The organism is Labrys sp. WJW (genome assembly GCF_001676615.1).
GTDB lineage: Bacteria > Pseudomonadota > Alphaproteobacteria > Rhizobiales > Labraceae > Labrys > Labrys sedimenti.
The window spans coordinates 1-52,980 of record NZ_LYXZ01000010.1; the positions used below are offsets into that span (position 1 = coordinate 1).

Annotated in this window: 41 protein-coding genes, 1 tRNA gene and 2 pseudogenes; 28 read left to right on the forward strand and 16 right to left on the reverse strand. The window is 60.0% G+C overall.

Going from position 1 to position 52,980, the window contains the following annotated elements:
• The 3 genes from BA190_RS06565 to BA190_RS06575 all read left to right on the forward strand — a co-directional run.
• Window positions 1-261: SDR family oxidoreductase (locus BA190_RS06565; RefSeq protein ID WP_156771386.1), on the forward strand; the 261-nt coding region annotated here is incomplete at its 5' end.
• Between the two features lie 68 nt (window positions 262-329).
• Window positions 330-1,706, forward strand: coding sequence for an aldehyde dehydrogenase family protein (locus BA190_RS06570; RefSeq protein ID WP_068284528.1), 1,377 nt, complete (start codon window positions 330-332; stop codon window positions 1,704-1,706).
• An 8-nt stretch (window positions 1,707-1,714) separates the two neighbouring features.
• Window positions 1,715-2,914 carry a low temperature requirement protein A gene (locus BA190_RS06575; protein ID WP_068284463.1) on the forward strand — a complete coding sequence of 400 codons (1,200 nt, stop codon included), beginning with the start codon at window positions 1,715-1,717 and terminating at the stop codon, window positions 2,912-2,914.
• An 873-nt stretch (window positions 2,915-3,787) separates the two neighbouring features.
• Here BA190_RS06575 and BA190_RS35730 read toward each other — a convergent pair.
• Complete coding sequence (locus BA190_RS35730) at window positions 3,788-4,462, reverse strand: hypothetical protein (RefSeq protein WP_068284465.1); 675 nt, start codon at window positions 4,460-4,462, stop codon at window positions 3,788-3,790.
• 511 nt (window positions 4,463-4,973) lie between these two features.
• Between BA190_RS35730 and BA190_RS37175 the strand changes: the two genes are divergently transcribed.
• On the forward strand, window positions 4,974-5,225 hold the full coding sequence (locus BA190_RS37175; protein ID WP_082979516.1) for a DUF982 domain-containing protein: 252 nt from the start codon (window positions 4,974-4,976) through the stop codon (window positions 5,223-5,225).
• Window positions 5,226-5,444: 219 nt separating this feature from the next.
• Here the strand turns inward: BA190_RS37175 and BA190_RS06585 are convergent, their stop codons facing one another.
• From BA190_RS06585 to BA190_RS06595, 3 genes are all read right to left on the reverse strand, one after another.
• Window positions 5,445-7,376 carry an ATP-binding protein gene (locus tag BA190_RS06585; protein ID WP_245314597.1) on the reverse strand — a complete coding sequence of 644 codons (1,932 nt, stop codon included), beginning with the start codon at window positions 7,374-7,376 and terminating at the stop codon, window positions 5,445-5,447.
• Between the two features lie 787 nt (window positions 7,377-8,163).
• Complete coding sequence (locus BA190_RS06590) at window positions 8,164-9,780, reverse strand: GMC family oxidoreductase (RefSeq protein ID WP_156771387.1); 1,617 nt, start codon at window positions 9,778-9,780, stop codon at window positions 8,164-8,166.
• 557 nt (window positions 9,781-10,337) lie between these two features.
• Window positions 10,338-10,805 (reverse strand): MucR family transcriptional regulator, encoded by a 468-nt coding sequence (locus tag BA190_RS06595; RefSeq protein WP_068284469.1) that lies wholly within the window; start codon window positions 10,803-10,805, stop codon window positions 10,338-10,340.
• 724 nt (window positions 10,806-11,529) lie between these two features.
• Here BA190_RS06595 and BA190_RS06600 point away from each other — a divergent pair.
• From BA190_RS06600 to BA190_RS06630, 8 genes and pseudogenes are all read left to right on the forward strand, one after another.
• The gene (locus BA190_RS06600; protein WP_082979523.1) at window positions 11,530-13,155 is read left to right on the forward strand and encodes an EAL domain-containing protein; all 1,626 of its coding nucleotides are present in this window, start codon (window positions 11,530-11,532) and stop codon (window positions 13,153-13,155) included.
• A 42-nt stretch (window positions 13,156-13,197) separates the two neighbouring features.
• On the forward strand, window positions 13,198-13,722 hold the full coding sequence (locus BA190_RS06605; protein WP_068284471.1) for a hypothetical protein: 525 nt from the start codon (window positions 13,198-13,200) through the stop codon (window positions 13,720-13,722).
• A complete protein-coding gene (locus BA190_RS06610; RefSeq protein WP_068284473.1) occupies window positions 13,719-14,903 on the forward strand; it encodes a class I SAM-dependent methyltransferase in 1,185 nt (394 codons plus the stop codon). Before BA190_RS06605 ends, BA190_RS06610 begins: the two co-directional genes overlap by 4 nt.
• Window positions 14,900-17,275 carry a SpoIIE family protein phosphatase gene (locus BA190_RS06615; protein WP_068284475.1) on the forward strand — a complete coding sequence of 792 codons (2,376 nt, stop codon included), beginning with the start codon at window positions 14,900-14,902 and terminating at the stop codon, window positions 17,273-17,275. The genes BA190_RS06610 and BA190_RS06615 overlap by 4 nt, the downstream gene beginning before the upstream one ends.
• Before the next feature lie 4 nt (window positions 17,276-17,279).
• On the forward strand, window positions 17,280-17,840 hold the full coding sequence (locus BA190_RS06620) for an ATP-binding protein (RefSeq protein WP_068284476.1): 561 nt from the start codon (window positions 17,280-17,282) through the stop codon (window positions 17,838-17,840).
• A 15-nt stretch (window positions 17,841-17,855) separates the two neighbouring features.
• A complete protein-coding gene (locus BA190_RS06625) occupies window positions 17,856-18,194 on the forward strand; it encodes an STAS domain-containing protein (RefSeq protein WP_068284533.1) in 339 nt (112 codons plus the stop codon).
• Between the two features lie 53 nt (window positions 18,195-18,247).
• A pseudogene (locus tag BA190_RS35735) lies at window positions 18,248-18,346 on the forward strand (IS6 family transposase); the annotation flags it as partial.
• Window positions 18,347-18,592: 246 nt separating this feature from the next.
• Window positions 18,593-20,278: a diguanylate cyclase domain-containing protein gene (locus BA190_RS06630; protein WP_068284478.1), complete on the forward strand. Its 1,686-nt coding sequence runs from the start codon at window positions 18,593-18,595 to the stop codon at window positions 20,276-20,278.
• Between the two features lie 84 nt (window positions 20,279-20,362).
• Here the strand turns inward: BA190_RS06630 and BA190_RS06635 are convergent, their stop codons facing one another.
• Window positions 20,363-21,103 (reverse strand): GntR family transcriptional regulator, encoded by a 741-nt coding sequence (locus BA190_RS06635; RefSeq protein ID WP_082979518.1) that lies wholly within the window; start codon window positions 21,101-21,103, stop codon window positions 20,363-20,365.
• 185 nt (window positions 21,104-21,288) lie between these two features.
• Here BA190_RS06635 and BA190_RS06640 point away from each other — a divergent pair, with 185 nt between their 5' ends.
• The 8 genes and pseudogenes from BA190_RS06640 to BA190_RS35120 all read left to right on the forward strand — a co-directional run.
• A complete protein-coding gene (locus BA190_RS06640) occupies window positions 21,289-22,206 on the forward strand; it encodes an ABC transporter substrate-binding protein (protein ID WP_068284480.1) in 918 nt (305 codons plus the stop codon).
• A gap of 121 nt (window positions 22,207-22,327) precedes the next feature.
• Window positions 22,328-23,110: an SDR family NAD(P)-dependent oxidoreductase gene (locus BA190_RS06645; RefSeq protein ID WP_068284481.1), complete on the forward strand. Its 783-nt coding sequence runs from the start codon at window positions 22,328-22,330 to the stop codon at window positions 23,108-23,110.
• Between the two features lie 9 nt (window positions 23,111-23,119).
• The gene (locus BA190_RS06650) at window positions 23,120-24,328 is read left to right on the forward strand and encodes an AGE family epimerase/isomerase (RefSeq protein WP_068284483.1); all 1,209 of its coding nucleotides are present in this window, start codon (window positions 23,120-23,122) and stop codon (window positions 24,326-24,328) included.
• The gene (gene dgoD / locus BA190_RS06655; protein ID WP_068284485.1) at window positions 24,325-25,464 is read left to right on the forward strand and encodes a galactonate dehydratase; all 1,140 of its coding nucleotides are present in this window, start codon (window positions 24,325-24,327) and stop codon (window positions 25,462-25,464) included. Before BA190_RS06650 ends, dgoD begins: the two co-directional genes overlap by 4 nt.
• A 4-nt stretch (window positions 25,465-25,468) precedes the next feature.
• A complete protein-coding gene (locus BA190_RS06660) occupies window positions 25,469-26,239 on the forward strand; it encodes an ATP-binding cassette domain-containing protein (RefSeq protein ID WP_245314599.1) in 771 nt (256 codons plus the stop codon).
• On the forward strand, window positions 26,236-27,219 hold the full coding sequence (locus BA190_RS06665; RefSeq protein WP_068284487.1) for an ABC transporter permease: 984 nt from the start codon (window positions 26,236-26,238) through the stop codon (window positions 27,217-27,219). Before BA190_RS06660 ends, BA190_RS06665 begins: the two co-directional genes overlap by 4 nt.
• 75 nt (window positions 27,220-27,294) lie before the next feature.
• A complete protein-coding gene (locus BA190_RS06670; protein WP_068284489.1) occupies window positions 27,295-28,248 on the forward strand; it encodes an ABC transporter substrate-binding protein in 954 nt (317 codons plus the stop codon).
• Between the two features lie 175 nt (window positions 28,249-28,423).
• Window positions 28,424-28,651, forward strand: a pseudogene (locus BA190_RS35120) (DDE-type integrase/transposase/recombinase); the annotation flags it as partial.
• Between the two features lie 248 nt (window positions 28,652-28,899).
• On the opposite strand, the gene BA190_RS06675 reads toward BA190_RS35120, so the two are convergent.
• The 5 genes from BA190_RS06675 to BA190_RS06700 all read right to left on the reverse strand — a co-directional run bounded on the left by BA190_RS06675 (window position 28,900) and on the right by BA190_RS06700 (window position 37,454).
• On the reverse strand, window positions 28,900-30,654 hold the full coding sequence (locus tag BA190_RS06675; RefSeq protein WP_156771388.1) for an ABC transporter substrate-binding protein: 1,755 nt from the start codon (window positions 30,652-30,654) through the stop codon (window positions 28,900-28,902).
• Between the two features lie 293 nt (window positions 30,655-30,947).
• Window positions 30,948-31,898, reverse strand: coding sequence for a polysaccharide deacetylase (locus BA190_RS06680; protein ID WP_245314600.1), 951 nt, complete (start codon window positions 31,896-31,898; stop codon window positions 30,948-30,950).
• 78 nt (window positions 31,899-31,976) lie between these two features.
• A complete protein-coding gene (locus BA190_RS06685) occupies window positions 31,977-32,849 on the reverse strand; it encodes a carbon-nitrogen hydrolase family protein (protein ID WP_068284492.1) in 873 nt (290 codons plus the stop codon).
• A 376-nt stretch (window positions 32,850-33,225) separates the two neighbouring features.
• A complete protein-coding gene (locus BA190_RS06695; RefSeq protein WP_068284496.1) occupies window positions 33,226-36,342 on the reverse strand; it encodes an efflux RND transporter permease subunit in 3,117 nt (1,038 codons plus the stop codon).
• Window positions 36,342-37,454 (reverse strand): efflux RND transporter periplasmic adaptor subunit, encoded by a 1,113-nt coding sequence (locus BA190_RS06700; protein ID WP_068284498.1) that lies wholly within the window; start codon window positions 37,452-37,454, stop codon window positions 36,342-36,344. Before BA190_RS06700 ends, BA190_RS06695 begins: the two co-directional genes overlap by 1 nt.
• Before the next feature lie 86 nt (window positions 37,455-37,540).
• Between BA190_RS06700 and BA190_RS06705 the strand changes: the two genes are divergently transcribed.
• The gene (locus BA190_RS06705; protein ID WP_068284500.1) at window positions 37,541-38,119 is read left to right on the forward strand and encodes a TetR/AcrR family transcriptional regulator; all 579 of its coding nucleotides are present in this window, start codon (window positions 37,541-37,543) and stop codon (window positions 38,117-38,119) included.
• A 492-nt stretch (window positions 38,120-38,611) separates the two neighbouring features.
• Here the strand turns inward: BA190_RS06705 and BA190_RS06710 are convergent, their stop codons facing one another.
• Window positions 38,612-39,718, reverse strand: coding sequence for a mandelate racemase/muconate lactonizing enzyme family protein (locus tag BA190_RS06710; RefSeq protein ID WP_068284502.1), 1,107 nt, complete (start codon window positions 39,716-39,718; stop codon window positions 38,612-38,614).
• Window positions 39,719-39,726: 8 nt separating this feature from the next.
• Window positions 39,727-41,301, reverse strand: coding sequence for a trimethylamine methyltransferase family protein (locus BA190_RS06715; protein WP_068284503.1), 1,575 nt, complete (start codon window positions 41,299-41,301; stop codon window positions 39,727-39,729).
• A 131-nt stretch (window positions 41,302-41,432) separates the two neighbouring features.
• Between BA190_RS06715 and BA190_RS06720 the strand changes: the two genes are divergently transcribed.
• Entirely contained in the window at window positions 41,433-42,350 is a 918-nt protein-coding gene (locus tag BA190_RS06720) for a LysR substrate-binding domain-containing protein (protein WP_068284504.1), read from the forward strand.
• A 48-nt stretch (window positions 42,351-42,398) separates the two neighbouring features.
• Here the strand turns inward: BA190_RS06720 and BA190_RS06725 are convergent, their stop codons facing one another.
• From BA190_RS06725 to BA190_RS06735, 3 genes are read right to left on the reverse strand one after another with little or no spacing between them, the layout of a single operon-like run.
• A complete protein-coding gene (locus BA190_RS06725; protein WP_068284512.1) occupies window positions 42,399-43,721 on the reverse strand; it encodes an FAD-binding oxidoreductase in 1,323 nt (440 codons plus the stop codon).
• 12 nt (window positions 43,722-43,733) lie between these two features.
• A complete protein-coding gene (locus BA190_RS06730) occupies window positions 43,734-45,260 on the reverse strand; it encodes an aldehyde dehydrogenase (protein ID WP_068284514.1) in 1,527 nt (508 codons plus the stop codon).
• Window positions 45,238-46,182, reverse strand: coding sequence for a dihydrodipicolinate synthase family protein (locus tag BA190_RS06735; protein ID WP_068284516.1), 945 nt, complete (start codon window positions 46,180-46,182; stop codon window positions 45,238-45,240). Before BA190_RS06735 ends, BA190_RS06730 begins: the two co-directional genes overlap by 23 nt.
• Window positions 46,183-46,406: 224 nt before the next feature.
• On the opposite strand from BA190_RS06735, the gene BA190_RS06740 reads away from it, so the two are divergent.
• From BA190_RS06740 to BA190_RS35740, 6 genes are all read left to right on the forward strand, one after another.
• Window positions 46,407-47,324, forward strand: coding sequence for a glycine betaine ABC transporter substrate-binding protein (locus BA190_RS06740; protein ID WP_068284517.1), 918 nt, complete (start codon window positions 46,407-46,409; stop codon window positions 47,322-47,324).
• An 84-nt stretch (window positions 47,325-47,408) separates the two neighbouring features.
• On the forward strand, window positions 47,409-48,533 hold the full coding sequence (locus BA190_RS06745) for a glycine betaine/L-proline ABC transporter ATP-binding protein (protein ID WP_068284520.1): 1,125 nt from the start codon (window positions 47,409-47,411) through the stop codon (window positions 48,531-48,533).
• 36 nt (window positions 48,534-48,569) lie between these two features.
• Window positions 48,570-49,415 carry a proline/glycine betaine ABC transporter permease gene (locus BA190_RS06750; RefSeq protein ID WP_068284522.1) on the forward strand — a complete coding sequence of 282 codons (846 nt, stop codon included), beginning with the start codon at window positions 48,570-48,572 and terminating at the stop codon, window positions 49,413-49,415.
• 207 nt (window positions 49,416-49,622) lie between these two features.
• A complete protein-coding gene (locus BA190_RS06755; RefSeq protein ID WP_068284539.1) occupies window positions 49,623-50,390 on the forward strand; it encodes an SDR family NAD(P)-dependent oxidoreductase in 768 nt (255 codons plus the stop codon).
• 10 nt (window positions 50,391-50,400) lie between these two features.
• On the forward strand, window positions 50,401-51,168 hold the full coding sequence (locus BA190_RS06760) for an SDR family NAD(P)-dependent oxidoreductase (RefSeq protein WP_068284525.1): 768 nt from the start codon (window positions 50,401-50,403) through the stop codon (window positions 51,166-51,168).
• A 736-nt stretch (window positions 51,169-51,904) separates the two neighbouring features.
• Window positions 51,905-52,555, forward strand: coding sequence for a hypothetical protein (locus tag BA190_RS35740; RefSeq protein ID WP_156771390.1), 651 nt, complete (start codon window positions 51,905-51,907; stop codon window positions 52,553-52,555).
• A 328-nt stretch (window positions 52,556-52,883) separates the two neighbouring features.
• On the opposite strand, the gene BA190_RS06770 is transcribed toward BA190_RS35740, so the two are convergent.
• A tRNA-Met gene (locus BA190_RS06770) sits at window positions 52,884-52,960 on the reverse strand.
• Window positions 52,961-52,980: the final 20 nt, after the last annotated feature.

The window sequence follows — 52,980 nt, forward strand, 5'->3', positions numbered from 1 at the left end:
GCCGCCTCCAAGGAGTTCGGCGAGCGCGGCATCTCGGTGACCGCCATCGGCCCCGGCCCGATGGACACGTCCTTCTTCTATCCGGCCGAGGGCGCCGACGCCGTCGCCTATCACAAGAGCGCGGCGGCCCTGTCGAAATTCTCCAAGACCGGTCTCACCGACATCGAGGACATCGTGCCCTACATCCGCTTCCTCGTCTCCGACGGCTGGTGGATGACCGGACAGACCATCCTGGTGAATGGCGGCTACACCACCAAGTAAGTCGAATCCGGCGGCGGGCCATCGGCCCGTCGCCATTTTTGACATATCGGTCCAACGTGGTGCAGGCCATGACCAATCGCTTCCAGTCGCTTTTCGACGCGCAGAAGGAGCATTTCTTCTCCGACGCTACGAAGAGCTATGAATGGCGGATCGACCAGCTCGATCGTATAGAGCGCCTGCTGCTCGACAACAGGCAAGCCCTGTGCGCCGCGCTGTATCAGGATTTCGGCAAGCCTCCCTTCGAGCAGCTCTTCGAGATCACCGTACCCAGCGGGGTGATCAAATATTATCGCGAGAATCTCCGCCAATTGATGGCGCCACAGCCGGTCGCCATCCCAACGGGGCTGGAGGAAACCGGCAACAGGGGCGTCATCCACAAGGAGCCCTATGGCGTCACGCTGGTGATCGGCCCGTTCAATGCACCGATCCTGCTGCTGCTCGACCCGGCAATCGCCGCGCTGGCCGCCGGCAATCCGGTGATCCTGAAGCCGGCCAATACGACTCCCGCAACGGCAGCGCTGTTCCAGCAACTCGTACCGCAGTATTTCGCGCCCGAGAACGTCAGCGTGGTAACCGGCGGGCGGGACGAAATCGGCGCGCTTCTCGAACTTCCCTTCGATTTCATCTTCTTCACCGGTTCGTCGGCGGTGGGCAAGGTGGTGATGCGCGCGGCTGCCGAGCACCTGACGCCCGTGCTTTTGGAACTGGGCGGGCAGAACCCCACGCTGGTCGATGAGACCGCCAATCTCGACATCGCCGCCGACAGGATCGCCTGGGGACACAATGCGATCTCCGGCCAATGGTGCATCGCGCCGGGCTATGTCTGCGTGCATGAGAGCGTTGCCGAGGCCTTCATTGCCAAGCTCAAGGCGTCGGTGATCAGGATGTATGGAGAGGACCCGAGCAAGAGCCCGGATTTCGCCAGGATGATCAGTTCGCACGATGCCGAACGCGTGGCCTCCTACATCCTTCCCGACAAGCTCGTGCATGGCGGGCGATTCGACATCGAGGCCCGATATGTCGAGCCGACGATTCTCTACCCTTCCACCTGGGACGATCCGGCACTGCAGCAGGAGATCTTCGGACCGGTGCTTCCCGTCATGCCCTATCGCGACCTCAAGGCGGTCGTCGATGTCATCAAGCGCAAGCCAAAGCCCCTTGCGGCCTATGTGTTCAGCAAGAATCAGCAGGCGATCGACTATGTCCTGGGTTCCCTGTCCTTCGGAGGCGGGTGCATCAACCAGACCAATCTCCATTGCTGGATCGACAGCCTGCCGTTCGGCGGCGTCGGCAACAGCGGCATGGGCAAATATTACGGCAAGGCCGGGTTCGATGCCCTCAGCAATACCAAGGCCCTGCTGATCGGCAATCCGGATGTGCTTCTCGACGTCTTCCCGCCCTATGCGGGCAAGGACATCGAAAGGAATCTGAGCGTGTTTTCGTGACGGTGCCCATGAGCTCTTCAGCCGGTGAAAAAACACATCCCCTGCTGCGCCAACGCGACGGCCAGCATGCGCGCGTGACGGCGGTGGAACTGTTTTTCGACCTCGTCTATGCCTTCGCTGCGACCCAGCTCAGCCACAAGCTGCTGGGACATCTCAATGCGCAAGGCGTCGCCGAAACCCTGGTCTTGTGGTTCGCCGTCTGGCTTGGGTGGCAATATACCTGCTGGGTGACGAACTGGTTCGACCCGGAGAGGCCGGCCATCCGCTCGCTGGTCTTCGCCGTGACCTTGCTCGGCCTCGTCATGGCCGCCGCCCTTCCCGAGGCCTTCGGCGAACGTGCATCCCTGTTCGCCGCCGCCTATGTGGCGATCCAGGTCGGCCGCACCGCCTATATCGTCTCGCGGCTGCCGGCGGATCATCCCCTGGCACCCAATTATTGGCGCATGCTGGGCTGGTTGGCGATCGCGGCCGTCTTCTGGCTCGCCGGAGCCTTCGTCTTCCCGCAATGGCGCATGACGCTGTGGCTCGTCGCGATCGCCTGCGAATATCTTTCGCCGATGTTCGGTTTCCCGCTGCCCGGCCTGGGGCGTTCCTCCACGCAAGACTGGACCATCGAAGGCGGCCATCTGGCGGAACGCTGCCAGGCCTTCGTCATCGTCGCGCTCGGCGAAGCATTGGTCTCGACCGGGGCTACCCTGTCCGAGGCCCAGGACTGGGACGGGACCGTGCTGCTGGCCCTGCTCGCCGCCTTTCTCACCACCGTCGCGATGTGGTGGCTGTATTTCGGCACCTCAAGCGAAGATGCCACCCGCACCATCGAGCGATCCGACGATCCCGGCCGGATCGGTGCCTATTTCCACTATGTCCACGCTATCCTGATCGCGGGAATCATAGTCGGCGCAGTCGGCAACGATCTGATGCTCGCCCATCCCCACGGCGCACCGCCCTGGGCCCACGCGGTGGCCCTGATCGCTGGACCGGTCATCTATCTCGTCGGCAGCGCGATCTACAAGAAGGTGGTCTATGGCCGCATTCCCCACTCGCATCTGATCGGAGCCGTTCTGCTGCTGGTCGTAATCGCCCTCGCACCGGTGGCGGACTTGCTGTCGATGGGCTGGATGGCCTGTGTCACCCTGCTGGCACTCGGATCGTGGGAAGGTCGATCGATGATCAAGCGACGCAATCAGAGCCGTGGCGAGGCAGCATAGAAAATCCCGAATGAGAATTTTCGGGTTTTGCATTTCCAATATCGATGCTGAATCAATAGCACAACAATTCAATATACGTTAAATTTACTGAGATAAAAACACGTCAATACGACCTAACACAACGTAAATCTACGGTGCCACTCCGTGCCTCGATGGGCACCAGAACGCAAGCGTGTATCGAAGAAGACAGGGCTGTCGCACCGCGAAAGTACACGAAAACCGCGATCGTGCGGAAGATCGTCGTTGTGGTGAATGCGCTTCTGCAGGTGTGGATGCCGGGGCCTCCGGAGCGTCTTTTGCGATTTATTGGAATCGTCAAGAATCACAAAGACACGTTGAATCAAAGAGTTAGGTCAGACATGGGTTTCCGTTTAAACGAGCTCTGCTCGAGGCCATGACGGAAACCGTATCGCTTTGCCGCCGGTGTCCGGATGACACCCGCAACGGGCTCGACTCGCGCCTTCTATCCATCAAGAGGAGATACACTGCAGGGAAGCGTACCACTATAGGATATGGATATTAATACTTTATATTGATCTATTTATATTGATCCATGTGCAAAAACGCACACCGAGCAATGGCATCCTTCAATATTATTCCAGATCAGGGAGTGGCTCATTCCCTAGCAGAGGACCGATAGAATTCCTCCCACGTCGGAAGAGTCAAGGAGATGCCCAAATGTCATGGACAGTGAATTACAAGCGCTTGCTTAAATATTCCTCAATCTTGTTGCCAATTTGCTTCATGAATTCTGTCGATGCCTCGGCGCGCCCTTTGCAAGGGAACGCCTGCCATCAAGAATTGCGCCAGGTTCAGACCAAGAAATTAAAGCATTATCATTGTCCGGCAGTGCCAAAACGCACAACGACTGATTCACGTCAGCTGCTGTGGTACGACCTTCTTGCATCCAGTTCTAACGAAACTGGCGGCACGGGTGGGTCGCAGGGCGGCGGCGGCAGCCATAGCGGTGGTACGGGTGGCGGTACGAGCACGGGCGGCGGCACTGGTACAGGTGGCGGCGGCGGCACTGGCACGGGCGGTGGTACCGGCACGGGCGGTGGTACCGGCACGGGTGGTGGTACCGGCACGGGTGGCGGTACCGACACGGGTGGTGGTACCGGCACGGGTGGTGGTACCGGCACGGGTGGCGGCACCGGCACGGGCGGCGGCACTGGTACGAGTGGTGGCACCGGTACGGGTGGTGGCACCGGTACGGGTGGTGGCACCGGTTCGGGTGGCGGTACTGGCACGGGTGGTGGTACCGGTACGGGCGGCGGCACCGGCACGGGTGGTGATACTGGCACGGGTGGTGGTACCGGCACGGGTGGTGGTACCGGCACGGGTGGTGGTACCGGCACGGGCGGCGGCACTGGCACGGGTGGTGCTCACTCGGGTGGCGGCCCTGGCAACGGCAACGGCAATCAGCCAAATTCCGGAAATGGCGGCGGCAATACCAATGGCTCTGGACCCGGCTCCGGCAATGGTGGCCAGAATAACGGCAACGGCAAGGGCAGTGGCGGCACCGGCCGGGGCGGAAAATAGCGTCACCTCCTAGCGCGGTGGACGCCCCCTAGTGTTCTAACCGGCCAGAATTGCCGAGGCCAATGAGGGGTTCCCCTGGGGGCAACAATCGTTGACTTCGGCGATAGCTGCCAAACTGTCTTCGGCTACTTCTCGGCCGCCAAAACTCGGAGGATAAGAACGAGTTGACGGGGCTGGGAACGCCGCAGGATGCCCCCAAGGGATACCATCATCCTCAACGAATATCGGCGCGACTGAATGATCAACGCCCCCTCGACTCCAAGATCATCCACTCCGTTTCGAGGCTAGGGCGGCGCGCCAGAAAGAAATGGGCCTCTTGTTGGGCCAATGCCGCGAACAAATGCGCTGTTTCGGGTGATCGGGGCAGTCTGTTCACAAATCGTAACGACGAGTTTACCGGTCAACCGAGGCTTAGCTTTACCGCCAACTCTCCCTTGAGTGACACGAATTACTGCATCGACATTCACTTAATGAATCGGCATACCGTTCCAAAGGTCGAGCGCTGGGAGGGAGTGAAATGTCTGTTGGAGCCTGGGGAACTGCCGTGCGATTCGAAAGATCGAAAGGCAATGTCCAGACTGTCTCCTCGACGGAGGAAGCGGCGGCACTTCTTTTGAGAGATTGGCCGCTGTTGCACGGCAAGAAGCTCTTCTGGGCTCGAGGAATTTGTCTTGATGCATTCGTTGGCCTCAAACCTCATGAGGAAGCACGGGCGGCCTTCATCGTCGCGTGTGAGGAAGCAGGTATTCACGTAGGGCCGGAGACATGACAATGGCTCCAGGCGGCAAAACGATCTTTCGCACCTTTGACGCGCCTGTGCACAAATACTTTGGCGTTGCATCGGGGCCGCCCGACGGCGGCCCTTCGGCAAGCCGCTTGCATCCGCGATCAGAACAAAGCCGATCCGTGCGATCGTCGACTGCGAGCAAGGTTGCCTGCTGGCGATCCAGGCCTCGAGGCTGGTGAGTTGAAAGTCACGAAGTTCAGGTTATCGGGATGCGGCGCCAGCGGCTTCGATAGGCAGCGAGAAGCAGAATGTCGACCCGGTAGCATCACTCGCCGCCAATATCAGATCCCCACCGTTCTGCTGGGCGATCTCTCGTGAAATGTAAAGGCCTAGACCAGAGCCGGCCACGCTTTTGCCACGACCACGATAATATTTCATGAAAATGAAGTCACGGTCGCTCGGCTCTACGCCAACTCCTTGATCGATTACATTTATGGACGCTATGCCTTGAGCGATCGACAGCTGAACCGTAACCGGATTCGATACAGCTGAGTATTTCAGCGCGTTCTGAACCAGATTTTGCACGACAACTTCCAACAGAACACGGTCACCCCTTACCATTGCCGCGTCGCCGTGAATGAAGTTGACGCGCCTCGTGGCATTGTCGTCCAGCCCCGCTCTGACGGTGTGCAATATTTCGTTCAGGTCGAACACCTCTGCCTTGACAAACGGTGCCTGCCTGGCGTTCAGCCGATCGCCAGCGAGGACGTTTTCAATCAGCATGGACATTCTTTTGACGGTGCGGCCAATCTTGTCGATGCGAAGCCTGATATTGTCGGCTCCCTCCCCCACAGACGCCATCAGATTGTCAGCGGCGATTGCGATTATGGCCAGCGGGCTTCGGAACTCGTGTGACAGCATGGCCACAAAGTCCTGTTGCTGCACCAAAGCATCGTTGACGGAATCGAGCGACTGCCTCAGCTTCGCTTCAAGCAGATGACGCCGCTCCATCTCTGCATTCAGCGATGCGTTGCTTTCCGCAAGCTCCGCAGTCCTCTCGCGTACCTTGATCGTCAGTTCGCGTTCGGCTGCCCGGGACCTCGCAATATCGCGATCCTGTTCGGCTCGCAGGCGGCGCTCGGCAAGCTGTGTGGCAACACGATCGGAGAGCAGGAGTAAAACCAGGCCGAACGCTGCCACCAGCGCCGCCGTCCAAAGATGCTGCGTGCGCATGGGTGCCAATTGCTCCAGCGAAGCCAGCGTGAACAGCTGGTACTGTGTACCAGCCAGCGGCTGATGCCGGAGCAGATAAGACTTGCCGTCGATAAGCCATTGATCGGGATGCGCCGGGCCGGCCAACGGTCGCACATCCATGGTTTGGCCCGCCTCTTCTCCGTCGTCGGGCGGCAGTACCGTACCTGGCGGGAGGAGTGCCGCCACATTGCGAAGCATGAAGGGCGCGGATGAAGTGGTGATCACCCGCCCCTGACGGTTCACGATCAGCGCAACGTGCCGACCTGTCAGGTAGGATGCTACGTCGGGCGCATCGAACTTCACGGTGACCGAGCCCTGCGGTACGTCGTTGGAGTCATCGATGCGACTAGCCACGAAATAGGATGGGGTCTTGTTCAGGCGGGCGATGCCGAACGAAGAACCCGTACCTTTACGCAACGCCTCGACAAGATAGGAGCGTCCCGAGTAGATCATGCCGACAATGCTGTCGGGTTCTGCCCAGTTGCTTGCCGTTACCGTATCGTCCGACATGTTGTTCATGTAAATGCGGGCGTAGCGCAGATCACTGGCCAGCGCGTTCATGAAATCGCCGACTTTGCGCACCAAGGGATCGTGCGTGAATTGGCTGGCACGCTGCTGACGCGTCAGGGCAGCAGCGCCGGGCGGATCCGTGCGATAGCGGACGGCGAGTTGGATCACGTCGGCTTGGCCTGCCACCATATTGGCCACGCTGACCATCTCGGTGAACAATCGGTCCATGACGCGCGCGGTGGTGTTCGTCTCATATTGAGCGCTGGACGCCAAGCTCTCCAGATGCTCCGTTATAAGCCGTTGTGACATCCACCAACCAAAGGTGGCCACCAACGTCAACCACGCCACCGCCAAACCTAGCATCACCTTGCGCACGATCGGCACTATCGGCCGCTCGTGTAGGCTTTGCTGCTGTAACACGTCGCTCACATTGTCTCCGCCAGAAAGAGAATTTCCCAATACAATTTCATTTATCTCAATTTTTATTATGACTTGCTTTCAAGAACCTCGATCAAAGAGACTCATTACTTTAGGTAAACCAATCTAACCCACCGCCGTGAACCTTCCTTGTCAACGAATCTGAGACTCCCTCATCATGATACCGTTCATCATGCGATTCTTGGAATAGATTCATTCTTTCCGGTTAGAGTGATCGCGCCTCAATCTATCCGTACGCTCTGCTGCATCCGGATGCTTTGAAGAACCCGAATCAAGTATCGTGTAACGGTTTTCCAAGATTGCGTAGAGACCCGGTTTCTCCAGATTAGTGCCTGCCTTCACGACCGGCTTCGACTTCAAGAATTGCTCGAACGGATAGGACTTAAAACGGATAAAGCCCGTCTGCGGTCAAACCGTACCCTTCTCGAGAGTTGCCATGTCCACATCGGTTTCGCCGCCAACGACGAAAAGGCCGCGAAGCAAGCCCAATGCCGGTATTATGTTAACTTTCCGCGTATCGCCGGGAAGCGGCTTGTGCCATCTGGCGTACCAAGCGACGATACCGGCGACACCGTTCCAATCTGGCGCCCGGTGGAGATGGGTGGCAAGATGGCCTGCCGGTCTCTCCCATCAGCCGGTTTTGCATCAATCAGATGCAGGATCGGGGCGAGCTGGTTCTCGGCGTGAGCGCGATCGGCGAGCGGGCCATCGCCAGGGGCGTGGAGGTGCTGGCCCAAGTTCAGGAGAGACGCCCGATGTAAGGCGAGCGGCGGGGCTGCTAGGTATTGTCCCGCAGGATCATCGCCGCGGCTTTCTCAGCCACCATCATCGTCGGCGCATTGATGTTGCCCGACGTGACATTTGGGAAAATCGAGGCGTCGACCACACGCAATCCCCCCAATCCATGCACGCGCAAGCGGTCATCCACGACATTCGTTCCGTCGTCCGGCCCCATGCGGCAGGTGCAGGAAGCATGAAAGACACTACCCGAGCGGGCTCGAATATCTGCGACCAGATCGGCTTCGCTCTGCATGTTGAGGCCGGGCTTCATTTCATCGAGGATGACGGCACGCATGGCCGGCTGGTCGGCAATCCTACGGATGAGACGCACGCCTGCGAGCATTTCCTCGATATCGCCGGCCGTCGATAGATAGTTCGGCTCGATGACAGGCGCGGCCTTCGGATCCGGCGATCCGATGGCAATCGAACCCCGGCTCTCCGGCCTGCAGGGCTGAATGCCTATGAAGAAACCGGGAAACGGATCAGGCAGGGTCAATCGGCGCACACCCGGCGTCGGCTTGCTGTAGCTGACCGGTGAAAAATAGAGCTGCATGTCCACCCGCCTGGCGCCGGGTCCGGATTTGACGAAGCCTCCCGCCTGGTTGACGCTGAGCGACAACGGCCCGTCGCGGAATAGAAGATAGCGCGCGCCGAGCATCGCCCTGCCCCACCATGGACGCAGCATGGAATTGAGCGTCGGTTTACGTGAGCGATAGAGATAGTCGATGCCGAGATGATCCTGCAGGTTCTGCCCGACGGCTGCCATGTCCTTCACGACGCTCTTGCCGAACTTCTGGAGCAGTGCACCGGGACCGACGCCTGAATGCTGTAGTAAAGTCGGCGAGTGCACCGCGCCGGCCGACAGGATCACCTCATGCCGAGCCCGAACGACATGCTTCTGTCCGGCCTGCTCATATTCGACACCGCTCGCCCGCAGGCCATCGAACAGGATACGGGTGGCGAAAGCGCCGGGAACGACTTTCAAGTTGGGACGGCTGGCAACCGGATGCAGGAACGCGGTCGCAGACGAAGCCCGAAAGCCTTTCCTGGTGGTGATCTGGTAGACTGAAACACCTTCCTGGTTCTCGCCATTGTAATCCGGCGTCCGGGCAAAACCGGCTTGCTCGGCAGCCTGCAGCCAATCCTGGCAAAGCGGGTGCACGGATGGCGCCATATCCGTGACGTGGAGTTCGCCCTTCCCGCCGCGCCAGGCATCGCCGCCGCGCTGGAACGTCTCGATCGATTTGAAATGAGGCAGGACGTCGTCCCAGCCCCAGCCGGAATTGCCTGCGCTTTTCCAATCCTCGAAGTCGTGACGCTGGCCGCGGACATAGACCATCGCATTGATCGAGGACGAGCCCCCCAGGACCTTTCCGCGCGGCCAATAGCTGGTGCGTCCAGCCAGCGCGTCCTGCGGCCCGGTCTCGAACTTCCAGTTCACTTTCGGATTGTAGAAGCTATGGCCATAGCCGATCGGCATGCGGATCATGAAGCGATGGTCGCTCCCGCCGGCCTCCAAGAGCAATACGCGGAATCTACCCGTAGCGGTCAGTCGATTGGCGAGCACACAGCCGGCAGATCCTGCTCCGACAATGATGAAGTCAAAATCCGCCACAATCCGCCTCCTTAGGACACGGACCGGCTTATACATTCCATCATGCGCCCAGGGCAGGAGCCATTCCGGCAATAGCGTAAAGCCATTGCCCGCCGGTGGTGAACAACCATACGCGATACCAATGCCGGATTGCCGCAAGCACGGCGAAGATGCCTGCTGATGGCAGACATAATCACTCGCCTATGAGACGTCTGAGCCCGGCGAGTATGCGCTTCACCAGCCTCGTAAAGTGTGTCTGCTGTGGCGGCGGTCATCCTGCTACCCCCTCTGCCCACCTTCTTTCGGCGACCGGGCCGATTGTCAGACGGGGCCTAAGGTGTCGGCCCTGCCCTGGTTTCCGCTTTCATCAGGTTTCTCCCGACAATGGAGCAACCTGCCATCAGATGCCTCCGATGGACGAAAGAAAGCACGAAGTTCATGCAGTGGGACCGCGGCGTTGCAATGACTTGCCAATTGCGGCTTTGTCTCATACGCCAGACCTGCCGGAAACGAGGCTCAGGAACCTTGATCTCGATCATCCAGGCCTTCGCAAATCGACATGTCTGGCGTCGAGGTCGCTATGCGGCCTTTTTCTTTCTGCCCTTGCTTGGTGCAGGAGGGGGTGGCGGCGGTGCGCTATCGGCCTTCCGGCGTTGTTGCCCGAGGCCAAGTTCCTTCGCCAGACGAGAGCGAGTGGCCGAGTAGTTCGGCGCAACCATGGGGTAGTCCCCCGGCAGATCCCATTTCTCTCGATATTGTGCCGGCGTCAGACCATAAGCGGTTCGCAAATGCCGGGTCAGCGATTTGAATTTGAGACCGTCTTCCAGGCAGATGACGTAATCGGGCGTGACGGATCTCTTGATCGGAACGGCAGGTTTTGCCGGTATATCCACCTCAGTCGGCTTGGGATTGTTCAAGCCGGTGAGGCTTGCGTGCACCGAGCGGATCAGATCCGCGAGGGAAGCGGTAGCGACCTGATTGTTGGAGACATAGGCCGAGACGATGTCGACGGTCAGGTCGACAAGACTGGCGTCTTCTTCGAGCATGTTCAGTCACTTTCGTTTTGTGTTGTTGTCGAAGTGAGTGCTGTTTTTTCTTTACGGACGCAGCCTTGTGGACCCGATCGCTGCGCCGACTCGGATTCTCAGGCAATTGCAGCTCGGTGTAAAGGTCGATCAACCAATCGTTCCAGTAATTTCCGTCATTGTTCCGAGTTTTTTGAGTTTTGTTGCAAACAATAGCGCTTGTGGATTATCGGGACAAAGGTCGATGGTCAGGGAACATTCGATTTACATTCGGCTATTCCAAAAATGCCAAACTGCCGCCTTGGCGCATGAAAAGCCGCCCCCTATCCGTCCGCCAACGGCTGGCCCGACGAGGTTGCCGCCAGCCACGCATGCCGGCACAGATCCAGCGCGCTTCCGGCAACAGCTTGCGACCGATCTCGACAAAGCCCGGGGTGCTCTCGACGCAGGCCCGTTCCACCTCACCTCGCCAAGTTGAGCTCCCTATGCTTGAGCAAATTTTAATACTTATTGAACCGTTCCTGCGCTGTGATGGTTTTTCTCAATGCTCATATCTACGAATCGAAATTCTGAATTGTATCCGATGCGAAATTCGGAGTAGGAATTTACCGGGAACTTGTGACGGCCTGAAATCGTACTAGGGGATCTGGAAGTGTTCCGCTTTTGGAAAAAGTTAAAATTACCAGAAGAGGGCCCAGTAGAGGTCAGGACAATTACAGCATCCGGGCAGAAACTCTCAGAATTTCTGGAACATACACGAGAATTAGCTTCTTTTTATGATAGAGATTTAAGACTTACTCAATTCTCAACACGACTTTCGACTGCTCGTAGCGGCAATATATCAGCTGGTGCGAGTCTGTTTGACATCTATCCTGGCATAGCTACAGGCGAAGCGCGCAGGACCGTGGACAAGCTACTTGCTACCCGGGCCCCCACAATTATCAAAATTGCCGCCACACCCCATCAAGAAATGGAAGTCTGGGTGTTTCCCGCTGACGACGGGATCGGCCTGATCGAAGTGGCGAATTCTCCCGGGAGGGCCGCGGAGATCGAGCACAACAAACTGATGTACCAGGCCAATCATGACGTGTTGACCGGCCTGCAGAACCGGCAACGCCTTAGTGACCGGCTCAAGGAGATCTTGACCGCCAATGACGGCCGGCATGTGCGTTCGGCGCTGCTGCAGATTGATCTTGATGACTTTAAGTCGGTCAACGACACACTGGGACACGGCACGGGCGATGCGTTACTCAAACTGGCCGCCGATCGGATACGAGGTGTGCTTCAGGAGGGCGACTCCGCTTTCCGCTATGCCGGCGACGAATTTGCGATCATCCAGTATGGCAAGGACCCGAGCGAAGCGGAGAGTGTGGCGCAGGCGCTCGTCGACGCTTTCAAGATACCCTTCATGATCAATGAGATGCCGCTCTTCGTCGGGGCCAGCGTCGGCATCGCATTCGGCCCTCAGCATGGCACGCAAGGCGAAGAACTGATGAAGGCGGCCGACATCGCGCTCTATGCCGCAAAGGGAGAAGGGCGGGGCTGCGCTCGGACTTTCAATCGCTCGATGATGCTTTTGATCGAACAACGCGAAAGCCTCAGACGCAGCCTGCGAATGGCGCTGGATCGGCACGAACTTCTGCTTGAATACCAGCCCCTCCTCCGCGCGACGGGCCAAATCGTCGGCTTTGAAGCGCTGGTGCGTTGGGATCATCCGGAAATTGGGCGCATAACTCCCAACGTGTTCATTCCTATCGCCGAAGCGGACGGACTGATGGATGAAATCGGCCGATGGGTGCTGCAAGAAGCCTGCCGGCAGGCAATGACATGGCCGGAATCGCTTAATATCGCCGTCAACATTTCGCCGGCCCAGTTCCTCGGCGGTTCCATCACCGATATCGTGGCCCAGGTCATAGATAGCACCGGCATAAGCGCCGACAGAATAGAGATCGAAATAACAGAATCAGTTCTACTCGAACAAACCGTCGATAATTTGGATACACTTAACACTCTTAATGTTCTAGGCGTTCGAATTTCTCTTGACGACTTCGGAACACATTACTCATCGCTCAGCTATCTCAAGAATTTTCCATTCGAGTCGCTAAAAATAGACCAGTATTTCATTCAAGATGTCGAAAGAGAGCGAAAAAGCCAGACGATCGTCCGGGCGATTATTGACATGGCGCATGGTCTGGACATGATCGTGACGGCCGAAGGGGTCGAAACGGTCATGCAAGCCCAGTGGCTGATCAACGAAGGATGTGACGTACTTCAGGGCCACTATCTCGGACAGGCCATGAGCTCGGAACGGGCTCGGAAATTTGCATCCAAGGCCTCGGCCTCCCGAAGGCGCCGCGAGCGTATCAACTGATGACAATACATTCCGTCGGGTATCGCAATAGCAGAGAGCAATATGGCGCCGAACGTCACGCATAGCGAAACATTGGATCCTGATTTTCGTATCATGGTTCACATTGATATGGAAATGGGAACCTTCATATCCAACTGGACACATTGCGATTATATCGCCACTTTTCTAGCCCGGACGATAAGTCACAATCGGCCGGATTCTGTACTATTCTCAAACTTGTTCTCTTCCGCACTTAACGAGTTGCTTGAACTCACATTCCGAAGTCGCCACGCCGGCGGCACCTTCGCCTGCAGAATCTTGCGTCAGGACACCATCGACAGGGTCGAGCTCACCTTCACGTCCACGAAGGAAGAGCAACGCTTCTTCGAGCAGGCCATTGCCCGCATCCGGGGCGGTGACGCCGAAGCCGATTACATGAGCTCGCTGTCCGGCGACCCTGGCCCCAGCCGCGACATATTGCTGGTCGAACTCGCGGTCAGCTACGGCGCAACAGTCAGTATCAACGCGCATACCAATGACACCATCACGCTCGTCGTCGATCTCCCACTCGGGAACATGACACATTGACCGCGGTAACCTTCGCCAACAAAGCGCGATTCAAGGCGCAGTTCGACCCGAACAATCAGGAGTTTTCACTTTCCGGTACGTTGCGCCCGCAGTCCGTTGACGAGATCGCGCCAAGCCTGGCGCTGTTCAAGGACTCGATCGACCGGGTAAGCGGGATCCTCCACGTCAATGTCCGGCGCCTCGGGCAGATGAACAACACCGCCTTCCACGCCTTCGCGCGGGTGATGCTGGACGCCAGCCGTGTCAGGCCGGATCTGCGGTTCGTCGTCGTGACGTCCAGTGTTGTCGGCTGGACGACGGAAAAATTTGGCCGGCTGAGCCTGATCGAGCCGGCCATCAAGGTCGAAGAGTACGACGCCGACTTCTACCCTTTTCAGAGCATTCTCGAAGAGAGCCGCTTCTTCCCGGTTCTGCGCACCCAGACCAAGATGACATGGCGCCACGAGCGCAACATCCTGCCGCGGCACGGCCTGAAGGAGAACATGGCGGTCGCGGATATCTGCTGCGGCATCGGCGACTTCGCGGCCCTCCTATACAAGGACTTCAAGCCCTCCCGCCTCCTCGCGCTCGACCATTCCAAGCCGAGCTTGGCGTACGCGCGCCAGGTGGCCGCGAGTTTTGACCTGCACGGCATCGAATATGTCTATGGCGATGCCGCGGAATTGCTGCTGGAAGACAATCTGTTCGACTTCGTTACCTGTCGGCACGCATTGCAGGTTTTCCCCAGGCCCCAAATGATCCTCAAGGAGCTCTTTCGGATCTGCAAGCCGGGCGGCCGCGTCTATGTCACCAACGAAAAGGTCTCGCATTGCGTCGGCGAGCCGCGCGGCGAGACGATCAAATGGACCTATGAACAGGCAGCCAAGGTTTGGGCCCACTTCGACATGGACATCGAGTGCGGGCCTAAGAGCCGACGTTACATGCTGGATTGCGGCTTCGAAAATATCAAGATGGAGACCTTCATGGTCAGCAATCTCGATGGGGATCCGCAGGATTTTGCCGATATCGTGCAGGCTTGGCAAAACGCCTTCGTCGACCAGATGTCTGCCCAGCGCGGCGACACTCCTGAGTTCATGGACCGCTTCCGCCTTGGCTTCCAGGATCACATCTTTGCTGCGCTGCATCCCCGAGGCTATGCGGGTTGGCCCATCTGGGTGGCGTCCGGGACCAAGCCACAATGACGAACGGCGCTGTCTCCCCGCCATGGTACCGGCGCTTTTCTCCCAGGAGCTTTCGCGCCAAATTCATTCTGGTGGTCGGTGCGGCCGTCCTCTTCGACTTGCTGGTCGGCGGCGGCATTGCGCTGTGGAACGTGCAACGCCTGTCGCGTGACGCCGCCCAACAGGTGGGCAACGGCCTGACCAAGGCCAGCCGCGAATATCTCCAAACCTACATCGATGCGACGGCTCTGCGGGCCAACCTTCTGTTCGAGCGCGTGCATTCGGAAGTCGGCGTGCTCGCCGGTTCGATGCAGGCGATGATAGATCATCCCGAAACCGCGAAGGCAATCGGAGACACCATCGCCAAGGACCGTACCCTGTCGACGCCCTTGGTCTACAACGCGACCGGCGATTGGGTGCAAAACCTCCCTGGTGCCCCGGGCACGACCAGCATCTGGGGCTATCTGCTCGATTCCAACCATCAGCCAATACCGGCGGTCCGGGATCACGTGCGTGAAAGCGCGCTGTTCGACATTCTTGGCCCGACGCTGATGCAGACCGGATCCAAGAAACTCCAGGTCTATTATGTGGGCCCGAAGGCCCTGCCCGTGATGCGCGCCACGCCAGCATCCGAGCTCGCCCAGACTTTCGATAAGCTCTATCCCGGTCATAATAAGGCGAATTTCTGGGATTTCTTTTTCCCCGGCATCTACGATGACTGGCAGACTTGGCTGGACAAGCCGTCGAGCCAGCCACTCGATGACGTTACAACCATCACCGCTCCCTATATCGACGCGAATTCCGGCAAGCAGATCGTCTCGTTCTTTCGTCCGCTCTGGACGGCGGACCGTAAATCGGTCGCCGGCATGGCCGCGGCCGACGTCACCCTCGACCAGCTGACCGACCTCGTGCAGAGCGTGAAAGTCGCCGACACCGGCTTCGGTTTCCTGGCCATGTCGAATGGTAACGTCGTTGCCGTGAATTCGGCCGGCGAGAAGACGCTTGGCGTGGTCACCGCCAGCGATGCGGCTGGACAGGGCGTCACCGGCCTGGACCGCTCGTTGAAGAAGAGCGACCAGCCAGCAATCGTCGCCTTGAGCATGCCTACAGACGACAAGCCGGATATCCAGCACATTGTGCTTAAGCAGAATGGCGAGGATGTCCCCTACATCGCCGTCCTCAAACAGCTCGCGCCCACTAATTTGTGGAACAACGGGCCGATCGTCAAAGAAACGATGACGCTCGGTTTTCTGGTGCCGGAACGCGAGATCTATGCCTCGCTGATCGCGGCGCAGTCCGACATCTCGAGCGCGACCAACCGCATCCTCAAATATCAGATCCTGACGGTACTGGTCAGTCTGTTTGTGGTGTTCGTCGCGATCTTCGGCATTTCGAAGCGGATCACCGCGGGCCTCAGCGCGCTGGCCGCAGGAGCCCGCCAGTTGCAATCCAAGGACTACTCGGTACGCGTTGACATCCCCACCAAGGATGAAGTCGGCGAGGTCGGCGTTGCCTTCAATCGCATGGCGGAGGAAATCCGCTACCACACCGAGAACCTCGAGCAGCTCGTCGAGGATCGTACCCGCGACCTGGAGAATGCCAACTCGGAGATCTCATCGCTCAACGAACAGCTGCGCAGCGAAAACCTGCGGCTCGGTGCCGAGCTCGACGTGGCCCGCCAGATCCAGAGAATGGTGCTCCCCAAGGAGCGTGAGCTGTCTGCAATGCCGGGAGTCGAGATTGCAGCTTACATGCGGCCGGCAGACGAGGTTGGGGGCGACTATTACGATGTCTTGCGAGACGGGCAGAAGCTCAAGGTCGGCATTGGCGACGTCACCGGCCACGGCCTGGAAAGCGGCGTTCTAATGCTGATGGTGCAGTCGGTTGCACGCGCGCTGCAGGAAACAGGCGAGAACAATCCTGCGCAGTTCCTTGACCGACTCAATCGGGCGATATTCAAGAATCTCGAGCGAACCAATTCGGACAAGCATCTGTCCCTCTCCTTTCTGGACTATGAGGATGGTAAACTGACGCTGTCGGGCCAACACGAGGAAGTTGTGGTGGTGCGGGCCGGTGGCGGAGTTGAACGCATCGACACGATCGATTTGGGATTTCCGATTGGGCTCGAAAAGGACATTTCGCCTTTCGTCGCTACCCGCAACATAGCCTTCGCAAGCGGCGACGTGATTGTATTGCATACCGATGGCGTCACCGAGGCTGAGGGGAGAAAGGGCGAACTATTCGGCTTGGATCGACTTGTCGAAAGCGCACGCCAGCGTCATGGCTCGAGCGCTGAGGAAATAAAGAACGGAATTATCCAGGATCTGATGGACTACATTGGAACCAGCAAGATCCACGACGACATAACACTCGTCGTTATAAGGCATAGGTAGCATCATGACCACTTTGTACGGATCGAAAGACATTGTGATCGATATGGATGAGCGTATCAGCCGCGTGAGTCTATTCGATGGTCCCCTGGACCTGCGATGGCACCATTGCGCAACGACATCGGACTTCATCGCCGACATATTCGCCCTGCCGTTCCGGACCTCGCGCAACGATTATCGTGCAGTCCGGCACAATATCGGTTACCTCGTCAATGAACTGATCGAAAATGCGGTCAAGTTCCACGAACCTGGCGAGATCAGGGTCGAGGCGGCAATGGATACCGATGCCTTTAAAGTGAAGGTTTCCAATATGGTCAGTTCCGACACGGCTTCGCTGTTCCAGGCACTCCTGGCCGAAATCACCGTCGGTGATCCAGGTGACCTGCTCATCGAACGCATCGAAGCCAACGCAGCACATCCGGAGACATCTGGGTCGGGTCTGGGATTGCTGACTCTGATGAATGATTATGGCGCGCGCCTGGCATGGACTTTCAATCCCGCCGAAGATGGCAGCCGCGTGCATGTCGGAACATTCGCCACCCTTCCCGTCACTCAGTTGCAACAGTGAACCATGAAGCCAAATATTGAGATTACGACTGACGAATATCGAGTCTGGGTCGAAGACAATGTCATCCATTTCGATGGCACAATGCGACTGTCGGGAACAGATGCATACGCTCCGATCATGACGCTCATGACAGACGTCCTGACAGCCGAGCCGTCTACGATCATACTCGATTTGAAAGATCTTGAGTTCCTCAACTCTTCGGGAATCAATCTATTGGCGAAATTTACAATCGAGGTGCGCAAGCACCCAAACGTAGCTCTCATCGTGCGCGGCAGCTCGGAGATTCCGTGGCAAAGCAAGTCGCTGCCGAACCTAAAGAAGCTGCATCAAGCCATCTCTCTGCAGATCGTTTGATCAGCTCGGCCTAGGCGATTCGATGGCGAGAGGGTTTAGGTAGTCCGTAAGAGATTTCTGTAGCCTACGGCCAGAGCCTGCGCGACTTGAAAGAGATGGTGGTGGAACGCGGCACCGGTGTCGATCACTCGACGATCCATCTCTGGTCATTGCCGAAAGATTGCATGTGCCGGCATCCTGGCATTACTTTCAGCCATGCGAACGAAGCTTGAGTCAGGGGGGACTTCATTCTGGTTTTGTCGACCGAAGGACATGAGATGCCACTATCGGACAGCGATGGATTGTTCCCGCAAATATCCGTTTCGTCAGTCCGTTCAGCGCCCCGACATCCCTTGGCGTCCGAGGTTGAAGGCGGAGCCAGGCATTGGCCCGAACAAGCTCCCCCGCCTACCGCCATCTTGGACATCCTGAAGTGCCCGGCATGCGTCCTCGATCGGACCGGCAACATCGTGCATCTCAATTCCGCATGGCGTGAGCGGGTTGGCCTTGTCGATGTGAATGCACGCATAGCCTGGACCCGCCTGATCCATTCGGAAGACATGGAGGTTGCGTACGCCAGGTTTCAGTCAGTTGCCACGCCGGGGAACCTGGACGGCTTCGAATGCAGGCTTCTGGACGGCAATGGAAATGCGCACTGGTTTCTTCTCAACCTGCACCCGATGAACGAAGGGGCGGCCGGCAAAGGGGCTTGGTTGTGTATCTGCACGGATGTTCACGGACTGAAGTGCAGGGAGATTGAACTCGAGAGGCGCACATCAGCGCAAACCGACATGCTCAATGTCAGCGTGGATTGCATCAAGCTGATCTCCCTCGACGGCACTTTGGTTCACATGAACAAGGCAGGTTGTCATGCGCTGGGTGTTGCAGACGGCTCTTCCTTCGGCATGCCGTGGTTGTCGCTTCTGCCGGAGGACATTTGGCCTGCCGGAGAACAGGCTCTCGCCGCCGCCCGTTCCGGGGTATTTGCCCGTTTTTCCGGCCGAAGTGCCCTGCCCGGCCAGAAGGAGCAGCATTGGGACAATATGCTGACCCCGGTCATGGCGGCCGAGGGAGTGCCTACAGCGATCCTGTGCGTTTCGCGTGAAGTTACCGTGGAACGGGAGGCGCTGGCGCTGCTCCAGGAAAGCCAGGAGCGGCTGATGATCGCGGCCCGTGTCGGCGGCCTCGGCATCTGGGACTATGACATCCAACAGGACGAATTGCATTGCGACGAATCCTGGTATCGGATCATGGGCCGCGATCCCGACGACCCCGTCCGGTCCATCGCGGAGTTCCGGCCGTTCATCCATCCCGAGGACGTAGATCGAGCCACGGAAGTCATGCGCACGGCCGCCGAGCTGATTGCGGCGAAGCGTGACTATGCCATCGTTTTCAGAATTGTCCGCCCCAATGGCGACATCCGCTGGGTACGCTCTGCGGCTTGCCTGATTCAAGGGGTATCCGGAGCCCCCAAGCGCGCCGTCGGCTTCATCGTCGACATTACCGACGAAAGGCGGGGCGAACTGGCGCTGCGCGATGCAAACCGCACGCTGAAAAAGGAGAAACTGTCTCTCGTACGACAGAGCCTTGAAGATCCGCTGACCGGCATCGCCAACAGGCGCCATCTCGATAGTCAACTCGAGCTTATTTGCAGGCATGCCAGCCAGACGGGCGGGAGCATCTGCATCGTCATGATCGATGTGGACCATTTCAAAGCCTACAACGACCGCTATGGTCATCTGGAGGGAGATGCGGCGCTCCGCCGGATCGCCTCGGCACTGCAGTCTGTCGCAAGACATTCCGACGTCGTCGCTCGCTATGGCGGGGAGGAGTTTGCATTCGTTTTGAACGGATTGAGGGACCCTGCGCCCTTGCTTGAACGGTTCACGGCAAGCGTTGCGGACCTGGCCATCGTCCATGACGTCTCGCCTACCGGCTACCTGACCGTCAGCTGCGGCTGTGTCGTCTTCGGTTCCAACGGCGAGCTCTCGCCCGCACTCCTCCTCAGGGCAAGCGACGAGGCTCTCTACCAGGCCAAAATGAACGGCCGCAATCAGTGCGTCATTCGCTCTGCCGCGATAACGAGCATGGCGCAGCCCGGCTGACGCCCCGCAGTCGCGGCCGGTGCTGATCGAGAAGTTCGACCAGGCCGCGCCGTTTCACGGATATCTCCACCGCCGGCGAGGCCCTCACCCGATCGAGCGCTGGATTTCCATGGCATATTTGGGCCGAGCGGCGATGAACTCGTCGAAATGGGCCACGAGGAATTCGAGGTGAAGGTCCATGGCCCTTGCCGCCTCATCCGGATCATTGGCCCGGATCGCTTCTATGATGGCGCGATGTTGTGCGATCAAGGTCGGCGCATGCCTGGGTTGCAGCGTCAACTTCCGCGCCCGGTCCATGTGCACCTTGATATCGGCGATGATATCCCAGACTGCGGGACGGCCCGAGGCAATTGCGATCAATTGATGCATCTCCTCGTCAAGCCGGTAGAGCTCGTCGAAATCGCTGTTCGAGGCGGCTAGTTCCTGTCGCTTGAGATTGGCGTCAAGTTCGAGCAGCGACGCGTCAGATCGCTTGACGGCAGCGAGGCGAACCACCGCGCACTCGAGAGCCGAACGTGCGAACTGGGCATCGATTACGAATTCGCGGCGGATGGGCGAAACAAATGTCCCCTGCTGGGGAATGACATCCACAAGCCCCTCGCTTTCAAGTCTCTTGAAAGCCTCGCGCACCGGCGTGCGGCTGAACCCGAATTCGGTTGACAGGCGTGTTTCCGACAGCAGATCGCCCGGCTCGAACGTCAGATCAAGTATGCGCCGCTTGATCACGGTGTAGGCCTGCCCCGCGATGGGCTCTCGGCTTTGCCGTCGGTTGAATGCCATCAGGCGCATTCCTCCTGGATCTGGAATTACAGCGATGTGACACATTCGCCCCTCGCTGTACACACGGCGTCAATTTCTCGTCCAGCTTCATCCTTACGTACTTGTATACTAGTAATCAAGCTGATATGAAGCGCTGGTCCCGCACGCGGTCCGGAAGGTATCGACGACCGCTGGCGCGACACGAAAAATCCAATAGCCGGTCCACGGCGTCATTTTGGGAGACTGAGGAAATGCTCAAGAGATTGTTGCTGGCTGCCGTCAGCTTAGCGCTCTACGCCGATGCCTCCTCGGCGGCCGAGCTCAAGAGGGTGGGCGTCACATTGGGATCGCTTGGCAATCCGTTCTTCGTGTCGCAAGGCGACGCAGCAGTGGTGGCAGCGAAAAAGATCAATCCCAAGGCCGAAGTCACCGTGCTCGCCGCCGACTACGATCTGGGCAAGCAGTTCACTCAGATCGACAATTTCATTTCTGCCGGTGTCGATTTCATCTTGTTGAACGCCGCAGATCCGCAGGCCATCGCGCCGGCCGTCAAGAAGGCCCAGGACGCAGGCATTCGCGTCATCGCCATCGGGGATATCGCCCAGGGGGCCGACGCCGTCGTGATGACGGACAACACCCAGGCCGGCACCATCGCATGCCAGTACCTGGTGGATAAGATCGGCGGCAAGGGCAAGGTCGTGATCGTCAACGGCCCGCAGGTTTCCTCGGTGGTGGCCCGTGTCAAGGGCTGCAAGGAAGTCCTGGCCAAATACCCCGACATCAAACTGCTGTCGGACGACCAGGACGCGAAGGGATCACGCGACGGCGGCCTCGCCGTGATGCAGAGCCTGCTGACGCGTTTCGACCACATCGACGGCGTGTTCACCATCAATGACCCGACGGCCATCGGTGTCGACCTTGCCGCCAAGCAGCTTGGCCGAAAGGAAATGATCATCACCTCGGTGGACGGTGCCCCCGACATCGTGGCGGCACTTCAGGCCGACACGCTGATCCAGGCCTCCGCCGCCCAGGAGCCGCAGACCATGTCGATCAAGAGTATCGAACTCGGCATGGCATTCATGGACGGCAAGAAACCGGCACAGACCACCATCCTGATCCCTTCGACACTGGTCACGCGTGACAACGCTGCCTCCCATAAGGGCTGGTAGCCACAGCGCTCCCCTCGGTGCGGAGGAGGCCGCACCGACAATTCCCTGTACGCAAGCTGTGTGAGCCCGGTTTCCGGACGGCTTGCCGCGCCGATGGCTCATCACCCCGAGGAAGAAGCGAATGCAGCGAGAATTTGAAGGCAAATGCGTCTTCATCATGGGGGGCACCACCGGCATTGGTCGCGCCGCCGCGGAACTGCTGGCGGAGCGTGGGGCCAGGGTGGCGCTGTTCGGCAGCGACGTATCGGCCGACCAGGCGAACGCCAGGCTCGATGCGCTGCCCGAAGACATTCCCGTCTTCATCGGAGACGGTTCCCAGTCGGCAGAGGTCAAGGCCGCTGTCGAAAGGACGGCGCAGCAGTTCGGCGGCCTCGATATCCTGATCAATTCGGCGGCGGTGCATCCCTATGGCACGGCACTCGAGACATTGGATCATGTCTGGGACCGCGTCATGGGCGTCAATGTCAAGAGCGCCTATCTGACGGCCCATTTCGGCTTGCCGCACCTCATCGCGCGCGGAGGCGGCGCCATCGTCAATGTCGCCTCCAACCAGGGCAGTGCCAATACCGCCAGTCTCTCGGCCTATGCCACCAGCAAAGGCGCCCTGCTCGCCTTCACACGCACGCTTGCCATCGATTTCGGCATGCACAACATCCGCGCCAACTCCGTCAGCCCCGGCCCGATCGATACTCCGCTCCTGCGCATCGCCGCTGATAAATTCGGAGAAGGTCGCGACAGACAGACAGTCTACGGCGAATGGGGCGAACGCGTACCGATCCGACGCATCGGCACGCCACGCGAAATCGCCGAGGTGATCGCCTTCCTCGCCAGCGACCGCGCCAGCTATGTGACCGGCGCTGACTATGCCGCCGACGGCGGCCTTCTCGCCAAGCTCGGTTTCTGAGGCAATGCCATGACCGATTTTCCCGATTTCCGCTCCCGTGCCTTCCTGCTCGACCATATCGACAAGGCCATGGGCTTTTATCATCCGGCTGCACTCGATCCCTCCGGCGGCTTCTACAACGTCTTCTCCAATGAAGGCGCGGTGCTCGATGCCCGCACGCGCAGCCTGGTCAGTTCCTGCCGCTTCCTCTTCATCCATGCCAACGCCTACCGCCTGTTCGGCCGCGCGGAGAATCGCGACGCGGTGCGCCACGGCCTGCGCTTCCTGCTCGAGCAGCACCGGGTGCCGCAGACCCTCGGCTATCGCTGGCAGTTCGACTTCGAGCAGGGCAAGCGCAGCGAGGAAGACAGCCGCAACATCACCTATGGCTTCAGTTTCGTGGTGCTGGCTTTCGCCACGGCCCTCAAGGCGGGTCTGCCGGAGGCGGCCGGCTGGCTGGAGGAAGCGGTGGGGGTGATGGAGCACCGGATCTACGAGCCCGCAGCCGGCCTCTATGCCGACGAAGCGAGTGCCGACTGGGCAACCATTCGCCCCTATCGCGGCCAGAACGCCAACATGCATGCCTGTGAAGCCATGCTCGCTGCCTACGAGGCCACCGGCAAGACCTGGTATCTGGACCGTGCCGACAACATCGCGCATGCCATTTCGGTCAGGCAGGCCAGCCTTGCCCCCCTCGACCAGGTCTGGGAACACTTCAAGCCGGATTGGTCGCTCGATGCCGACTACAATTTCAACGATGACGCCGACGGCTATCGCCCCTGGGGTTACCTTGCCGGCCATCAGACGGAATGGTCGAAGCTCCTCCTGATGCTCGACCGCCATCGTCCCGCCGACTGGCATGTCGAACGCGCCCGTTCGCTGTTCGACGGCGCGCTGGCTACGGTCTGGGACGAAGAGCGCGGCGGAATGCTCTATTCCTACGGGCATGACGGCAGGATCTATGACACCTCCAAGCAGCAATGGGTCCATGCCGAGACGATCGCGGCTGCGGCCCATCTGGCCGCCAAGACAGGCGATCGACGCTACTGGGATTGGTACGATCGTATCTGGCGCTTCATCTGGCAACACTTCGCCGACCATAGACACGGTGGCTGGTATCGCGCCCTGAAGGCCGACAACACCCTCGCCACGGCCGAACGCGGCATCCCCGAACCGGACTATCACAACATGGGCGCCTGCGCCGAAATCCTCACCCTCATCCATGATATCAGGCCATGAAGATCACCGCGCTCACGCCATTCGTGTGCTACAGCCCTGTCTCCGACCTCGTCTTCGTCAAGGTCGAGACCGATGAGCCCGGCATCTTCGGGTGGGGCGAATGTTCCCTGCCGAGCAAGCCCCATGGCGTGAGTGGCGCCGTTCGGGATCTCGAGAAGCTCATCCTGGGTGCCGATCCCGAACGGGTCGAATGGATCTGGCAGCGCATGTACCGCCATGCCTATTGGCGTGGTGGCCCGATCCAGACCAGCGCGCTCTCCGGCGTCGACATGGCCTTGTGGGACATTCGCGGCAAGATCCACAGCCGCTCCGTCAGTTCGCTGCTGGGCGGACCCGTCCGTGACCGCATCAAGGCTTACGCCAATCTCGGCCTGTCGACTTCGCCCGAGGAGTTCCGCGAGCGGGTCCACATTGCCCTCGGCATGGGCTTCAAGGCCGTCAAGATCTACCCCCTGCCCAATGTCGCGCCGACGGAAGGCCGAGCCGCCATCCGCCAGATTGTGGCATGCTGCGAGGCAGTCCGCGACGTTCTCGGCGACGAACTCGACTTCGCCATCGACATGCATGGCAAGCCGAGCGCTTCACTGGCCATTGCCATCGAGGCAGCCGTGCGCCACACCGGGCCGCTGTGGATCGAGGAGCCGGTACCCGCCGAATCAAACGAGGCCCTGGAGCGGCTTTCCCAGCATTCGGTCACGCCGATCGGGGTCGGCGAGAGACTGTTCACCCGCTGGGCCTTTCGACCCATCCTGGAGAATGAATGGGCTGGGATCATTCAGCCCGACGTCGCCAATGCCGGTGGCATCAGCGAAATGGTGCGCATCGCGGCGCTGGCCGAAATGTATGGCGTGACCTTCGCGCCGCACAATCCCAACGGACCCGTCCAGGCTTCCGCCAGTCTCGCCATCGCGGCTTACGCCCAGAACTTCGCCATGCTGGAAACGCGCCACACCAGCCTGGAATGGACCGGCAGGCTCAGCAGCTATGTGCCCCGCGTCGACAAGGATGGCTATCTCTCGATGCCCAGTGGCATCGGACTGGGCGTCGAGATCGACGAGGGCTTCCTCAGGAGCCAGAACACCGGCCAATGGATCCCGGAGGCCTTCCGGGCCGATGGGTCGATCGCGGATTGGTAGCGCCGTGACACAGTCCCAGCCCCTTCTCGAAGCCCGCAACGTCATCAAGCGCTTCGGCGGAATCGAAGCCTTGCGTGGTGCCGATTTCTCGATCTTTCCCGGCGAGGTCGTGGCGCTGATGGGCGACAACGGCGCCGGCAAGTCGACCCTGGTCAAGACGCTGTGCGGCGCGCTGCAGCCCACCGAGGGCGCAATCCTGTTCGAGGGCAAGCCCGTTCATTTCACGACGCCGAAGGATGCCCAGGCCGCCGGCATGGAGATGGTCTATCAGGACCTCGCCATGGCGCCGGATCTCGACGCCTCAGCCAATCTGTTCCTGGGCCGCGAAATCCCGCGCAGGGGGCTCCTCGGCCGGCTCGGCTTTCTCGACAACAGGCGCATGCGGGAGAAGACGCGTGAAGCTCTGGCCTCGATGTCGGTGCAGCTCAAGAGCATCGACGCGCCGATTTCGACCCTTTCGGGCGGCCAGCGCCAGAGCGTCGCGGTGGTGAGGGCCGTCACCTGGGCCGACAAGCTCGTGATCATGGATGAACCGACGGCTGCGCTCGGCGTGGTGCAGACCAAAGCAGTGCTCGACCTCATCCGCCGGGTGAAGGCGTCCGGGAGAGCCGTGATCATTATCAGCCACAACGTGCCCGACGTGATGGCCGTCGCAGACCGGGTCGAGGTCTTCCGCCTCGGCCGGCGTACGGCGCGCTTCGCCGGCAAGGACATGAGCATGGAAAACATCGTCGGGGCCATTACAGGCGCCATCGTCAACGAGGCACGGGCATGACCGATAGTTCCGCGCCCGCTTCCATGCGCGCCAGCGCCTTGCTGAGCGGTCCGGCCCGGATCGTGCTGATCCTGGCCCTTATCGTCGTGGCCTTCTCGATCGCCAGCTTCGATGCCTTCGCCAGCTTTGCCAATATTCGCAATGTTGGCATGGCAGCGTCCATCCTGCTGGTGATGGCGGTTGGAGCGACCTATGTCGTCACCACGGCGGGCGTCGATCTTTCCGTCGGCGCGGTGTTGGTCTTCTCGGGCGTGATCGCCGCCCAGACGATGCAATATCTCGGCGGCGAAGGATGGGGCGTGGCGCTCGCAGGCCTCGTCGCCGCCTGCCTCGCGGGCCTCGTCTGGGGCCTGATCAACGGGGTCCTCGTCGCCAAGGCCGGGATCCCCGCCCTGGTTGCGACACTCGGTACGATGGGCGCTGCCCAAGGGCTGGCCTGGATCATTGCGGGCGAAGATCTCAAGGACGTGCCCCTGGAACTCGGCGACAATGTCGGCATCGGCGACATCCACGGCATGCCGGTGCTGGTCATCATCGCGGCACTCGTGACTTTGATCGGGGGCGTCTGGCTGAGCCAAACGCGCTTCGGTCGACATACGAGGGCCATAGGCTCCAATCCGCTCGCCGCCCGTGAGATGGGTATTTCCGTCGATCGGCATCTCATCAAAGTCTACGCCCTTGCCGGCCTGCTCTCGGGTTTTGCCGGCCTGCTCTCGCTGGCTCGCTATGGATCCACCACGATCTCGGGTCACGCCACCGACAATCTCAGCGTCATCGCCGCCGTCGTCATCGGCGGCACGAGTCTCTTCGGCGGCCGCGGCAGCGTTTTCGGAACGGCGGTCGGCGTGCTCATCCCGGCCACGCTCGAAAACGGCCTGATCATGGTCAACCTCAACACCTTCTGGCGCGATGTCATGGTCGGTGTCGTGCTCGTCCTCGCCGTCTACCTCGACCAGATCGGCCGGCGGGCGGCGCGCTGAAGGTGGCCGCGGGCAAGGGCAGGTCCGCGGCTGCCCCTTTCGATTGCCCCCATAATCCCAGGGAGTTCAAAACCGATGAAACGCCTCTTCTTGCTGACTTCCGCTGCCTTGGCCAGCCTGGTCCTGACATCGGCCGCGCAGGCCGAAAATACCATCGCGTTCATTCCGGGCGTGGGCGGCGACGCCTATTACGGCTCGGTCCAATGCGGCATCGAGGCGGCCGCCAAGAAGCGTGGTGCCAAGGTTGAAACGCAGGCGCCGAAATCCTTCGATCCGGCCGCCCAGATCCCAATTCTCGAGGCGATGGTCGCCAAGAAGCCAAACGCCATCGTGATCGCCCCGACGGACGGCAAGGCTCTGTTCGGACCGCTCAAGAAGGCCGCCGATCAGGGCATCAAGATCGTGCTTGTCGACACCACGCTGGAAGACTCCTCGATCGCCGTCTCCGAGGTTTCCTCCGACAATATCGAGGCGGGCCGGGTCGCCGGCCAGGAATTGCTCAAGCTCCTGAAGGGCAAGAAGGGCTCGGTCATCACCGTCAATCTCAGCCCGGGCGTTTCAACCACGGACGATCGCGAGAAGGGGTTTGCCGAGGTGATCAAGGCGGCCGGCCTGACCTATCTCGGCCAACAATATTCCAACAACTCTGTCCAGAAAGCCGACCAGATCGTCTCGGCGACGCTGTTGTCCAACCCGGACCTGGAAGGCATCTTCTCGACGGCGGCTTTTAACACCGAGGGTGCCGTCGCCGCCCTGCGGGCAGCCAAGAAGACCAAGGACGTCGCCATCGTTGGCTTCAACGCCAACCCGCCGGGCATCGACGAACTCAAGAAGGGCCTCGTCGCCGCGCAGGTGGTCCTCAAACCGTATGACGAAGGCAAGTCGGCGGGAGAGCAGGCTTTGAACGCGCTGGAAGGCAAGACGGTCGAAAAGAAGCTGAGCACGGGCTCCACGGTTGCAACCAAGGACAACCTCAACGACCCGGCTGTCGCCAAATATGTCTACAGTTTCACTTGTCCGGTCGAATAGGCCGATCCGCGCGGACCGGGACGAGATCAATCGGTGTGGCGGATCGAGATCATCGAGTGTCGAGCTTGGGATAATCGTATTTTCCAACTCGGATTCTCTGAGATCTTGATCCGCTTCGCGCGTACGTTCCGCGAAAGCGGACATCAAGGTTCGCGGGCGGTGGATTTATCTGTACCGTGCGATCAACATTCGCAACAGCCGGTATCTCAACAATCCCATCGAGCAGGATCACCGTCGCATCAGGCGCCGCATCCGGTCGATGCTTGGCTTCAAATCAACGGCCTGTGCGGCGACGATCACGTCCGGCATCGAGATGATTCATATGATGCGCAAACGACGGGCGAGGTACGTCTTCAATCCAGCAGCGCCCCCCGCCGAGCAGTTCGAAATCCTTACTCTCTGAACTGGTCGGGGGATCAGAGAAGCCTGTTTGCAATCCAAATTTGCAGCAGAGCCCTTACCAAAGCGCCCTTGAGCAAACAAGCGTTCAGGTGTGAACGCTTGTTTACTCTAACTCTTTGGTTCGACGCGTCTTTGCGATTTGAGGCGATTCAGTCAAATCACAAAACGCTATAGCGGCTGACCGGCATAAATCTTCTCAAGGCGGATAATCTTGACGATGCCGTCGGTCGTCTTCCACCATTGAATCTTTTACTGCTGGAGCATCCAGCTCGGCTTTTGAAAACGGGAGTTCGCATAGGGATGGGGAGATAGAATATACTGCTCGCCATTGAGGATTTGAAAGATCAGATGCGCTTGGCTGATGGAAGGATCCTGGGTGTCATCAGGGAAGGCTAGGCCGACCTGGCCTTCGGCTCCAAAATAATAGGAACCGTTCACGCCACGGTGGATGGTGGAACGCAAGTCCTCGGCAACCTTTGAGAAAAGTCGCGCATTTCCTACCCGAGCCCACGCGCCAGCGAGGATGTTGATGCGGTCGTAAGCAATACCGGCATGCGATTGTCCCGGATCACGACCGAAGCGCTGTTTATAGCTGAGCGCGAACTGGCTTCCGATGCGATCGGCGTAGAGTCCCGTCGTGGTGGCCCAGACCACGCCATCGGCAAGCTGGCCAAGCTCCTGGCGATAGAGCGGGATCGAGGGACCGTAGACTTTGTAGACAAGCGCTGGCAATGGCCTTGCCATGAAGGCTCGCTGCAGCGAGATCGCATCCTCGACAAAATAGGACGCAAGCACAACGACGCTCGGATCGACCCGGTGAAGCTTGTCCATCACCGGATCCCAACTCGCGCCGTCCCGAGGAAGGTCGGTGATGACGTCGATCTGCCAGTTTTTGCCGCCCGAACCGCCGTCGACATGATCGAGGCCGATATTCAAACCAGGCCAGAAGGGTTGCAGGGCGACAATCCTTCGGTTGCGAGGCACCCACTCTCCCCTCGCCTCCAGACTGTCCAGGAATCTGCGCAGACCAATGCCGTAATTGATGTCGCTGGCGCAGACCTGAAAAATATTGCCGAGCTGCGGAAAGCCCTCGCGTACGCATTGAACGACGCTGTCCATCGTGGCGGCGTGCAGATATGGTCCCCGGAAGCTCCCGGCAAGCCTCAACAAGGCTGGATCGGCATTTGAATATCCAGCGGTAATTGCGTCGACTTCATCGTCTATCAAGGCTTCATACGCGGCAGCCAGGCAGCTCGAGGAAGTGATGTCGACATCCGCGGTCACCAATTGCAATGCCCGGCCGTTTACACCGCCGCGCATGTTCAGTTGCTCGACTGCCAATGTTGCGCCGTTCAGCATCTCCAAGGCATCGGCATTGCCACGTGCCGACAGTGAGAGCGGCATGCCAATCAGGATCGGGCGGAGTGTGGGCTGTCGCGAAGAACCCGAGGAAGAACCCGATTTCTGGGACAGGTTCTCGATGAGGCCTGTCCCGAGTGGATAGCCGTGACATCCGCCGGGAGTCGGCAATCGCAAAATACCCCGATCCGTCGCCATGCTGGCGAGGCCGGCACGCGTCCAAATCTTCGTCTTGGCGAATATGTTTTCGACATGCTTGGCGATCGTCCGGGCGCTCACGGCCAGGCGAGCGGCAATGACATCGTTGCTGAAACCTGCCGCAACCAGCGTCAGGATATCGAGCTCGCGTATGGTCAAGCCGAATACCGGCTCGCAGGCTTCGGCGCGTATTCTGGCTAAAGGGCCTTCGCGATTTTCAGCTTCGATCTTGATCCGGACCAGAAGCCATCGGCATCGTTCATCGACCCAGATAAAACCAAGCTCATCGCGATCGGAGCGCAGCAGAGCTTTGGCATACTCGATCAGACGGGTTCGCTCCTGGAGGAGAAGTCGGGCCGCCTTTCCAGTGAGCTCTTCTACAATGCCCTTGTCGTCGATATACGCGCACTCCAAGCAGGCCGTATCCCCCCTGGGGGATTGCGGCACAGCCCGCTGCCTCCCGGCGGCAGACGCCGGGCTGGTTGGCGAGGCGCTCTGGACAACTGCCGAAGTTGTCACTTGTCGGGTCCTGCTCTGAATAAGGCTTGCGTTCGCTCGTTCGTTTTCTCAGCTCAGCTGGCCGTTCGGGACATAGGCGCGTTCCCGACCGCCATTGCATGGAACATAGGGGAGGAAGGCGCCAGAGACAATCGGCCCTTCATTGGCACCACCCGCAGACCGACACACGGTGCCAACGGGAAAAGCAGGCGGGAGTGCCTTGGCGCCCCCGCCTCGGCGCATCATTTGCCTGGCCAATGATAATCGTTCGGCATCTTCTCCACGCCGCGAGCATCCGGCAACGCCATCAATCGCCGATCCTCATCGTCATCCACCCAAGCTTTGGCGATGTCCTCGCAGGTGGCGAACCAGACACCATCATGCGATTTGATATGTTCGACCAGCCGCTCGAGCATCATCATATGATGGGCCTGGCCGATGATCTGAGGGTGGAGTGCCATGGCGTAGACGCCATTCTCCTGGTTCTTGTAGGCATAGTCGAAGATGTCTCGCCAACGCCGATAGACGCTGTCGGTGTCGGACATGCCTTCCTGGTTCCCGGTATAGGCAAGGGCCGGAAAATCGTCGAGATACCAACTGACGGGAATCTCCAGCACTTTGCTGGCGGGACCAGCAATATTGCCCTTTTCCCAGCGGACCTGCCAACGCTGTGGACGATAGGGCACCAGATCGCGCGCCATCAGACTGGAGTCATAGAGAAACCCTGCCTCCTCGACGAGGTCGAGCGTGTTTTCGCTGTAGTCCCAATAGGGCGAGCGATAGCCGGTCGGCCGGATGCCAAACTGATTTTTGTAGGTCGCGAAGGCCAGATCCAGCAGGCGGCGTTCGGTATCACGCGAAATCAGTGTCGGGTTTTCGTGATAATAGCCATGGTGACCAATCTCATGGCCAGCTTCAAACACCTTCCTGCTGATTTCGGGGAAGGTGTCGACAGTATGGGCAGGCGTGAAGAACGTCGTCACCACGCCATGGCGCTTGAACAGGTCCAGGAGGCGCGGCGTGCCGACTGCTGCCCCGAACTCGCCCCGCGACATGAAGGACGGCGAGGGCCGATTAAACCCGCCGAGCCACAACGACTGGGCATCGAAATCGACACCGATGTTAACCGCGATCTTCTTGCCCTTAGGCATATCTATCTTGCCCATGAAATCCTCCCTCACGCTGCCGAGCATCAGCAACGTCAAACGCCACTAGGTCGTTTGAGCTGTTCACGATGGATGTATGAATTCGACTGGTCGGTTGGCCGACACTTACAGATGCGTCGGCCAAGCGTTGTAGAGATGAGCCAGACGTCGCCTGTCCTTATAGGTGGTGGCGGCGCCGTGCTGGCGGTTGTCATAGAGCCTGTCGATATCGACCGTGCCCGTCACCACCACTTCCCTGTTGGCCTCCGCCTGTGCGATCACGCCCGCCGGGTTGTCCCAGATGAGGTCGCATGGGCCCAGCACCGAGCTGCGGGCCCAGCCGTTCGGTAGGGGCGCACCCGGCTCCCCGCCAAGGCAGCAATGGACGAAGTACACCTGGTTCTCGATGCAGCGAGACTGCGCGCAGTGGCGAACGCGCCAAAAGCCCTGCTCGGTGAATGTGGCGGATGGGCACAGAATGATTTCAGCACCTTGTTCGGTCAGAGATGCCGAGCATTCCGGGATTTCGGCCTCGTAGCAGATGTTCACGCCGATCTTGGCAAAAGGAAGCTGGCAAATCTCCATCTTGTCGCCTTCGGAGGTCGACCAGTTTGCTTCGGCCGGAAAGATGTGCGTTTTGGCATGCTTGAAGATCGAGCCATCCGGTCCGAACAGATGGGCAATGTTCTCGAAGCGGTCGCCAACCTGCAGCAAATGCGACCCGCCAAGGATATATTGGCCGCGCCGCCGCGCCTCCTCGGCGAAGAGGGCGTTGTAGTCTTCTGTGAATTCATCGATGCGGATGAGCTCAGAAATCGGAAGCTTTTGCCAATCTTTGTATGTGGTGAACAGTTCAATCGTAAAGAGCTCTGGAAACAGAACGATATCTGAGCCATTCGCTTGATCGAGCAAGGCGCGTACACGCGATCGGAATTCTTCGAAGCCGGAAATCGGTCGGACGAGATACTGACATGCGGAGATTGTTACGTTACGTGTCAAGGGTTACCTCCCTGCGCTGCTACAGGCCGTCATTGGTTTTGCGGAGGGTGAGGCAAACGACGTCAGGCCTCCATACGCAAAAATGCGTAGGAAGGGAGGCGATGGGCCATTGGATGAATGGATCTTACCGACGAGAGGGGGATGTGGGCGGTCCAGGATTTTGGTCAGCCGCTCGACGTCGCCGGCTTCGTGGAGCATGCCACGGTTGACATAGCATTCGACCATCAGGCGCACCTCGTAGGCCGCCCATTTCGGCATGAAGCCAGCCATGCTCTGCTCGAACCCGCTGGGAGCCCACCTACCAGGAGTTGACCGGCGAGACCTCGCAAAACCTGCCGCCAGGGGGTTCAGGGCGGCCATTCCCGGCGGTCCCTTCCTATTCGGCAGCCCTTACCGTACGCAGCTTCATGCCTTCATCCAAGGGGGATGACATATCGATCTCATCTCTAGTCGGTTTGATCCGGAACCACGCCGCATAGAGGGCAGGCAGGAAGAGCAAGATCAACACCGTACCGACCGCCGTGCCGCCGATCAGCGTATAGGCCATCGATCCCCAGAAAACGGAGTGCGTGAGTGGGATGAAGGCAAGCACAGCGGCAAGGGCCGTTAGGATCACGGGCCGTGTGCGCTGCACCGTGGCTTCGATGACAGCATGATAGTCATCAAGTCCTGCCGCGCGGTTCTCCTTGATTTGTTCGGTGAGGATGAGGGTATTGCGCATCAGGATGCCGGCCAATCCAATCAGGCCGAGAATGGCGTTGAACCCGAAGGGCTGGTTGAAGACGAGCAGCGCCGGCACCACGCCGACCAGGCCGAGCGGCGCCGTCAGCAAGACCATCGCCATCATCGCGAAGGAGCGCACCTGCAGCATGATGATGATCAGCGTGGCAGCGATCATGACCGGAAAGATCTTCGCCAGCGCGGCGTTGGCCTTGCTCGCCTCCTCGATCGATCCGCCCATTTCGATGCGATAGCCGGACGGAAGGGAGGCGATCAGCGGCTGCAAGGCCTGCATGACCTGCTTGGAGACCTCCGGAGGTTGCGTGGCCTCGTTGATGTCCGAGCGGACCGTGATGACCGGCATACGATCGCGGCGCTTGAGGATCGGCTCTTCCAGACGGATTTCCGAATGCCCGATCTGGTCGAGAGGAATTGCTCGTCCGTCGCGTGTCGTGAGCGAGAAATCCGCAAGACGCGCTGGGTCCAGCCTTTCAGACCCGGCGCTCCGGGCCACGATGGGAACGTTGCGGATGTCTTCACGGACTTGCGTAACGGGAATGCCGGTGAGGAGGAACTGAAGTTGCTGGCCGACCTCCGCCGGTGACAGGCCGATGAGGTTCAGCCGATCCTGATCGGGGACGAAGCGCAGCACGGGCGTACGATTGCCCCAGTCGCGGTTTGCCTCTCGCACATCAGGTACGGTCCGCATGATTTCGAGCGCCTTTTCCGAAATAGCGTAGAGCTGCGCGGGATCGGGCCCGATGATCCGGAACTCGACCGGAAAGATCGAGGGAGGGCCGAAGACGAACTGGGTGACGCGCACATAAGCCTCGGGCGCGAGCCCCTGTGCCACTGCCTGCCGAAGCCGGCGCTTCAGGTGCTCGCGCTCCTCGGCATCCGGTGTCAGTACAACGATCTTGGCGAAGGCAGGATCCGGTAACTCGGGCGACAGCGCCAGGAAGAACCTCGGAGCACCCTGGCCGACATAACTCGTAACGATCTTGGCCTCCGGCTGTTCACGCAGCCATTGTTCGAGTTTTTCGACGGCAGCGGTGGTGGTCTCGATGCTGGTGCCTTCCGGCAGGCGAACCTCCACCAGCACCTCGGGCCGGTCGGATGTCGGGAAGAACTGTTGCTTGACAGCGCCCATGCCGAAGCCCGCAAGCAGAAATGCAACGCCGACGATGGCGCAGGTCAGGAATTTATGGCGCACGGCGGCGGCTATCAACCTTCGCAGACGCCGATAGTTCGGCGAACCGTAGATCGCATGATGGCCGCCTGCGACCGGTTTGATCTCGGGCAGCATCTTGACGCCGAGATAAGGCGTAATGGTCACTGCGACGACCCAGGAGACGACAAGAGCGAAGCCGACGACCCAGAAGATGTTGCCCGCATATTCGCCGGCCGTCGAGGGCGCGAAGCCGACCGGCAGGAAACCTGCGATCGTCACCAGTGTACCGGACAGCATCGGCGCCGCCGTGTGGCTCCAGGCATAGGCGGCCGCCTTGATGCGGTCCATGCCCTCTTCCATCTTCACCACCATCGCCTCGATGGCGATGATGGCGTCATCGACGAGAAGGCCGAGCGCCAGGATGAGCGCGCCCAGCGTGATGCGGTCGAAAAACCGGCCGGTCTCAAGCATGATGAGGAAGACGACGGCGAGCGTCAGGGGCACGGCAGCGGCGACCACGATACCGACGCGCCAACCCAGGCTGACGAGGCTCACGAGCAGCACCACACCGAGCGCCATCGCGAACTTCATCATAAACTCGTCGACCGCCGAGCTGATGTTGACGGCCTGGTCGGTCACCTTGTCGAGCGTCATGCCGAGCGGCAGGGTCCGTGCGATAGCCGCCGTCCTCTCCTCCAGCGCCTTGCCGAGTGCCAAGCCGTTCCAGCCCTCCTGCATGACCGCCGCGAGCATCACGGCGGGTTCTTCCTGATGGCGGATGAGGTAGCCGGGAGGATCCTCATAGCCACGGCGGACCGCGGCGACATCGGAAAGCTTCAGTGTTCGCCCCGCGGCGATGATCGGCGTGTCGGCGATCGCCCGGACACTGTCATAGGCACCATCGATCCGGATGAAGACCTGCGGCCCCCGCGTATCGATCGAGCCCGCCGGGGTAACGGTGTTCTGCCGCTGCAAGGCGGCAACAATGTCCCGTGCCGATACGCCGAGAGTCGCCAGCTTGGCGTAGGAGAATTCGACGAATATCTGCTCGGGACGCTCACCGAGAATATTGATCTTCTTGACACCGGGCACATGCAGAAGGTCCTGGCGGAGCACCTCGGCCTGCCGGGCCAGTTCGCGCATCGGCATGCCCTTGGCCTTGAGCGCATAGAGCGCGAAGCTCACGTCCGAATACTCGTCATTGACGAAGGGGCCGTAGACGCCGGAGGGCAGGTTGCGGGCTTCGTCTGCAAGCTTCTTGCGCGCCTGGTAGAACTCCTCCTGCACGGCGGATGGCGGTGTGCTGTCCTTCAGCGTGACCGTCATATAGGCGTAGCCCGGCCGCGTGGTCGTCTCGACCCGATCGTACCAGGTCAGTTCCTGAATCCGCTTCTCCAACGGCTCCGTGACGAGATCCTGCATCTCGCGCGCCGTTGCGCCCGGCCATGCCGTCGTGACCGTGAGGGTCTTGATGGTAAAGTTCGGGTCCTCCGCCCGTCCCAGCATGAGGAAAGCGTAGGCACCGCCGGCCACCAGTAGCAGAATGGAGAACAAGGTGACCGCCCGCTCGCGAACGGCGATCGCGGAAAGATTGAGGCTCATCAGTTGCCTCCATTTTGAGAAGCGGTGCGGACGCGAACGCCTTCCTGCAGAAGATGAGCGCCGAGCGAAACGACCGGATCCCCCGAGTTCACTCCTGAGATCGTGGCGGTTTCACTGGTCACCCGCACAAGCTTGACAGGGCGAAAGTGCACGGTCGAAGTGGCACGGTCCAAGACCCAGACACCAGTCTTGCTGCCATCATCGAGCACGGCACCAAGCGGCACCTCGGCTTCCGGCTGGCTCGCCTGGCTTGCAAGCCGAACGGTTACCGTCGCGCCGAGTGGTGCGGAAGCGGCCTCGCCGTCGAGCACATAACGGGCCTCGTAGGTGCGGGTCAGGGCATCGGCTGCATCGGACAACTGCCGCAGATGGGCGGCATAGCGCCTTCCATCGGCTCCATACAAGCCCGCCTCGGCCACCGAGCCGATCGCCGGCCGGATTGTTTCGGGGAGTGCCACCACGGCTTCGCGAGGGCCGGCCTCTGCGATCCGGACCACAGCCTGGCCGGCAGATACGACCTGTCCTGGCTCGCCCAGTGTTTCGATCACCATCCCATCCGCATCTGCGACCAGTACGGAGTAGGTCGCCTCGTTCTCTGCAACCTTCGCTTCCGCTTCTGCCGCAGCCAGCTGGGCCGTGGCTGTGTCCAACGCCGCCTTCGCCTGTTCGTAACGCTGCGGGGTCGTGGCCAGTCCGCTCTTCACAAGCGCCGCATACCGTTTCTCGTCCGCACTTGCCTGAACCAACACCGCGCGTGCTGCCGCAACAGCGTTGCGCTTTGCTGTCAATGCAAGGCGAAGGTCCGTTTCGTCGATCCGCATCAGAGGCTGACCGGCCTTCACCTGCTGTCCTGTATTTACCAGCCGTTCCAGGATTTTGCCGGCAACGCGAAAACCGAGATTGCTCTGCACCCTGGCACCGATGAGACCGGTAAAGCTGCGCTCGCTGTCGACCATGGCGCCTGCCGCCGTCACCCTGACCAGAGGCGGCTCCTGCCGCGGGTCGATCTCGGCCGAAGCCTGGTGAGGACGTGCGACAAGCACGAAGAACCCGGCCGCGGCGACTGCTGCGATCAGGGCGCCTCCTCCCAGCAGAATGGGTTTGAGTTTCATGTCCGTGCCCTCATCGAGAGATAGATTGCATTCGACATCTATAAGTGATATAGATTTCGAATGCAATCTAAATGCGAGGATCAACGATGCGGGTAAGTCGCGTTCAAGCCGAGGAAAACCGCCAAGCCGTGATCAATGCGTCCGGTCGCCTCTTCCGCGAGCACGGCTTCGACGGCATCGGGCTCAAGGACCTGATGAAGGGCGCAGGGCTGACACAAGGCGCCTTTTACAAGCAGTTCGCATCGAAGGAAGACCTAGCGGCACAAGCGTCCAAACGAGCGATGGAGAGTGCCGCGCAATTATGGGCCGCCGCAACTGCGGCAAACCCCGACGACCCGCTCGGCACCGTGCTCGGATTTTACCTCAGCATGGAGCATCGCCAGGAGAAGATGGATGGCTGTCCGATTGCGGCGCTGGGCTCCGATGCTGCCAGGCAGAGCAGCACGGTGAAGGAAGCATTCGAAACAGGAATAAGGGCCTATCTCGAAACGCTCGGCACCATGATTTCCGTCACGCCGGGCGAGGAAACCAATGGCAAGGCAATGGCCATTCTTTCCACGATGCTCGGTGCATTGATGCTGTCTCGCGTGGTCAACGATCCCGAGCTGGCACAAGGCTTTCTGACTGCGGCTGAGCGTCAGATCCGCGAAGTCGTCGCCAGTTAAACGATGACGGAGACCGCTGAACCGGCCGCTTCCCTAGAAATCATCCAACAGAGATTGCCAATCTTGGAATTGAGCCGTCTGTCGGTCACGGACGGCGATAGGTTGACGGGCACAGTCGGATCCATGAACTGCCGCACGCATTGTGCAAGCGCCGGTTGAAGGGAACGGAAAGGGTGAGAACGTGTGCTACGCATGGAATATGTGTCAACGGACGCCGGAGTGTGCAGAACCTGTTGGCAACGCGTGGGTTGAGGCCTGACGCAAACGAAAAAAGCTACCAAAATCAGACTAATTCATTGATATTATTATTAATTTCCTGTCTCAGGGGCAGGCAATCGCCGGTGCCGATATTCCTTGCGAGTGGCCGTGTAGACGGATGACCTCTGAATTTACCCTGAAATTGGTTGCAACCTGCTAGCTGAAGCAAGAAGACACGGGCCTTCGAACCCTGGCCGCCATCTTTCGCCTGCTGCAGCTGAAACTCGCAATTCATCATCCATAACCTGCAACCGGCGAACCAAACATGCCTGGTTCCGGTTTGACGCCGAGGCCAGGTCGCTGCGGAACGGCGATGTGCCCTTCGACAATCTTCACCGGGTTCACACTGTCGTAGTGGCCGTCAATATATTCCTGGGCGATCCAGGCCCCTTCGCAGCGGCGTGGTTCGACCGTCGACGCCAGATGCGTACACGCCGCCGCGATGATGTCGCCGCCCCAGGCATCGTCGCAGGTGTGGGGCAAGGAGCGGATGGCACACATGTCGCGCACGGTGGTCATCTTGGTCAGGCCGCCGAGCCGGGTCACCTTGAAACCGAAGCCGTCGGCTATGCCCAGGGAAATCGCCCGCAGCACGGCATTCTGATCCTCGGTGCTTTCGTCGAGATAGACCGGATGGTTGACCCGCCCCTTCAAGGTAGCGATCTCTTCCATGGTATTGCATGGCTGTTCGAGCACGAGGGGGATGGACCGGCACAGATGGCTGAGCTGCATGGCAACAGCCGCAGTCATGCCGCGATTGCCGTCGACGGCGATACGAGCCTTGTAGCCGACCGCCTCCCAGACCTTGCGGACCGTGGCGACGTCCTGCTCGAGGCTGCGGCCGCCGATCTTGATCTGAAGGCGGGGATAGCCCGCCCTGACCTTGTCGGCGGCAATCCGCGCGGTTTCGTCGGGCTCGCCGACGATCAGGGAGTAGTAGCTCGCGACGCGGTCCGTCAGCGCACCGCCGAGCAGCGTCGAAACCGGAACGCCGAGCCGCTGGCCGAGGAGATCGAGGAAGGCGATATCGAGCGCAGCCTTGGCATAGCCGTGCCCGTTCAGGCGCTCATCCATGCGCTTTGCGAGCAACCGGATGGATTGCACCTGCTGGCCGATCAGGCCGGGAGCGATCTCGGCGATCGCAGCGCGGGCGCCAAGGGCATGCTGGGGCTGATAGACCGGGCCGATAGGACACGTCTCGCCCCAGCCCGCCAGTCCGTCATCGGTAACAACTTCCACCAGCGTGGAGTCGAGCGCTTGAACGTCGTCGCTCGCCATCCGGTAGATGCCGCCCTTAACGGGCAGGAGGACTTTATAGACGTTGATGGTCTTGATGCGCATCGCAGGTCTCAATATTCATCGTTCAGGGCGTCGACGGCAGGAATTTCGCGCGAGCGGCGTGCAATATAGTCGCGCAGTTCTTCATCCCTTGCTTCGTCCAACGCGGGCTCCTGATAGTCGGCCAAGAGATGCCTGGCGTGTTCGAGCGCCCGGCGGTTGATGTCCTTCTCGCCCTCGGCTTTCCACTGCTCGATCGAATTGTTGTCGAAGAGCTTGGGAATGAAGAAGGCCGTCTGGAAATTGGCCTGCGTGTGCGGATGGCCGAGATAGTGGCCGCCCGGCCCGACATCGCGCACGGCCTGCAGGGCTTCCTCGAAATCACCCCACTGGATGCCCTGCGTCATGCGATAGCCCATGGCGCAGACTTCGGCATCCACCACGAACTTGGCCATCGAGCAATGCATGCCGGCCTCGTTCCAGCCGGCCGAGTGCCAGATATAGTTGGCGCCCGACATGAGGACCGCCATCATGGTCATGGCGCTTTCATACCCGGCCTGGGCGTCGAAGACCTTGGCCCCGCCGAGCAGGTTCGACGTGCGCCAGGGAATATTGTAGCGCCGCGCCATCTGCCCGATCATGAAGTTCATCAGCGAGATCTCGGGCGTGCCGGCCATCGGCGCCCCCGACTGCATCGAGACCGTCGACAGATAATGCCCGTAGATCGCCGGGCAGCCCTTGCGGATCACCTGGGTATAGGCAAGCGCCGAAAGCGCCTCTGCATTGAGCTGGGCGACCGCGGCGGCCGTCGACGCCGGCGTATTCGCACCGCCCAGCACGAAGGGCGAGCAGAGCACGGGCTGGTTTCGCCGGCAGAATGCGCGCATCGCGCCGAGCATGACCTGGTCCCATACCAGCGGCGAGTTGCCGTTGCAGTTGCCGGTCGTCACCGCATGATTTTCCAGGAAACCGGGCCCGAACAGGATATCGCACATGTCGAGCACGTCCTCGGCATTCCTGGCCGAGGTGGTCATTCCCATGAAGATCTTGTCGGAATGCTTCATCGACGAATAGGTAATGTGGAGATGGCGGTGCGCGACGACGATGTCCATCGGCTCGACGATGTGGTGCGCCGATGAATGCAGCGCCGGCATCATGTGGGCAAGCTTATGAAAGGTGCCGAGATCCTCGATCGTCGGCAGCCGCCTGACATCGTCGAGGTCACGCAGATACGGCGCGCCGGTCATCGGCACGAAGATGGAATTGGGCCCGCCGAGCTCCACATTCTTAGCCGGGTTGCGCGCATGATAGGTGATATCGCGCGGAATGGTGCTGATCAGATCCATCACCAGATCGCGGTCTAGATGAACGCGCTCGCCTCGGACATCCGCTCCCGCTTTTTTCCAGTCTTCGAGAGCGATGGGATCGCGAAACACGACCCCGATATCCTCGAGAATGGCCAGGGATGCCTGGTGGATGCGCTCGACCTGATTGGCATCCATCGGCTCGACCACGGGCAAGGCACGTTTGAGGGTCGGGAGCATGTCGACCTTGGGGGCCATTCGGATGGCGCGGCGGGCATCGCGCCCGCTCCTTCGAGTTGTGCTCTCCTGAATGGTCACGCTCGCCTCCGCTTGTCTTAACATTACTGCGGCTAAGGCCTTGCAGTTACTGGGACTATTGCTGCAAGCTAGGGCAATGTCCTAATGCAAAAGTCTCACGCGCGTGTTGACTTAATTGCTGCCCTATTCGACCTTGGAAAGAAGCTCGGCTCAGCATGGTCCGCCGCTATTACGATCTGCCCTCGCTCACCACTCTGGCGGTTTTCGAGGCCTCCGCACGGCATCTCTCGTTCAAGCTCGCCGCCCGCGAGCTCAACGTCACGCCCGGCGCGGTCAGCCGGCAGATCAAGGCAATCGAGGACGAATTGGGTGTGCCGCTCTTTGCGCGCCTCGGCACCGGCGTGGCGCTGACGAGCGCGGGCGAGGATCTCTACGGGGTGCTCTCCAACAGCTTTTCGCGCGCTGCCGAGGTCGTGCGGACGATCAAGCGGGGAGACCGATCGAGGAACGTCACCATTGCCTGCACCGACGCCTTCGCCACGATGTGGCTGGTGCCCCGCATGCGCGGCTTCTGGCAGCGCTACCCCGAGATCACCGTCGACCATCTCATCTCCGACAATCCGCGCGATTTGCGTCGAGCAGAGGTCGAGTTGCGGGTGCGCTACGGCCTTGGCTCCTGGGCGGACGAGACGGCCGAGCTTTTGTTCGACGACACCATCTATCCGGTCTGCGGCCGAGGTTTCGCCGCCGAGCATCGGGATGCAACCGCCGAAACGCTGGCCGAACTGCCTCTCGTTCACGTGGATTGGGTCGATCCGGAATGGTCGGATTGGGATGAGGTCCTGCGCCGGTCCAACATTCCACACGGTCCCTTGAGAGGCCGGCGCTACGGGAAGTTCAGTGTCGCGCTTCAGGCCACCCAGGCCGACCAGGGTGTCGCCGTAGGGTGGCATCGGCTGGTACGGTCCCTGGTCGAGAAGGGGCGGCTCACGCGCCTGACCGACCTCGAAATTCCGGCACCGGGTGGCTATTACCTGACCTGGAACGACAACAGGGTGCTGAGCCCGGCGGCCGAAACCCTTCGCAGCTGGCTGAGAGAGATCGCCGAGAGCGAACGGCAAGCCTTCAACTGAACGCGTGCCCGACAGGCAGAATGCGTTTCACCCCGGGGCTTTGTTCCCTCACATTTCTCGCCCCGCGCGCTTTTGCAGCCACCACAGCTTCGCCGCCGCGCCAAGGGACATGAACGGTTCGGGATAGAGCTTCCGGGGGGCGGGTTCCGATAGCGCTTCCTCTACCATCGCCTCTCCGCTGCCCGCCGCCAGGTCGGCGATGAGCTTGCCATAGAGCGTGCCCTTGACCGTTCCCAGCCCGTTGCAGCAGCAGGCCGAATAGATGCCCTGCTCGACCTCGCCGAAGGCCGGCGCACTGTTGAGGGACAGGCACAGATGCCCGGCCCAGCGAAACTCCGCCTGCACGCCGGGCAGCATCGGGAACCGCTCGCCGAAGGAGCGGTCATGCGCCTTGCCGAAGTTTTTGACCAAATCTTCCGAAACCCGCATCGAGGAGTTGTAGGTGCAGGAATTCCGCACCACGATCCGGTCTCCGAAGCGCCGGACGGTCGACCCGAGCGGATCGGCCGGGATGAGGCCCCAATAGTTCTCGCCGCCGAGCTTCGCCATCTGCGCCGAGGTCAGCTTTTGCGACATGCTCGCATAGAGGAAGATGTGCATGAGACGGCGGCGAAAAAAGCCGAAGCTTTCAACCTGCCCATTCACCGTCAGGATGATGCGGGGCGCCTCGACCTCTCCCAGAGGCGTCGACACCATATGCGTCGTCCCGCTCCTGATCGAGACGACCGGCGAATTCTCGAAGATCTCGACCTTTTCGGCGAGGCCGTGGGCGACACCGCGAATATAGGCGGCCGGCTGTATCATCACCGTGCCCGGCGTGAAGGTGCCCCCGGCGTAGTAGGAGGTTCCGGTCACGCGGCGCAAATCGTCTGCGCTCAGTTTTTCGAACGGCTCGCCGAGGCTGGACAAATGCTGCTCGAACTCGGCAAGGACCCGCTGGCCTCGCGCCGTGGCGGCGCCATGATATTTGCCGGCCCGAATGAAATGAGGCTCCAGCCCGTATTCCGCGGCAGCGCCGGCTGCGAACTCGATCGCGGCCCGGTTCATCCGGATCTGCTTGACGTCGTGGTCGCGGCCGCCCGCGTAATTATCGCTCGCAAGTTCGTGCGGCAGGTCGATCATGAAGCCTGAATTGCGGCCCGCGGCACCCCAACCGATCCTCTGCGCATCGAGAACGACAATGCGGGCGCCGGGCTGCAGCTGTGTCAGGCGGCGTGCGGCTGCCATGCCGGCAAAGCCTCCGCCGATGACGACCCAGTCGGCCTTGTACTTGCCCTCGAGGACGCGTGGCGGCGGCGGTTCTGGCAGGAGTTCGTACCAGCCCGACCCGGCCAGGTCGGCCGGCGTCCTGATCGCAGTGTGGATAGCCATGGCGAAGCCGGTTCAGTCGAGCGTCTTGGTCGTGCGGGGGTCGGAGATATCGGCCCAAACCGTCTTCAGCTCCGTGTACTGGTCATGGGCGTGCAGGGACTTGTCGCGGCCCCCGAAACCCGATTGCTTGAAGCCGCCGAACGGCGTGGTGATATCGCCCTCGCCATAACAGTTGATGGTCACGGTGCCCGCCCGGATGTCGCGTGCCATGCGATGGGCCTGGCCGAGATTGGCCGAGAAGACCGAGGCGGCAAGCCCATACGGGGTGTCGTTGGCGACACGTACCGCCTCATCCGCGCTCGCTACCGTGATGATCGACAGGACGGGGCCGAAGATCTCCTCCCTGGCGATCACCATGCCCGGTTTGACGTCGTCGAAGATGGTCGGCTCGATGAAATAGCCCTTGCCGATCTTGCAGGCTTCGCCGCCGGCGATGATTTTCGCGCCCTCGGCCTTGCCCTTCCTGATGTAGTCCATGATCGTCTCGAACTGTTCCTTCGAGACGATCGCGCCGAGCCGGTTGGCTGGATCGAGCGGGTCGCCGAGCGGCCAGTCCCTCAATTTGGCGATGATCTGCTCGACGAGCGCGTCCTTGACCTTTTCATGCACGATGAGCCTGGAATTGGACGAGCAGTTCTCGCCCATGTTCCAGAACACGGCCTGGGTCGCTTGCTGGGCCACGACATCGAGGCACTCGGCATCGTCCATGACGATGCAGGGGTTCTTGCCCCCGCATTCGAGCACGACGCGCTTCAGATTGCTCTTGGCCGAATATTCGAGGAACTTGCGTCCGATATCGGTGGAGCCGGTGAACGCGACCATGTCGATGTCGGGATGCAGGCCAAGCGCCTGGCCCGTCACCTCGCCGGGCCCGGGCAGGATCTGCAAGACACCGCTCGGCAAGCCGGCCTGGTGGGCGAGCTCTGCCATGCGCAGTGCCGACATGTTGGTCTGCTCGGCCGGTTTGACGATGACGGAGTTGCCGGTGGCGAGCGCCGGCCCGATCTTCCAGGCCAGCATCAGGATCGGGAAATTCCAAGGCAGCACGCAGGCGACCACGCCAAGCGGCTGGCGCACGATCATCGAGACCACGTTGTCGCCCGAAGGCGAGGTCTGGCCGTAGACCTTGTCGGTGGCCTCGGCATGCCATTCCAGGCAATGCAGGGCCTCGGGAATATCGATCGTCTCGACGTCGAAGATCGGTTTGCCGCTCTCCAGCGTCTCGATGACGGCCAACTCGTGGGCATTGTCCCGCAGCAGCTTGACGAAGCGCTTGAGCACGCTCTTGCGCTCGCTGGGGTGGGCCCGCGACCAGGTGCCGGCCTCGAAGACCCCGCGTGCCTTCTCGACGGCGAGGTCCACGTCAGCCTTGCCACAGCTGGCGATCCTTGCGAGACGCTCGCCCGTGGCCGGATTGATGGAATCGAAGGTATCCGCGGACAGAGCCGGCCGCGCCTTGCCGTCGATCACCGCATTGGTCGGCAGCGGCAGGCTCTGGGCCAGGGCCGCGTACTCATCACGCGTTAAGAGCAACGACATTCGGGGCACCCTTCTTGATGGACTTGTTGTCGATGGAAGCGATCACTGCCTTGAGGGTGCGGATGGTGTTCGCGAGTTCCCGCCGCTCGTCCTCTTCAAGCCCGCGCATCGGCTTGCGCACGGGCCCCGCCGGCAATCCCGCCAACTCGCAGCCATATTTGATGGCCTGGACGAATTTGCCGCCCTGCTCGAGCACCCGCATCAACGGCAGCAGGGCGGACATGATCAGCCGGCCCTTGGCGAAGTCCTTTTCGACGACGCAAGCATTGTAGAGGGCGAGATGCTCCTCGGGCAGGCAATTGCCCGCGCCGCACACCCAGCCCCTGGCCCCCCAGACGAAGAATTCCAGCGCCTGGTCGTCCATGCCGCAGAACAGATCGATATGCGGATAGTCGCGCGCCAGAATGTGCAACTGGTTCACGCTGCCGCTGGATTCTTTGATCGCTCGGAAATTGGTGTTGCGGCCGACGCGGTCGAGGAACTCGGTGTCCATCATCGTGCCGGTGCGGCCGGGGTAGTTGTAGAGCATGATCGGCATGTCGGCCGCCCGGTCGATCGCCAGTGCATGGTTGGCGAGTTCCTGCTGCGTGGGCACCGCGTAGTAGGGCGAGCCGATCAGGATACCGTCATATTTCAAATCGCGGGCGATGAGCGCGTATTCGATGCAATCCTCGGTCCGGATGGCGCCGACGCCGGCGATCAACGGCACGCGGCCATGGGCAACCTTCGCGGCGAGCTTGAGCAGGCCCACCCGTTCGTCCCGTGACTGGGCATAGTACTCGCCCGTGGTTCCGCCGATGACGATGCCGTGGACGCCGGCCGCGATGAGATGTTCCAGGACGGTTTCGAAGCCGGCTCGATCGATCGACCCGTCCTCGTGAAATGGCGTGATGATCGGCGGGATGACGCCTTTGAAGGACATGGATTAGCTCCGCTGTAGCTCACGGAAGGATTGCGAAGAGACGCTACAGAAGTCCGGGCGCTTGGACAGTCGAAATAAAGTCAATCGGCAGGCTACTTTTTTGCGCCCGCCGGTTAGAGCAAATCCATGTTACGCATTTCTCACCTGATAAAGGTGGCCTGAACAAAACTGAAAAGCTCGACAATCCATGAATTGTCAAGCAACCATCACCAGGAGAGGGTACGATGTCGAAGATGCCGAGCTTCGAGGCTTCACGGCGACAATTTCTACATTTGGGTGGTAATGCGGCCTTGGTGGCGGCAGGGTTTTCAACAACAGCTCTTGCCGATGCCTCGCGTCCGCTGGTCTATGCTTACGCGAATTGGTCCGATGCCCTCGCGATTACCTTTATAGGAAAGAAGCTGATCGAGGACAATTTTGGCTACAAGGTCCAGCCGCTGCAAGCCGATCCAGGCGTCATCTACGCCTCGCTCCAGTCCGGCAAGGTGGATGCCTTCTCGAATTCCTACATGCAGGGCACGGGCCCGCTGAAGGGCGACTACAAGGGCGGCCAGGCGGACTATGTGAAGAAGGTCGCCGGCGCGATCGAGATTCTGGGCATTTCAGAAGGGCCGATGACGCAGGGCCTGGCGGTGCCCGACTATGTCGAGATCAACTCGATCGAGGAACTGAATACCCACGCCGACAAGTTCGGCGGTAGCATCATCGGCATCGATGCGGGCTCGGGCCTGATGCAGTCGGCCGACAAGACCGTGAAGGCCTATGACCTCAAGCTCAAGCTCGTGGCGGGCAGCGAAGCGGCCATGGAAGCCGCCTTTGGCCGGGCCATCGGCCGCAAGGACTGGATCGTCGTCACCACGTGGGAGCCGCTGCCGATGTGGACCCAATACAAGATGCGCTATCTCAAGGATCCCAAGGCGACGATGATGGAAGAGCCGTTCTACTGCTTCCACGCCGTGCGCAAGGACTTCAAGGACAACTTCCCGAAGGCGCACGCATTCCTCCAGAAATTCCACATTCCCAACGATCAGGAAGCGCTCGTGATGAGCTGGATCGACAAGGGAATGAAGCCCGAGGAAGCCGCTGCCAAGTGGATCGACGACAACAAGGGCAAAGGCCTCATCGAGCAGTGGCTCGCCTGAGTCCCGCTTCTCACTTCGCCACGACGTTCGGGAGCGGATCTCTTCGTTCCTGAACGCCATCCCATTTGCCGAGGGAGGGGTTGGATGGACGCCAGCAAACCGGCCATCGAAATCAAGGGACTCTACAAGCTTTACGGCCATAGCCCGCAGACGGCGCTGGATACACTGAGGGACGACCCGAGCGCCACCGGCGCGCCAGGGCATTTCGTGGCGCTCAGGAACATCAATCTCTCGATCGAGCCGGGCAAGATCTGCGTGATCATGGGGCTCTCGGGCAGCGGCAAGTCTACGCTCCTGCGGTGCATCAACCGGCTCGTCGATCCGACTGGCGGCCGCATTCTCATCGGCGGGCGCGAGATCACCGGCGCCGGCAAGAAAGAGCTCCGGCAGATCCGCTCGAACTCGATAGGCATGGTGTTCCAGCATTTCGCGCTGCTCCCCCACATGTCCGTCGTCGACAACGTGGCCTTCGGGCTGCGCATTGCGGGCATGCCGCGGAAGGAGCGGCGGGCCAAGGCGTCCAAGGCGCTGGAACTGGTCGGCCTCAAGGATCTCGACAACCGCAAGCCCTCGAGTTTGAGCGGCGGCATGCGCCAGCGTGTCGGCCTCGCCCGTGCGCTGGTGATGGACACGCCCATCCTGCTCATGGACGAACCCTTCAGCGCCCTCGATCCGCTCATCCGCGAGGAGATGCAGCAAGAACTGCTCCGCCTCCAGGCCACGCTCAACAAGACGATCGTCTTCGTCACGCATGATCCCAACGAGGCCGCGACGCTGGGCGACCGCATCGCCATTCTCCTGAAGGGCGAAGTCGTGCAGGAGGGATCGCCGATGGACATCGTGCTGTCGCCCGCCAACGACTATGTGCGCAACTTCGTCAAGGGGATCGACGTCTTCAAGGTGCTCACCGCCGGCCAGGTCATGGAGGCGGATGCGGGCTTCCAGGCCGCCGAATGGAAGAAGCAGGATGTCGTCAAGGTCGGCGCTGATGACCTCATCGCGCCCTACCTCGATCGGCTCTCGTCGAATTCGGGGCCCCTCGCTGTTGTGCGGAACGATGGCAGCTTTGCCGGCCTGGTGACCGGCGCATCCCTGCTCAAAGCGCTGGCGGCCAATATCTCGCCTCCCAACAGGAAGCCCCAATCCGCTGCCGTCGCCGGCACGTCGGGCGGGAAAGGCATGGCAGAGGCCATGCAGCGAGCAGTCTGACCATCGCGCCCGGGCGCATGAACAAGGAGACGCGTGATGGATTTCTCGGAATTCGCCGACTCGATCGCCACGTCGATCGACGATTTCACCACCTATCTTTCGACGAATTACAGCTTCATCTTCGACTTCATCGGCTCGATCATCAACGGCATCAACGGCCCTCTGGCCACGGCGCTCACCATCGTGCCGGCCTGGATCATCATCGCCGTCGCGGTCGTTGGCGGCATTCTGCTTGGGCGGATCACGCTCGCCATTCTCGGCGGGGTGGGCCTCGCCTTCATCCTTGCCATGAACCTCTGGGCGGCGGCGATGCTGACCCTTTCCCTCGTGCTGACCGCCGCCTTCATCGCTCTGCTGATCGGCATTCCCCTCGGCATGCTCATCGCCGAGTCCAAGAAGGTCAATGCGGTCGTCGAACCGGTTCTCGACTTCATGCAGACCATGCCCCCTTTCGTATTGCTCGTCCCCGCGGTGTTCTTCTTCGGGGTCGGTACGGTTCCCGGTGTGATCGCCACGATCTTCTTCGCGATTCCGCTGCCGACGCGTCTCACGGCGCATGGCCTCAGGATGGTGGAAAGCGAAATGGTGGAGGCGGGGGAGGCCTTCGGCGCGGGCCGCATGACCATCCTGTTCCTGATCAAGCTGCCGCAGGCCTTCCGATCGATCATGGCCGGCGTCAATCAATGCATCATGATGTCCCTGTCGATGGTCATCATCGCTTCGATGATCGGCGCGGGCGGACTGGGCGACGAGATCATCCGCTCCATCTCCCGGCTTCAGGTCGGCAAGGGGGTGGAGGCGGGCCTGGCCGTGGTGGTCCTGGCGATCGTCATCGACCGTTTCTCCAAGCGCATCAGCCAGAAGGTCGATCCAACCGCCTGAGACGACCTTTTCGGCACAGGACTCATTGCGGCGGTACGGCCAGGCCGTGCCCCGTTCGCCCGTCCATGACGGAGGTTCCGACAAACTATGCGGGGCGCGGAGAACTCAACCAAGACATGAGACTTTTGCAGCTTCAAGGCACTGGCAACCAGCTCGATTTGAGGGAAATCTGTCTCAATTCCAGGCACATCGTTCACGGACATGGGAATGACTGAGGACACCATCAAGACTGCAGTGATAACCGGCGCGGCCGGCGGCATCGGGCGTACGATTGCCCGCAAGTTCATCGGGAATGGCTTTCGGGTGGTTCTTGGCGATGCCGACGCCGATCAACTCGCCTCGTTCTGTGCTGAACTCAACGCCGGCAGCGAAATAGCCTGGGTGGTGCCAGGGGATCTTCGAACCAAGGCCTATTGCGAAGATCTCGTCGATGCGGCGCTCGCCAAGACCGGGCGGATCGACGTCCTGGTGAACAATGCCGGCATCATCACCCGCGGCAACATCCTCGAGACCTCGGACGACGACTGGATCAGGACCTTCGACGTCAACCTCACGGCGGTCTTCTATACCTGCCGCAGGGCGATCGGGCACATGAAGGCGGCAGGCGGTGGTGCCATCGTCAACATCGCGTCCTGCTGGGGTCTCTATCCCGGCCCCGGCCATCCCGCCTATTGCACCAGCAAGGGCGCAGTTGCCACGCTGACGAAATGCCTGGGGCGCGACCATGCCCCCGACGGCATCCGGATCAATGCGGTATGTCCCAACGAAGTGAACACCCCGATGCTGCGCACCGGCTTCATCAAGCGCGGCTTCGATCCCGACACGGCCATTGATGAGCTCAATCGCAGCGTCCCCCTCGGCCGTATCGCCGAGCCCGAGGACATCGCTGAGGTGGTCTATTTCCTGTCGTCGGATGCGGCCCGTTACATCGCGGGCACCGCCGTCGAGGTCAATGGCGCCAAGCCCGTATATTGAGAGAAGTTCTATGTCGAAGAGACTTGAAGGCAAGATTGCGGTCATCACCGGGGGCGGACGGGGCATCGGGCTGGGCATCACCCAGCGCTTTGCCGAGGAAGGGGCTCGGATTGCGATCGTGCAACGAAATGCCCCGCCCGCCTCCATCCTGAACGAGCAGACGGTCTTCATCCAAGCCGATCTCACCCGTCCCGATGAGCTTGCGAGTGCCGTCGATCGAGCCGCCGAGCGCTTCGGCGGTCTCGACATCCTGGTGAACAATGCCGGCATCATGTTCGAGAAGACGGTCGAGGAGATGTCCGAGGAAGACTGGGATCAGATGATGACAGTCAATCTCAAGGCCCCCTTCCTTCTCACCAAGAGGGCCGTGCCCCTGATGCGGTCTCGCGGCGGCGGGAGCCTGATCAATATCGGTTCGATCGAGGGGATCGGCTCCAATCCGGGCCACCCGGCCTACTCTGCTTCCAAGGCGGGTATTCATGGCTTCACCGCTGCGGTCGCGGTGGATCACGGACGGGATGGCATCCGCTGCAACGCGATCGCACCGGGCTGGATCAATTCGGACCTCAGCGAGATCTATCTGGAAAGCATGCCCGACAGCTCGCGGATCCGACGCGAACTGCTGGCCATGCATCCGGCAGGTCGCCTAGGAGAGCCGCGCGACATCGGCAATCTGGCAGTATGGCTCGCCTCCGATGAGAGCACATTCGCGACGGGGCAGGTCTTTGTCGTGGATGGCGGCCGCACCAAGAAGTTGCCGCTGCCGATAGCGACATAACATGCTTCCCAAAAGTCTGCATCGAGCTTGGAAGGATGAGGAGGAGGGCAATGCGCCCTTCCGAAAAACCCGGCCGTCTTAGGCCCCACTAGGCTAAATTGAGGTCCACGAGCGGCACCCGGGACTCCGAACAATATTTATTAAAAATATTCGGTATTTTCGTGGTTATTTTGATATTTAATTCCAAAATTTGTAACGTTCAAAAATTTAATGATCTTCAAAGGATGACACTTTAGCTATAAATCTTAATTTTTGGTAGATAATTAATCATGTGTTAGAAATATATAGTTATAAAATAGAAAATAATTGTAAAATATAGCAAAAATTTCTGCATATATTCTATATTATTTGCTCAAAATTGAGTGAAATTTTCTGAAGAAGCTACTTACCTCTCTTAGTGCGGTCAGTTGTCGGGAGCCTCGCACAGCTCGACGAAATTTGCGCACGCCGCTTCCTTCTGACAATAAGCCAATGTGTAGTTACCTGATTCAGCGACAGTATGCATATATGAAAAATATACAGAATTAATAATTTTCATTATAGTAAGTTATTTTCAATAATATATGGTGTTATGGCCTTTAACTTGGAATCTTTTCAAAATTATATCTAAAAGTAAACTATCTCTTTGAGCGCTTGCGCGGAAGATAATTTGCGGAATGCTGCCGGTTGTAGCCTGAGCTAGGTTGGTCTAGTCTGCTCCTCAGAACGAATGTACAGACCGAGCCTGGAGAGCGAGATGCATGATCCGCGCAGGGCACGGGGAGTACCGCTCCTGGTGTTCGTCCTCTTTTTTTCGCTGGTTTCGCTCGTGCAAGCCCGTGCTCAACTCATCACCAATGGCGGTTTTGAGACGAGCAACTCCGGTTGGACGTACGGTGGAGGATCCGCGCGAACAGCGGGAACCCTATTGGTTCCGGCGCATGGAGGAAGCAATTTCGGTTCGCTTGCTCTCGGTGGCGGCACAATTTCACAAACTATCACCATTCCGACGGCCGGCACTTACCGATTGAGTTTTTATCTGGCACCGCAGATTTCGCTTTCGCTGGGTACCCTGAATTTCAGTGTTCAACTCGGCGGACAGACATACCTCGGAACTTACAATGTAACGATATTGGGTTTAGGCGGCTACAATCTTTATACACTGACGGTTAATCTACCTGCTGGCCTAACAAATCTTGTCTTTACGAATTTGCCTGGATTGCTGACTGCCCCGTTGCGCGTAGACGATGTGACTATGGTGCAGATTCCGGGGCCGATCCCCGGTACGAGCGCGATTTCTTATCTGGTTGTGGCTCTCCTGGCCCTGGTGTTGGGGCGAAAGCACTTGGGTAGCGGTTTGAAGTGGCTCAAAGGGCGGTTTTCGACGCTGAGTTCGGAGGCTTCCTAGCAGGGACAATCGTGGGAGCAAGCTGCCTAGCAAGGAGCTGCGCCAGATGTTGAACCGTCTCGACACGAGGTTGCGCGGATTGGACGATGGCGAAGCCCCGGGGGCGGATTCGACATCCGCAATACCGTTGAGGTGCTCCCCGAATTTGGACCGCCCGGCTGGCAGATTTTCCGGGCTGAGGCTCATGGCGGATGGGGTGCGCCAGAGCCAGTTGTGAGCAAAATCGGCACCTTGTTGCCGATGGCGCACACTGTTTGAATTCGGACCCGTAAACGCAAAACGCCACCGGGGTCGTTAGACCCAGATGGCGATTGATTTATGACAGAATTGGTTGCGGGGGCAGGATTTGAACCTGCGGCCTTCAGGTTATGAGCCTGACGAGCTACCGGGCTGCTCCACCCCGCGGCAGGTATTTGTGACATGGT

Coding starts and splice junctions, on each gene's coding strand:
- BA190_RS06570 (WP_068284528.1), top strand. CDS start 330: ATGACCAATCGCTTCCAGTCGCTTTTCGACGCGCAGAAGGAGCATTTC.
- BA190_RS06575 (WP_068284463.1), top strand. CDS start 1,715: ATGAGCTCTTCAGCCGGTGAAAAAACACATCCCCTGCTGCGCCAACGC.
- BA190_RS37175 (WP_082979516.1), top strand. CDS start 4,974: ATGTCTGTTGGAGCCTGGGGAACTGCCGTGCGATTCGAAAGATCGAAA.
- BA190_RS06595 (WP_068284469.1), bottom strand. CDS start 10,805: ATGCTCGAAGAAGACGCCAGTCTTGTCGACCTGACCGTCGACATCGTC.
- BA190_RS06605 (WP_068284471.1), top strand. CDS start 13,198: ATGGCGCCGAACGTCACGCATAGCGAAACATTGGATCCTGATTTTCGT.
- BA190_RS06615 (WP_068284475.1), top strand. CDS start 14,900: ATGACGAACGGCGCTGTCTCCCCGCCATGGTACCGGCGCTTTTCTCCC.
- BA190_RS06620 (WP_068284476.1), top strand. CDS start 17,280: ATGACCACTTTGTACGGATCGAAAGACATTGTGATCGATATGGATGAG.
- BA190_RS06635 (WP_082979518.1), bottom strand. CDS start 21,103: ATGTGTCACATCGCTGTAATTCCAGATCCAGGAGGAATGCGCCTGATG.
- BA190_RS06640 (WP_068284480.1), top strand. CDS start 21,289: ATGCTCAAGAGATTGTTGCTGGCTGCCGTCAGCTTAGCGCTCTACGCC.
- BA190_RS06645 (WP_068284481.1), top strand. CDS start 22,328: ATGCAGCGAGAATTTGAAGGCAAATGCGTCTTCATCATGGGGGGCACC.
- BA190_RS06650 (WP_068284483.1), top strand. CDS start 23,120: ATGACCGATTTTCCCGATTTCCGCTCCCGTGCCTTCCTGCTCGACCAT.
- dgoD (WP_068284485.1), top strand. CDS start 24,325: ATGAAGATCACCGCGCTCACGCCATTCGTGTGCTACAGCCCTGTCTCC.
- BA190_RS06665 (WP_068284487.1), top strand. CDS start 26,236: ATGACCGATAGTTCCGCGCCCGCTTCCATGCGCGCCAGCGCCTTGCTG.
- BA190_RS06670 (WP_068284489.1), top strand. CDS start 27,295: ATGAAACGCCTCTTCTTGCTGACTTCCGCTGCCTTGGCCAGCCTGGTC.
- BA190_RS06680 (WP_245314600.1), bottom strand. CDS start 31,898: ATGCTCGGCAGCGTGAGGGAGGATTTCATGGGCAAGATAGATATGCCT.
- BA190_RS06695 (WP_068284496.1), bottom strand. CDS start 36,342: ATGAGCCTCAATCTTTCCGCGATCGCCGTTCGCGAGCGGGCGGTCACC.
- BA190_RS06700 (WP_068284498.1), bottom strand. CDS start 37,454: ATGAAACTCAAACCCATTCTGCTGGGAGGAGGCGCCCTGATCGCAGCA.
- BA190_RS06705 (WP_068284500.1), top strand. CDS start 37,541: ATGCGGGTAAGTCGCGTTCAAGCCGAGGAAAACCGCCAAGCCGTGATC.
- BA190_RS06710 (WP_068284502.1), bottom strand. CDS start 39,718: ATGCGCATCAAGACCATCAACGTCTATAAAGTCCTCCTGCCCGTTAAG.
- BA190_RS06715 (WP_068284503.1), bottom strand. CDS start 41,301: ATGTTAAGACAAGCGGAGGCGAGCGTGACCATTCAGGAGAGCACAACT.
- BA190_RS06720 (WP_068284504.1), top strand. CDS start 41,433: ATGGTCCGCCGCTATTACGATCTGCCCTCGCTCACCACTCTGGCGGTT.
- BA190_RS06725 (WP_068284512.1), bottom strand. CDS start 43,721: ATGGCTATCCACACTGCGATCAGGACGCCGGCCGACCTGGCCGGGTCG.
- BA190_RS06730 (WP_068284514.1), bottom strand. CDS start 45,260: ATGTCGTTGCTCTTAACGCGTGATGAGTACGCGGCCCTGGCCCAGAGC.
- BA190_RS06735 (WP_068284516.1), bottom strand. CDS start 46,182: ATGTCCTTCAAAGGCGTCATCCCGCCGATCATCACGCCATTTCACGAG.
- BA190_RS06740 (WP_068284517.1), top strand. CDS start 46,407: ATGTCGAAGATGCCGAGCTTCGAGGCTTCACGGCGACAATTTCTACAT.
- BA190_RS06745 (WP_068284520.1), top strand. CDS start 47,409: ATGGACGCCAGCAAACCGGCCATCGAAATCAAGGGACTCTACAAGCTT.
- BA190_RS06750 (WP_068284522.1), top strand. CDS start 48,570: ATGGATTTCTCGGAATTCGCCGACTCGATCGCCACGTCGATCGACGAT.
- BA190_RS06755 (WP_068284539.1), top strand. CDS start 49,623: ATGACTGAGGACACCATCAAGACTGCAGTGATAACCGGCGCGGCCGGC.
- BA190_RS06760 (WP_068284525.1), top strand. CDS start 50,401: ATGTCGAAGAGACTTGAAGGCAAGATTGCGGTCATCACCGGGGGCGGA.
- BA190_RS35740 (WP_156771390.1), top strand. CDS start 51,905: ATGCATGATCCGCGCAGGGCACGGGGAGTACCGCTCCTGGTGTTCGTC.